45 protein-coding genes (2 of these 45 only partly in view) are annotated in these 57,671 nt (G+C 36.2%); 19 read left to right on the plus strand and 26 right to left on the minus strand.

What is annotated here, in order from left to right:
- The 4 genes from JNG87_RS12425 to JNG87_RS12440 all read left to right on the plus strand — a co-directional run.
- Positions 1 to 672 carry the 3' portion of an NAD-dependent epimerase/dehydratase family protein gene (locus tag JNG87_RS12425; protein ID WP_202838713.1) on the plus strand. Its footprint begins 339 nt before the window's first position, so the window shows 672 of its 1,011 coding nt (coding positions 340–1,011); its start codon lies beyond the left edge, outside the window; the stop codon is at positions 670 to 672.
- A gap of 856 nt (positions 673 to 1,528) precedes the next feature.
- Entirely contained in the window at positions 1,529 to 2,125 is a 597-nt protein-coding gene (locus JNG87_RS12430; protein WP_202838714.1) for a Crp/Fnr family transcriptional regulator, read from the plus strand.
- Positions 2,126 to 2,302: 177 nt separating this feature from the next.
- Entirely contained in the window at positions 2,303 to 3,223 is a 921-nt protein-coding gene (locus JNG87_RS12435; protein WP_202838715.1) for a pentapeptide repeat-containing protein, read from the plus strand.
- Positions 3,224 to 3,833: 610 nt separating this feature from the next.
- Positions 3,834 to 4,970: a hypothetical protein gene (locus JNG87_RS12440; RefSeq protein ID WP_202838716.1), complete on the plus strand. Its 1,137-nt coding sequence runs from the start codon at positions 3,834 to 3,836 to the stop codon at positions 4,968 to 4,970.
- 120 nt (positions 4,971 to 5,090) lie between these two features.
- Here the strand turns inward: JNG87_RS12440 and JNG87_RS12445 are convergent, their stop codons facing one another.
- From JNG87_RS12445 to JNG87_RS12455, 3 genes are all read right to left on the minus strand, one after another.
- A complete protein-coding gene (locus JNG87_RS12445; protein ID WP_137906118.1) occupies positions 5,091 to 5,729 on the minus strand; it encodes a response regulator transcription factor in 639 nt (212 codons plus the stop codon).
- Between the two features lie 11 nt (positions 5,730 to 5,740).
- A complete protein-coding gene (locus JNG87_RS12450) occupies positions 5,741 to 6,094 on the minus strand; it encodes a hypothetical protein (RefSeq protein WP_202838717.1) in 354 nt (117 codons plus the stop codon).
- A 2,024-nt stretch (positions 6,095 to 8,118) separates the two neighbouring features.
- On the minus strand, positions 8,119 to 8,604 hold the full coding sequence (locus JNG87_RS12455) for a hypothetical protein (RefSeq protein ID WP_202838718.1): 486 nt from the start codon (positions 8,602 to 8,604) through the stop codon (positions 8,119 to 8,121).
- 146 nt (positions 8,605 to 8,750) lie between these two features.
- Here JNG87_RS12455 and JNG87_RS12460 point away from each other — a divergent pair, with 146 nt between their 5' ends.
- Positions 8,751 to 9,158 (plus strand): 5-fold beta-flower protein, encoded by a 408-nt coding sequence (locus JNG87_RS12460; RefSeq protein WP_202838719.1) that lies wholly within the window; start codon positions 8,751 to 8,753, stop codon positions 9,156 to 9,158.
- A gap of 122 nt (positions 9,159 to 9,280) precedes the next feature.
- Positions 9,281 to 11,080, plus strand: a complete 1,800-nt coding sequence (locus tag JNG87_RS12465; protein WP_202838720.1) for a hypothetical protein — start codon at positions 9,281 to 9,283, stop codon at positions 11,078 to 11,080.
- A 113-nt stretch (positions 11,081 to 11,193) separates the two neighbouring features.
- Here JNG87_RS12465 and JNG87_RS12470 read toward each other — a convergent pair whose 3' ends face one another.
- The 6 genes from JNG87_RS12470 to JNG87_RS12495 form a co-directional block, all read right to left on the minus strand.
- Positions 11,194 to 11,652, minus strand: a complete 459-nt coding sequence (locus tag JNG87_RS12470) for an organic hydroperoxide resistance protein (protein ID WP_227944362.1) — start codon at positions 11,650 to 11,652, stop codon at positions 11,194 to 11,196.
- A 42-nt stretch (positions 11,653 to 11,694) separates the two neighbouring features.
- Positions 11,695 to 12,993, minus strand: coding sequence for an epoxide hydrolase family protein (locus JNG87_RS12475; RefSeq protein WP_202838721.1), 1,299 nt, complete (start codon positions 12,991 to 12,993; stop codon positions 11,695 to 11,697).
- A 274-nt stretch (positions 12,994 to 13,267) separates the two neighbouring features.
- Positions 13,268 to 14,074 (minus strand): SDR family NAD(P)-dependent oxidoreductase, encoded by an 807-nt coding sequence (locus tag JNG87_RS12480; protein WP_202838722.1) that lies wholly within the window; start codon positions 14,072 to 14,074, stop codon positions 13,268 to 13,270.
- A 95-nt stretch (positions 14,075 to 14,169) separates the two neighbouring features.
- Positions 14,170 to 14,757 (minus strand): TetR/AcrR family transcriptional regulator, encoded by a 588-nt coding sequence (locus JNG87_RS12485; protein ID WP_202838723.1) that lies wholly within the window; start codon positions 14,755 to 14,757, stop codon positions 14,170 to 14,172.
- 558 nt (positions 14,758 to 15,315) lie between these two features.
- Positions 15,316 to 15,738 (minus strand): transposase, encoded by a 423-nt coding sequence (locus JNG87_RS12490; RefSeq protein WP_202838724.1) that lies wholly within the window; start codon positions 15,736 to 15,738, stop codon positions 15,316 to 15,318.
- A 91-nt stretch (positions 15,739 to 15,829) separates the two neighbouring features.
- A complete protein-coding gene (locus JNG87_RS12495) occupies positions 15,830 to 16,528 on the minus strand; it encodes a hypothetical protein (RefSeq protein WP_202838725.1) in 699 nt (232 codons plus the stop codon).
- A gap of 685 nt (positions 16,529 to 17,213) precedes the next feature.
- Here JNG87_RS12495 and JNG87_RS12500 point away from each other — a divergent pair.
- On the plus strand, positions 17,214 to 18,638 hold the full coding sequence (locus JNG87_RS12500; protein WP_202838726.1) for a helix-turn-helix transcriptional regulator: 1,425 nt from the start codon (positions 17,214 to 17,216) through the stop codon (positions 18,636 to 18,638).
- A 248-nt stretch (positions 18,639 to 18,886) separates the two neighbouring features.
- Positions 18,887 to 19,216, plus strand: coding sequence for a helix-turn-helix domain-containing protein (locus JNG87_RS12505; protein WP_202838727.1), 330 nt, complete (start codon positions 18,887 to 18,889; stop codon positions 19,214 to 19,216).
- A 242-nt stretch (positions 19,217 to 19,458) separates the two neighbouring features.
- Here JNG87_RS12505 and JNG87_RS12510 read toward each other — a convergent pair whose 3' ends face one another.
- Together JNG87_RS12510 and JNG87_RS12515 are read right to left on the minus strand one after the other, a co-directional pair.
- On the minus strand, positions 19,459 to 20,694 hold the full coding sequence (locus JNG87_RS12510) for a PKD domain-containing protein (RefSeq protein WP_202838728.1): 1,236 nt from the start codon (positions 20,692 to 20,694) through the stop codon (positions 19,459 to 19,461).
- Between the two features lie 354 nt (positions 20,695 to 21,048).
- Positions 21,049 to 24,048: a reprolysin-like metallopeptidase gene (locus JNG87_RS12515; protein ID WP_202838729.1), complete on the minus strand. Its 3,000-nt coding sequence runs from the start codon at positions 24,046 to 24,048 to the stop codon at positions 21,049 to 21,051.
- 193 nt (positions 24,049 to 24,241) lie between these two features.
- On the opposite strand from JNG87_RS12515, the gene JNG87_RS12520 reads away from it, so the two are divergent.
- Positions 24,242 to 25,681, plus strand: a complete 1,440-nt coding sequence (locus JNG87_RS12520; RefSeq protein ID WP_202838730.1) for a helix-turn-helix transcriptional regulator — start codon at positions 24,242 to 24,244, stop codon at positions 25,679 to 25,681.
- A 785-nt stretch (positions 25,682 to 26,466) separates the two neighbouring features.
- Here the strand turns inward: JNG87_RS12520 and JNG87_RS12530 are convergent.
- Genes JNG87_RS12530 through JNG87_RS12540 form a run of 3 tightly spaced genes read right to left on the minus strand, consistent with a single transcriptional unit; the run spans position 26,467 to position 34,313 of the window.
- Positions 26,467 to 26,904 (minus strand): hypothetical protein, encoded by a 438-nt coding sequence (locus tag JNG87_RS12530; RefSeq protein ID WP_202838731.1) that lies wholly within the window; start codon positions 26,902 to 26,904, stop codon positions 26,467 to 26,469.
- A 27-nt stretch (positions 26,905 to 26,931) separates the two neighbouring features.
- Positions 26,932 to 29,754 carry a T9SS type B sorting domain-containing protein gene (locus JNG87_RS12535; RefSeq protein WP_202838732.1) on the minus strand — a complete coding sequence of 941 codons (2,823 nt, stop codon included), beginning with the start codon at positions 29,752 to 29,754 and terminating at the stop codon, positions 26,932 to 26,934.
- A 50-nt stretch (positions 29,755 to 29,804) separates the two neighbouring features.
- A complete protein-coding gene (locus JNG87_RS12540) occupies positions 29,805 to 34,313 on the minus strand; it encodes a GEVED domain-containing protein (RefSeq protein WP_202838733.1) in 4,509 nt (1,502 codons plus the stop codon).
- Positions 34,314 to 35,062: 749 nt separating this feature from the next.
- Between JNG87_RS12540 and JNG87_RS12545 the strand changes: the two genes are divergently transcribed.
- Positions 35,063 to 35,788 (plus strand): response regulator transcription factor, encoded by a 726-nt coding sequence (locus JNG87_RS12545; protein WP_062675197.1) that lies wholly within the window; start codon positions 35,063 to 35,065, stop codon positions 35,786 to 35,788.
- 161 nt (positions 35,789 to 35,949) lie between these two features.
- Here JNG87_RS12545 and JNG87_RS12550 read toward each other — a convergent pair whose 3' ends face one another.
- A complete protein-coding gene (locus JNG87_RS12550; protein WP_202838734.1) occupies positions 35,950 to 36,309 on the minus strand; it encodes a prevent-host-death protein in 360 nt (119 codons plus the stop codon).
- Positions 36,310 to 36,562: 253 nt separating this feature from the next.
- On the opposite strand from JNG87_RS12550, the gene gndA reads away from it, so the two are divergent.
- The 5 genes from gndA (at position 36,563) to JNG87_RS12575 (ending at position 42,840) form a co-directional block, all read left to right on the plus strand.
- The gene (gene gndA / locus JNG87_RS12555) at positions 36,563 to 37,981 is read left to right on the plus strand and encodes an NADP-dependent phosphogluconate dehydrogenase (RefSeq protein WP_202838735.1); all 1,419 of its coding nucleotides are present in this window, start codon (positions 36,563 to 36,565) and stop codon (positions 37,979 to 37,981) included.
- Between the two features lie 11 nt (positions 37,982 to 37,992).
- On the plus strand, positions 37,993 to 39,474 hold the full coding sequence (gene zwf, locus JNG87_RS12560) for a glucose-6-phosphate dehydrogenase (protein ID WP_202838736.1): 1,482 nt from the start codon (positions 37,993 to 37,995) through the stop codon (positions 39,472 to 39,474).
- 26 nt (positions 39,475 to 39,500) lie between these two features.
- Positions 39,501 to 40,211, plus strand: coding sequence for a 6-phosphogluconolactonase (gene pgl, locus JNG87_RS12565; protein WP_202838737.1), 711 nt, complete (start codon positions 39,501 to 39,503; stop codon positions 40,209 to 40,211).
- 664 nt (positions 40,212 to 40,875) lie between these two features.
- On the plus strand, positions 40,876 to 41,505 hold the full coding sequence (locus JNG87_RS12570) for a TetR/AcrR family transcriptional regulator (protein WP_202838738.1): 630 nt from the start codon (positions 40,876 to 40,878) through the stop codon (positions 41,503 to 41,505).
- Between the two features lie 696 nt (positions 41,506 to 42,201).
- Positions 42,202 to 42,840 (plus strand): TetR/AcrR family transcriptional regulator, encoded by a 639-nt coding sequence (locus JNG87_RS12575; RefSeq protein WP_110011162.1) that lies wholly within the window; start codon positions 42,202 to 42,204, stop codon positions 42,838 to 42,840.
- Positions 42,841 to 42,910: 70 nt separating this feature from the next.
- On the opposite strand, the gene JNG87_RS12580 is transcribed toward JNG87_RS12575, so the two are convergent.
- The 6 genes from JNG87_RS12580 to JNG87_RS12605 all read right to left on the minus strand — a co-directional run bounded on the left by JNG87_RS12580 (position 42,911) and on the right by JNG87_RS12605 (position 50,057).
- Positions 42,911 to 44,437: a peroxidase, FMP-type gene (locus tag JNG87_RS12580; RefSeq protein ID WP_202838739.1), complete on the minus strand. Its 1,527-nt coding sequence runs from the start codon at positions 44,435 to 44,437 to the stop codon at positions 42,911 to 42,913.
- A gap of 18 nt (positions 44,438 to 44,455) precedes the next feature.
- Positions 44,456 to 45,910: a ferritin-like domain-containing protein gene (locus JNG87_RS12585; protein ID WP_202838740.1), complete on the minus strand. Its 1,455-nt coding sequence runs from the start codon at positions 45,908 to 45,910 to the stop codon at positions 44,456 to 44,458.
- Between the two features lie 4 nt (positions 45,911 to 45,914).
- Positions 45,915 to 47,990, minus strand: a complete 2,076-nt coding sequence (locus tag JNG87_RS12590; protein ID WP_202838741.1) for a GMC oxidoreductase — start codon at positions 47,988 to 47,990, stop codon at positions 45,915 to 45,917.
- Complete coding sequence (locus JNG87_RS12595) at positions 47,987 to 48,433, minus strand: hypothetical protein (RefSeq protein WP_202838742.1); 447 nt, start codon at positions 48,431 to 48,433, stop codon at positions 47,987 to 47,989. The genes JNG87_RS12590 and JNG87_RS12595 overlap by 4 nt, the downstream gene beginning before the upstream one ends.
- 441 nt (positions 48,434 to 48,874) lie before the next feature.
- Positions 48,875 to 49,300 (minus strand): RidA family protein, encoded by a 426-nt coding sequence (locus JNG87_RS12600; RefSeq protein ID WP_202838743.1) that lies wholly within the window; start codon positions 49,298 to 49,300, stop codon positions 48,875 to 48,877.
- A 154-nt stretch (positions 49,301 to 49,454) separates the two neighbouring features.
- Positions 49,455 to 50,057, minus strand: a complete 603-nt coding sequence (locus JNG87_RS12605) for an FMN-dependent NADH-azoreductase (protein ID WP_202838744.1) — start codon at positions 50,055 to 50,057, stop codon at positions 49,455 to 49,457.
- A gap of 116 nt (positions 50,058 to 50,173) precedes the next feature.
- Between JNG87_RS12605 and JNG87_RS12610 the strand changes: the two genes are divergently transcribed.
- Entirely contained in the window at positions 50,174 to 50,530 is a 357-nt protein-coding gene (locus JNG87_RS12610) for a winged helix-turn-helix transcriptional regulator (protein ID WP_202838745.1), read from the plus strand.
- A 111-nt stretch (positions 50,531 to 50,641) separates the two neighbouring features.
- Positions 50,642 to 51,238: a Crp/Fnr family transcriptional regulator gene (locus JNG87_RS12615; RefSeq protein ID WP_202838746.1), complete on the plus strand. Its 597-nt coding sequence runs from the start codon at positions 50,642 to 50,644 to the stop codon at positions 51,236 to 51,238.
- Between the two features lie 15 nt (positions 51,239 to 51,253).
- On the opposite strand, the gene JNG87_RS12620 is transcribed toward JNG87_RS12615, so the two are convergent.
- The 5 genes from JNG87_RS12620 to JNG87_RS12640 all read right to left on the minus strand — a co-directional run bounded on the left by JNG87_RS12620 (position 51,254) and on the right by JNG87_RS12640 (position 55,632).
- On the minus strand, positions 51,254 to 52,096 hold the full coding sequence (locus tag JNG87_RS12620) for a universal stress protein (protein ID WP_202838747.1): 843 nt from the start codon (positions 52,094 to 52,096) through the stop codon (positions 51,254 to 51,256).
- A gap of 20 nt (positions 52,097 to 52,116) precedes the next feature.
- Complete coding sequence (locus JNG87_RS12625; RefSeq protein ID WP_202838748.1) at positions 52,117 to 52,569, minus strand: MarR family winged helix-turn-helix transcriptional regulator; 453 nt, start codon at positions 52,567 to 52,569, stop codon at positions 52,117 to 52,119.
- A 164-nt stretch (positions 52,570 to 52,733) separates the two neighbouring features.
- Positions 52,734 to 53,939: an MFS transporter gene (locus JNG87_RS12630; protein WP_062675182.1), complete on the minus strand. Its 1,206-nt coding sequence runs from the start codon at positions 53,937 to 53,939 to the stop codon at positions 52,734 to 52,736.
- Between the two features lie 88 nt (positions 53,940 to 54,027).
- The gene (locus tag JNG87_RS12635) at positions 54,028 to 54,942 is read right to left on the minus strand and encodes a helix-turn-helix domain-containing protein (protein ID WP_110011150.1); all 915 of its coding nucleotides are present in this window, start codon (positions 54,940 to 54,942) and stop codon (positions 54,028 to 54,030) included.
- Between the two features lie 174 nt (positions 54,943 to 55,116).
- Positions 55,117 to 55,632 carry a hypothetical protein gene (locus JNG87_RS12640; RefSeq protein ID WP_202838749.1) on the minus strand — a complete coding sequence of 172 codons (516 nt, stop codon included), beginning with the start codon at positions 55,630 to 55,632 and terminating at the stop codon, positions 55,117 to 55,119.
- 466 nt (positions 55,633 to 56,098) lie between these two features.
- On the opposite strand from JNG87_RS12640, the gene JNG87_RS12645 reads away from it, so the two are divergent.
- Positions 56,099 to 56,275 carry a histone H1 gene (locus JNG87_RS12645; RefSeq protein ID WP_002978882.1) on the plus strand — a complete coding sequence of 59 codons (177 nt, stop codon included), beginning with the start codon at positions 56,099 to 56,101 and terminating at the stop codon, positions 56,273 to 56,275.
- A 278-nt stretch (positions 56,276 to 56,553) separates the two neighbouring features.
- Positions 56,554 to 57,671, plus strand: the 5' portion of a protein-coding gene (locus tag JNG87_RS12650; RefSeq protein WP_202838750.1) for a M20/M25/M40 family metallo-hydrolase. Its footprint extends 454 nt past the window's final position; only the first 1,118 of its 1,572 coding nucleotides appear in the window; it begins with the start codon at positions 56,554 to 56,556; its stop codon lies beyond the right edge, outside the window.

Raw genomic sequence — 57,671 nt, forward strand, 5'->3', positions numbered from 1 at the left:
GTTTATGTAAGTTCCATTGCAGCTTTGGATTACACCCATCTTCCTGCTAAAGAAAGTAATGGGTATAATCCTGACCGTCGCGATATGTATTATAATTCGAAAAACGATGGTGAGAAACTGGCTTTTCAACTCGCTGAAGAATTAGGAATAGAACTGGTGTCCGTAATGCCGGGAGCAATGATAGGTGGCGAAGCATTTCTTCCTTTGAATGTGTCCTATGGTGTACTGAAGTTAATTTTAAATAAACAAATACCAATGGATACCCAAATAACCCTTAATTGGGTAGATGTAAAAGATGTTGCCGAAGGATGTTACCTTGCTGCTCGGAAAGGACGCTCAGGAGAACGATATATCTTAGCTAATGAAAAATGTATGACTATTACCAACACTACCAGATTAGCTCAAAAGCTTTATCCTGAACTGAAAATCAAAGTGCCGGGTTCTGTTCCTAAATTTGTCCTCTATACCATTGCCGGATTAATGGAACTTTCAGCCAAAATTAGTGGGAAACCTCCTGTATTAACTACAAAGGATATTGCAATGTTTTCAGGACTACAACAGAATTTTGATATTTCCAAAGCCAGAAATGAATTGGGTTTTAATCCGAAAAATCCCGAACAGGCCGTAAGAGAAGCTTTGTCGTATCTGATGGAGCATAAAAATTTGCTGTGATCACCAGTTCCGATGACAGAAATTCAATCTATTTAAAAAAATGTTGGGAAAAGAGTAACTTGTATTGTTAACTTAGATGGAGGAGGTATTTTTTAAATACTTTTCCATCTTTTATTTTTAATGTATTGTTAATGTGAATGTATTTTCTTCAAATTCAAGTTTTTTGGCCAAAATCGACCGTTTTGTAATGGTGAAAGTTCAATGCAATCCGGCTGCATGAAAAATGGTTAATCCTTAGTTTATTTTATATGATCAGCATCATAAGATAAATACTATTATTCTTCTACATTTGTAATAATAAGATAAAAGAAAATAAGAAATAAGAACAGCAAACCTAAACTAAAATTATCATCAGTTGTTAGGAACTTATTTTCATCAAATGGCAGAAAAGGAGCATATTATTACCTTTTGAAAGATGTATTCAACGACCGAAATAATAGATTATTGTTACCATTAAAAAACGATTATCACGGTTCTATGGCTAATAATATTGTTGTATTGCCAGTTAATGCATAACTGCATTATTCCCCTATGATTATGTCGAATATTCCCCACAGCGTTACAAAGGGAGATACTGTATTCCCAATATAACTATACTGTAACGCTTACATGCGAATACCAATATTTTCTATACCTCAAACTTTACCTTATTGCTACCAGCCTTAATTCATATGGGTCGGGGAAAATAAATTAGATAGCTATTCGGAGTTGAAAATTACGAAATAATGTTCAGCAACTATGATTTTTATTCCTTCAGAGATAAAAAATCAATCTGAGTTGTTTAAAACTTGCACTTAAAAGACTGCCTGTTTTATTGAGATATTCATTCGTAACTATAACCAAAAAATTGAATAATATGATTATCGATGAAAATCTTTTGCTCGAAAACGGAGCAGTTTACGAAAATTATCCCGCAAAGGAAACTATTTATGAAATGGGAGGTATTCCCCATTATTATTTCCAGATTGTTACGGGAACAGTAGAATTAAATAATTATCATGAAGATGGTAAGGAATTTACCCTGAACATTATTTTTGAAGGTCAAAGCTTCGGAGAGTCTCTGCTTTTTGGAGATAAGAATTACCCGATGAATGCCGTTGCCCGAACCGATTGCAAAATTATCAGATTACCAAAATCCAACTTTTTGAATATATTGAGTGAAAATATGGAGTTGGTTTTTACCATGTTTCGTTATCTTTCCGACCGGCTTTTTTATAAATATGTAATACTGTTTAGTAATTCAGCCACAGACCCGGTACCAAAAATAAAATCTTTACTGGATTATTACAAGGAAAATTCATTAAAGCAAAAATCTTATCCTTATCAGGTCCCGCTTACCAGACAGCAGATTGCCAATTTAACGGGTTTACGTGTTGAAACCGTAATACGGACCATTAAAAAGATGGCTGCGGATAAACTTCTTAAACTTGATGGACGACGGATTTTGTACTGATCATTTAGAACAGTATTCTCAGCAGTTATACTACAGATGTCCTATATAACAACTACTGGTTGTTAAATACAACTATAAATAGCGGTAAAACAACTCAAAGTATTCATTAATATAAGATATCCGGGTGGTGCACTGATTATCTTTGTATCGTTAAATGAAATAAAAAACTTATCAATTATGGATACGAAGATATTAGGCAATAAAATAGCGATGGCCCGAAAAGAAAAAAATATGTCTCAGGCCCAGCTTGCCCAGCTCATCTATATTAGTCCGCAAGCCGTTGGAAAATGGGAAAGGGGAGAATCTGTTCCGGATATCCTAACCATCAACCAGCTTGCTGATATTTTAGATGTTGATCTCAACTATTTTTCAGAAAATTACCCATCTCAAAATGAAAGAGCAGGTCTTAAGAGTATTGGCCCAATAGAAAACTCAGCACCGTTTGATCAGGCTGATATACCAGAGCAGCTTAACACATTCAAAGGCAGCAATCTTTCACAAACAGACTTTGCAGGCGTTACTGCACATCATACCAAATTTGTAGCCAATTCACTGTCTGGATCGGATTTTTCCGGGGCTGATCTTACCGGAAGCCTATTCAAAACCAGCGATGTGCGTGATTCCAATTTTGAAGAAACGAACCTGACAGACTGCAGCTTCTCCACACTTGATCTGGCAGGGTCAGATTTTAATAAGGCTATTCTTATCCGGACAGAATTCAATAGAATTGGTCTGGGGAAAGTTAAATTTACTGATTTAACAATGAAAGATGTAAAACTGAGAATGATTGATCTTAAAGACACAGTGTTCCAGAAATGTACTTTTGATGGTGTACATTTTAAATATTGTGATATACGGGAAATGTCTCTGGAGGATCTTACTTTCATTGGGGTAAGATTTGACAGGGTTTCATTGGAAGGCGTTACTTTTAAGGATTCAATATTAAATAATGTATCTTTCATTCCTTCTTTTTCTCTCACCAATAAGTATTATCGTGCTATTAAAACGATCCACTTTGACAATGTAAAGATGGATAAACTAACATTTGCTTCCCTCAAAGGCCTGGGAGCTGATTTGTCTGAAGTCACCATTATTTAAATAATCCATTGCCATATTCAACAGAAAACAGGACATCTCATATTGATGATGTCCTGTTTTCTGTTTTATTTTTGAAAGTTTCTGTGAGAAAACTATAATTTTATTTAAAAATTTTTTCACAGAGCATTGGTAGAAATATTCATTTAAATTCTGGAAATGTAATTTTTAAACTACAGAAACAAGATATAATATTACAAGACCGGCAATTTGTTTTTACATGGAGCAAATAAATTTTTCAGCTCTCGTGTATTAAATTTGTACCATCATTAAAATAAAGTAGTTCAATCCTTAAAAAATAAAAGAATTATTTAAGTCAGTAATGATGAAATACAAATGAAAGAACAATAAAAATATATTTAAACTCTCTAAAGTACTCCCCAAAAGCTATATGTAGAACAATACATTTATCTCAGGTTGTAAAGGCTCTATAAAATTTTTATTCTTTTTGTTTATCCTTAAGCAAAAAGCCGTTTTTTTCTATTCCAATTTTAAGTAAAGTGATATTTTTTTTATTTGTGCTATGAATGCACAAGTTGATATAAGATCATATTTACTTGCTGGCCTCATATCTATTCACTTCAAAAAAAGTTTAAACACTAATATAAAAGCAATGAGAAAAAATTTAACAACTTTATTAACGGTAGCCTTGTTAACAGCTTCTTCTGATATTTTTGCACAGACCACAGGTGTAGGGGTGAATACTACAACACCTAATTCCACATTGGATGTTAATGGAAAACTAGGGGTTGCTGATATTGACGGACTTCAGGCGCCGAGGCTTACCCGAGCACAGCTTTCTGCCAAAGGGGATTCTCTTTATGGAGCTGATCAAAAAGGAGCATTGATATATATAACAGATATCTCAACAGGTAATAATACCGGACCTAGAACGAATATCGACAGTATCGGGTATTATTATTTTGATGGTACAGTATGGCAAAAACTGATCTATAATAATATTTATAATGCAGATGGTACACTTACCAATACCAGAACGGTTTCCCAGAATGGAAAAGATCTGAAATTTGAGAATCAACAGACTACAACCATTAATAACAGTTCCGGTCTTGGGATTATACAGGATTCAGGAACGGGAACAAGATCTTCAATGGGTTTTTCCAATGGTGGCAATTACTCATTATTTATTTATTGTGATACTGACTCGGCAGCACAGATTTCTGCTACAGGCAACAGTACGGTACTTTCTATTGGGACCGGTTATACAAATACTCCCTCAGGTATTGATTTTGTGACAGCTCCGGTGGCGGGAGATCGAGGAACAGTACAGTCAACCATAGAACCGGATGGGAATTTTTTTATTCATCAGAAATTGGGCATAGGATATAATAGCGGTATCACATTCGGATCGGAAAGATTAAAAGTAAATGGAAGCATTGCTACAACAACAGCTACTTATCCGGATTATGTATTTGATCAGTATTTTAACGGGATTTCAAATATGAATTCAAATTATAAATTTTCAACTATTTATGATACAGAAAAGTTTATTCAGGATAATAAGCATTTGCCCGGGGTAACTTCTATTAAAGAGTTAGAGAAAACGAAAGATGGATATTCTTTTGATATTACCCGATTATCAACCCAAACTCTGGAAAAAGTAGAAGAACTGTATTTACATGTCATAGAACAGCAAAAACAAATTGACTCTCAAAGAGAACAAATTAATGAGCTACTTACCTTGACTCAAAAATTACAGAAGAAAATTAAATCAAAAAAGCATTACTAAAATTGTAATAATAACTTTACGATTCTGATAGATTATAGAGTATAAAAAAGCGGAATATTTATTCCGTTTTTTTATACTCTCAATACGTACTTCAGCCCATCTTTTTGATAATGGGGACGTTTATTTATGTTTGTGGATCTGGTTTCTATCGCCCAGCCTTACAAGATCCACAGCATTTTTAATATTGAGCTTTTTATAAATTCTTGCTTTATAAGTACTCACAGTGGAAAGGTGAAGGTTGAGTTCATTCGATATTTCAATATTCCCATAACCTTTCACCAGGAGATCAAATATTTCCTTTTCTCTTTCAGATAATGTTTCAAGTGGATTGATGGGAGTATCTTTTTTAGCAGATGAAACAAGCTTTTTTACAATATCCGGTGAGTAATAAGTTCCGGTTTCAAAGATTTGGTGAACTGCTTCCAGGATGTTATTTTCATCTGATAATTTATTAATGTATCCATCAGCTCCTTCAATGATGTATCGTACGGCAACATCATTGTCATACACCGAAAAAACAAGGATTTTAAGATTGGGCTGTATTGTTTTTATTTCACCAATCATACTCAAATATTTGCTTTCCGGCATATTGATATCTAAAATCAGCAGGTCAAACGACTCAGCATATAATTTTTCTGTGAGCTCGATATAGGATTTTGCACAGGAAATTTTTACATCTTTGTAGTGGGATTCCAAAATCAGGGTAGTACCTAATCTTACTACTAAGTGATCATCTGCAATAATAATTTTTCTATTCATCTTTTTGTTTTTTATTTTAATTGATATTGTCGTTTATAACGATCATATTCATCAGCCTCGTGAAGCTTTTGAGCTGTAATGGATACTATATTTTCAGTGTAAGCAATAAAATTATAAATGGAATCTTTTTCAATATTTCCAAAAAATACAGAAGCACTATTGTCTTTAAGATTAAGATAATTATACGTTATAGAATTGTATCCATCACAGCGTACTAAACCGTTTTCTGTACTCAGCCATATAAATCCATATTTACCTTTAATAATATCTTTTACCCTATTCTGTGGAAGTCCATTATCTGTGTCATACCATACAGAAACTGTTTGCTGGCTATAGCAAAGCAGTATCCAGAATAATAGCAGCAATATAACTGCTTTATGATATATTAAGGATAGTTGATACATTTGTGTTTATTCGATTCAGTTATTATAAATGTAGTGAAAATAAATCATTGTTAAAAGAATTAAATGTCGTTTATAAACTACATAAGACTAGATTAAAAATTACAATATTAGTAATCTATTTTTACAGTAATTATTTTATGCTTCGTATAGATTATCAGACATTTGTGTCAATAATTTTAATGCTTACTAATAATTAAAAGTTAAATCAATTCTCAAATTTTTTAAATGAAATTTCTATTAATATTTCACATTTATGAGATATTTTAACGCTTATTTTTAAATGAATAGCATGTTTTACTTGATTAAATTATGAATGATGTCGCTTTACCTTAAAGAATAAAAATAGGCAATAAGTGAATGAATGTAAATAGAAAGCTAAGTCTGATTAAAATTATAAAAATTACATTTTTGATAGCAATGCTTTTTTGGGAGTTCAACCGGTACTTTTTTACAAGCTGGCAGAATGAATGGAATAGCAATATTCTGCATCTGAAATCAGAAATATATACAGAGAAAATAAATAAGAATAGACAATTTTAATCATTGAAGGGTAATGAAAATAGATAATAAGAAAAGAGTAGACCGTTATATGCTTGTTCAGTTAATTATATTGTCGCTGCTTTTTTTGAACATTGGTATTCTCATGTATTTGAAATACATTTTTGCTATAGAATTTTTTTCCTTAACAGCTTTATTGGTGCTTGTATATGGACTGTTAAAAAACCGGTTTATATTCGAATATGAGCATTCCGGAAAGATAATTTCCATCAAAAGCTATCAATGGCCTTCAAACAGAGGAAAAAGTTTGGTTTTAGAAACGGCGCAAAAGAAAATTGTAAGAATAGAAATAAAGGAACAGACTTTTAGAAAATATTTAATCCTTCTTTTTTTGAATTCTTCAGGAAGAATATTAAGAAAAAATATTGATATTACGTTTTGTAGTGAGAATGAAATCAATCAGCTTTTAAAAGATATATCCAACAATTTAATGAAGAATAGATCAGGAACTTACTTTTTATAAAATGTTGGTTTTTGAGTACAGATTCAGCAGAAAATGAGATTACGGAAATGTATTCTGAGAAATCATTAGATGTGAGTTTACTCCTAGAATGTTCAAAATGATTGAAATATGATTTTTTCGTTTCTATTCCTATCATTTAATATGATATGCTCCGCATTACCAGTTAAAATAAAAATGGAGTACAATTTAAACTGACCCGGTTCAGGAAAGTTTATATACCAAAGAAACCATAGACTATATACTGGAACTTTTAGAAGATAAACAGAAAACTTCGTAGAAATCACGAATCACTACGGAATTCCCAAGTCAACATTGAATAAATGGATAAGCAAATACAGACAATAAATACAGGCCCTGATTATAAAAAGATTTACCATGATTTCATAAAGTCCAAATGCCCTGATAAATGGGAAAATGTAAAGCGATATCTGTCAAAAGAATCCATGTCTTTATCAGATGTTTTGAAAGTTAATAACATTATTTTTGTTGACAGGATATCCGAAAACCAAAAATTCAAATCCTATAATAAAGAGACTATTTTTGAAATGCTTACTTATCAAAAAAAACATAAACTAAATAATAGTCAGCTAGCCAGGCATTTTAGATTAAGCCGAAATACTGTCACAAGATGGAAACGTATGTTCATAATATAATCTGCCAGATTGATCACCTAAAGTAATTAGAGCATATAGCTTCGTTTTTTTTCTGAGTTTTTTTAAGAGTATATCTGCGGAGATACTCTTTTTTATTAATTTTCCACAGCATGAAAAAGTTAATAGCTTTTTGATATTAATGATAGAATATTGTAGGGTAATTACTGCATTCTTAAAAACCGGAAACAGAAAAACTTAGAGTGAAAATTTCACTCTAAGTTTTTGCATTTGAATATAAACTTAAAAAACTGTTTTAGTTTTCTTAAAACAGAAGGTATAACCTTGTATTGATGTGTAAGCTTTACGCCAATTTATTTCTTCGCCTGCAGGGACAGGTTATCCAGATAAACAGCCTGATGCACTCCATTCAGCAGAACTTTCAATCCTAAATGTGAATCTTTCTTCAAAGAAACCGTAAATGCTTTTTTCTCTCCTGTTATTTTGGAAGGTTTGGTAATTGCCGTATAGGTTTTTACATCAGAAGGATTATCTACTGAGAAAAGTTCTAATGTTGTTTCTCCTCCGTTATCGGAAAGGTCAAGAGACAGCGTATAGGTTCCGGCTTTAATTTCGGGAGTTACCAGATACATATTTTCTCCCGGATTGCTCATGGAGTAGAATATAATTCTTTTGTCACTTGCATAAAGCATTGCTTTCCCGGATTGAGCAGTCCAGCATTTATGAATATCTTTCCAGGTATCAAAACTTTCTGCAAGAGAGGCCACCGGCTTACACTGTGCTTTAGCTGTTAGAAAGCCTCCTGTCATAACTATTCCCGTAAGTACAAATTTTTTCATGTATTATTTTTATTTATAATGAGTAAAAATAACAAAAAAATGGCTGTACTGGATGCCATTGTTTTATGATTTAAATTAGTTTTAAGATTATTTAGAAAATTGAAAAGAGAATCTTAACTTATACTGAGGTAAAATATTAAAAAGAAATGAAAAAAATACTATTTTTAATGGTCTCAGTAACAGGCATGATACTGACAAAAGCACAAACCATCGAATCCGGCAGCCGAAGCACCTTAGGATATATTAAAAGTGATGGAACGATTGAGAACAGCAGTCATTCCACCGTAGGTTATATCAGGAGTGACGGTACTATTGAAGACCGAAGCCGTTCTACAATTGGCTATATCAGAAACGACGGAACCATTGAAAATAAAAACCGTTCCACAGTAGGTTATGTAAAGGAAGACGGAACAGTAGAAAATAGCAGCCGCTCTACTTTGGGATATATTAAAGAGGATGGAACCGTTGAAAATGCCAGCCGCAGTATAATAGGCTACGCTCATGGTATAAAAAAAGAATGGGTTGCAGTGGTTTATTTCTTTTTTAAACTGTAGAAAAAACGTGAGCTAAGGGCATGCTTTTACTATTTTATCATAAAAATTGTTTCTTTATCTATGATCAGCCCTTATTGGCTTGCAAATTGATACAACAAACTTTATTGAATTTTTGATGACTAATGGCTAGAACGACTGTAACTCTGATTTTCCTTTTAAGTGGTTTTTTCTTTTTAAATGCACAGGAAAAGAAAGATTCGCTGTATTACAAAATAGAAGAATTTTCAGATAAGAGAAAAGTTACCAAATTCATTCACCGCTTTATATTTCGTAGAGAGCCGGATTCCACTTCCGTGAAGTCCAATACTGAAAAGCTTTTACAAAATACTTATAACAAAAAAATTATCAGAAATGTGAGGATAGAAACCATTGACCCTTTTGGATATGGCTCTAATGACAGTAAGGAAATAGGTAAATGGTATGATTGGATAAAGGATCACCTTCATTCCAGTACCAGAAGATCAACAATCAATAATTTTTTGCTTTTTGAAGAAGGAGAAGAATATAACGCCCAAAAGCTCTATGAATCAGAGCGTTTGCTTAGAACAATGCCTTTTATCAACAGAGTTAATATCAGAGTTTCCGACAGCACTTCGAGTAAAGATTCTATAGATGTTGTCGTAAAGGTATTGGATTCCTGGAGTCTGAAGCCGAGAATCAGCTATTCCGGAAGTAAAATCGGTTTGGGAGTTACGGAAGAAAATGTGCTGGGACTGGGACACACACTGGACTTTCTTTACAGAAACGATTCCAAAGAAAAGCAGGATTATCTTTTAGGCAGCTATACTACCCATAATCTTTTTGGTACCTATATCAATGCCCAGATTCTCGGAGAACGGGACTTTTCGAAAAATGAAAGAATTAATTTCAGCCTCAGAAGAGACTTTTTCTCCCCTTTGACGAAATGGGCGGGAGGTTTTACATTTGAATATTTTATGCGGAAAGTTTTACTTCCTATAAATACGGATACTACTTTTCCGGAAGTTCAGATCAAAGTGTACAGTCAGGATTTATGGGGAGGTTATCAGATTCCGGTTTCATCGGATCCTAGTGAAAAAATTTCCAGCAATATTGCCATCATAGGAAGATTCCAGAACTACAAGTACAAAGACAGTCCCGGAATCGATCAGTATCAATATTTCAGTTCTTACAACAGTTTCCTGATGTCTGTTGGATTTATTCAGAGAAACTTCTCAGTTCAGAAAAATATTTTCCAGTATGATTTGCCGGAGGATATTGCTTATGGTAATTCTGTCAATGTCATTGCCGGAGGATTATCAAGAAATAAAGAAGTGAATCCGTATGTGGGAATTTCTGCATCTTACGGACGTTTTACAAAACTGGGATATTTCACGGTGAAAGCACAGTTTGGAAGGTTTTTTAATGAAGACAGCCAGAACAGAGAATCTTTCCGTTTTGACGGAACTTATTTTACAAACCTCATGGACTGGAAATTTGCCAAAGCAAGACATTTCTTCTCTCCAACTCTGGCATTGGGAAATCCACAGCATAATTATTCGTATAAGGATAGGATCAACCTTTCTTCTACAGACGAGTTCCCTGTTTATAATTCTGATTATATCGGGACAAAAAAAATAGTGCTGAGGTATCAGCTTCAGTTGTTTATTAATAAAACCTGGAAGAATTTTCACTTCAGTCCTTATTTAACAACTGCAGTGGGCTGGCTCGGAATGCCTGATGATAAGCTGTTTAAAACTAAGGCCAACACAAAAATCGGGATAGGTGTTTTAATTAATAATCCTTATCTGGTTTTCAACAGGATTCAGATTTCTTTCATGTATTATCCGCGTGTTCCTTTTGATAATAATTCTGTTTTTGATTTTAACAGTAACAGGAATAATCTTTTACCATTGAACAGCTTTGCCACGGATGTTCCTCATTTTGTCAATTTTGGAAATTAATATAACAGACCCTTACATCCGGATTATCTTTTTCAAACCGATCTCAGCAAAAGAAACCTTCCTTGCTTTGGGCAGGGAAGGCTTTGATCAAAATGAGATAAACATTCTGAAAACTACACCACTACATCGATCTTTACATTAATATTTCCGCGGGTTGCTTTTGAATAAGGACATGTCGCATGAGCCGTCTCCACAACTTTTCTGGCTTCATCTATTGCAAGGCCTGGCAGAAGGATTTGTAGGTGAGCCTGCAGGAAAAATCCGTCGTCATTGGTGGCAAGGTCTACAGAGGTATTGACAGATAAGTCCTGAGGAAGAGTAATTCCAGTTTTTGAAGCACCCAAATGCATAGCTCCGATAAAACATGCTGACCATCCTGCTGCCAATAGCTGTTCCGGATTGGTTCCGTTTCCTTTTGAACCGGGAGAGGTTAATTCAATATCTAACTTTCCGTCACTGCTTTTTGCTTCTCCGTTACGGCCTCCGGTTACGATGACATTACCGGAATACAACACTTTACTGATATTGATTACTGTTGTATTTTCTACTTCCTGAATGGTATTTAATTCCATATTTTTATTATTTAGATTAAACGATATTGTTGATTGATATTGTTAAAGTTTTTTTCTTAACTCTTTGAAAGCGGCTCTAAGCTCTTCCGTAAAGACCTGCGGCTGTTCCCAGGCTGCAAAATGGCCGCCTTTTGAGGCTTTATGATAATAATATAAAGTAGGATACGCCTGCTTCGACCAGCTTTCCGGAGCCTGGTAAATCTCATGAGGGAATACCGAAATAGCTACAGGAACTTTAATGTCTTTCGTCTTCTGCGCCTCGGCACTGAAATTATTCTTGTTATTTTCCCAATAAAAACGTGAAGAAGACGCTCCCGTATTGGTAAGCCAGTAAAGGGTAATATCATCGAGGATAGCATCACGGCCAATGACATTCTCGGGATGAAGATCACTTTCACTCCATTCTGCAATTTTTTCGTAAAGGAATGCTGCTAAGGCTGTTGGAGAATCAGAAAGCAGATATCCTGTTGTCTGTGGACGTGTTACCATCATTCCTCCGTAAGCTGCATTTCTTCCAAAGAATGTACTCATTGCATTGTATGCTTTTGCTTCCGAGACAGAAAGTCCTGACGGGGCGGGATCACCGGCATTGATCGGTTTTACAAGTTCGGCAGGAATAGTAGCCGGCATGGTAAGGTGGATTCCTAAAAGGCCAGAAGGAGCCTGTTTTGCTAATGCATCAGAAATAACGGAACCATGGTCGCCACCTTCAGAAACATACTTTTTGTAACCGAGTCTTTTCATCAGTACATCCCATGCGCGGGCAACACGGTCCGGGTTCCAGCCAGGCTCAGTAGGAATCTCTGAAAAACCATATCCCGGAATAGCTGGTATAATCACATCAAAGGCATCACCTGCTTTTCCTCCGTATTTAACAGGATCTGTTAATGGATCTATTGTATTGATAAACTCCAGTGGAGAACCCGGCCAGCCATGGGTAAGGATCACAGGCATTGCATTAGACTCCTTTGAACGTACATGGATAAACTGGATATCAAGTCCGTCAATTTTAGTTACAAATTGGGGAAGTGAATTCAGCTTATCTTCCACCTTTCTCCAGTCGTACCCATTGCCCCAATAGGTGATCAGCTCTTTTAACTGTTCAAGCTGAATGCCCTGGGAAGCATCTTTCACTGTTTCCTTATCCGGGAATCGGGTTTCGGAAATCCTTTTTTTAAGATCATCCAGCTGAGATTGCGGGACACTGATGTGAAAAGGCCGGATACTGGTATCATTTTTTGATGATAGAGTAGCAGTCTCAATTTTTTGCGCTTTAGAAATAGCAGGCGTACCTAAGATAAAAGTTGCTGCTAACAGGATTGTTGAAATTGTTGTTTTCATTGTTTTGCTGTATTAGATTTTAAATCTGTTTTTTCTTTTTTGATGAGACAAAATTATACCCTGAGATACGCCTGGGAAACGAGTAATGTGTTCAAATAGCCATATTTCACAGCGAAACAGACATTTCAGATGGTGAACAGGAAAAAGTTATCAATAGGGAGACAGAGGAGAAGTGTTGCTACGGAAAAAGGGAGAGTTGCCGGCCTAAAAAAAGATAAAAAATAAGCTCCGTTTTACTATAACGGAGCTTATTTTGTTGATGCATTTTTGGAAATTATCCGTGGGCTTCTACAGATACATCATTCCATTCTTCCCAAACCTTTAGGCGCTGTTCGTAATTCTGTTTTACAAATGGAAGCGCTACTTTTCCGAGTAATAAACGCAGTGGAGGATTTTCAGTTTCTGCTAACTTTATCAAGGCCGGTGCTGTCGCTTCAACGCTTCCGAAAGATGTTTCGGATTCCGAGAACGCTTTTTTAACGTTGTCGTAAACCGGATTACTTTGTGTATTAATTCCTGTATGCCAGATATTGGAAGCGTAGCCATTAGGTTCTACCAACGTTACATTGATTCCAAATTCTTTTACTTCTGTGGCCAGAGTTTCACTTAACCCTTCAACAGCAAATTTGGAAGCATTGTAAAGCCCCATGGTTGGTAGCGTAGCTAATCCCAAAATAGAAGACACCTGAATGATATGGCCGCTTTTCTGATCTCTCATGATAGGAAGTACCGCCTGTGTAAGCCATAAAGTTCCAAAGAAATTCGTTTCAAACTGTGCTCTTGCTTCCTGTTCGTTGGTTTCTTCCACTGCACCAGTTAATGCATATCCTGCATTATTGATCAGGATATCAATGCTGCCGAAGTGTTGGTGTACTTTCTGAACAATTGCTAATGATTCCTCTCTTTTATCTACATCTAAGGGTAAAGCCAATACGGAATCTCCATATTTTTCTTTTAAATCATGAAGTGTTTCCACATTTCTGGCTGTTGCTGCCACTTTGTATCCCTTTGCTAAAAAAGCTTCTGCCCATGCTTTTCCGAAACCTTTTGATGCACCCGTAATTAAAACTGCTTTTGACATTGTTTTGTTTTTTAATTGATTGTTGTGATTATAATTTTTATGCAATATTGTTTTTAATTTAAATGACCGATCGGTCATATTTTGAATAAAAAAAATTATACCGTATTTTCCTTTATAATTTTTTTCAGGCTGTTTCCAATAGTGATCATTTTATCATTATTGCCAGCCATTCTTGACATTAAGTGCCCACCCTCAAGCATTGCAAACAAAACTGTTGCAAAATCTTCCGCGTCCCATTCTGCTCTGAACTCTTTATTGGCAATTCCTTTTTCTATAATACCGGAAATCAGTTTTTCTCCCTGTTGTATGCCACGGTTTACCTTTCCTTTAACCACCGGATTGGTATCGTCAGCTTCTGTTCCAAAGTTTAATAGGGGACATCCGCCAACTACCGGAGGGTGATTGGGATCACTGAAAAAATCAATATAAGCAAATAACTGTTCTTTGTAAGTTTTGTATTGGCTTAAATTTCTTTGAAGTCTTTCCGTCAGCATTTGCATGTTGTGCTCAACAGCGGCACAGGCAAGTACTTCTTTATTTTCAAAATGAACGTACATACTGCCTTTGGACAACTTGGTGGCCTCCATAATATCACTCATAGAAGTAGCTGCAATCCCTTTTGTATTAAAAATAGGTGCTGCTTTTTCTATAATGAACTGTCTGGTTTCTTCCCCTTTTGCCATGATCATACTGAATAATGAAGCAAATATATGACCGATTGGTCATAAAAACAAATTTTATTTGATTTTTTTATGAAAAATTATTGAAAATCTGTTTCAATTTACTGATAGAAAGGAAATTGCTGGAATATAATTTTCATCTTTACAGTGGCTATACTTAATCAAATTTCTAAATTTATCCGAAATCGAATGCAAACGTAAACGGTAACCTGAATGTACGTACTTTGCGCGAACTTTATCAGCAACTAGGACTTCCTTCAAACTTCACTATATAGCAAACAAGCGAAAACAATAAGCTTGAAATAGCAAAGGCAGATTATTAAAAATTGAACTGCAGAAAAAAACTCTCAATCATTGAGAGTTTCTGCTGCTTTTGATGGTCCTGATTATATTTCTGAAGTACATGTAATGCTGAAGTTTTTAATAAATCTTATATTTTTTATCTGTGTTAATAGAATCGGAAATTTGTGAAAAATAAAGGATGGACATACACTTTCCAGAGGGAGATCAGATGCAGGCATCAAAGTAAAATTTTTCATTAATGATCATGGATAAATAAGGTTAGTATTTTCTGATCCATTTGTATAAAGTAGTTTTGGGAATTCTGTATTCCTCTATAATTTGCTGTTTTGTTTTTTCATTTGTTTTTAAAAGCTCAAGAATAAAATCAATCATCTCTATAGTATAGATATTTTTTCTGAACTCCGGAAGCTGCGTTTTTTCCTGTTTTGATTTTTGATAATAATCTGAAGATAGGGGAGGTGAATACAGCAGCAGATGTTGGGAATAAATTCTAAAGAAATCATAAGTCAGTAGCTTGCTCCATTTAAGGAGTACCTCTGCATCCAATGACTTGCTTTTGTACATCTCAGACAGTTCTTCACAGCTGCATTGCATGAATTTCATGAGCCTGTCTGAAGAGAATCCGGTTTCCTGTACCCGTTTTTGTATTAGCGCACCAATGTGAATGTCTTTAAAAAGCATAATCAACGGATTAGGATAAAAACCACTTTTGTGAGGGTTTTAAAAGTGGCTTTTATAGTTTAAAAATAAAGTATTCTATAAAGAAAATTGATTAGGTACCATAATATACAATGCTCAATGAAGCTGTAGTTAGTCTGTGAGGTCTTGTGTAATTACCTCTGCAGCTTATTATGTCACCAACATTAAAATATGCTGTTACACCTATAGTATTGGCTTCAAAAGAAACATTATCCGTTAAGCCATTTTGATTTACTGAGAGTTCAGTTGTAGCAGCTCCAACAGTTTTCTTTATAAAGGTTTGTACTGTTCCTCCGGTTGTAGGAGAGTTCATACTGACATCTTTTTTTGTATAAAGCGAAATACCATAATATCCTGCTTTCAATACGGTAAAGTTACCTGAGCTATATGATAGATTTGCAGAATTAATTTTGTTCACAGTAAAATTATATTTAGCTTCCGTATTGGCGGAAAGGTCACTGGTTGACGCAATCCCTGTGGCAATTCCTACAATAGAAGGAATACTTGCTGTTGTCCCATTCACCAGGTTACCATTAACATCAGTGCCTAATAAACTGAAGTTTTTATAATTTTCCAGGCGCACTGATCCATCATCAGATACACTTAGAAGTTCCTTATTGGTACTGTCATTAATTTCTAAAGCTTTTGTTGCATTGGTGTTTCCTTTACTCACTACATCAACTGTAGCACTGGGGCTTGTAGTATTCATACCAACCTGTGAATACACATTCAAAAAAGCTAGTAAAGCTGTGGCTAATAAAAATTTTTTCATAGATGTATATATTTTTTTTGTTTTGAACTCATGATCCATTGATCGTAACCGGGATTTGTTGGAAATCAGATGGATAAGTTTGTTGATGCAATATTACATTCCAGGCTTTATGTTGTACAAAATTTCACCTATGACATAGCTATGACATTGTTGTAATTGATTGGTAATGAGTATTTTATTTTTTTAAATGAAAAAGTATAGATGTCTTAAAATTGTTCACTGTATTATACTTTTAATGGGAATTAATGAGTCTGTGTTGTATGAGTATAAGGAATAGAATCAGGCTCAAGATGTTCGCTGTATTCATATTTATAAGTGGGTTTAATTGCAGAAATTAAAAATTTATTATCCAATTGTTATCACAACGATTTCTTTCATTTGATCAGGGAATAAGGATGAATACTTTGAGACCCAAATAAGAATCAGATTACAACTTTGAAAAATAAGCTAAAGCATCAATACTATTGAATGTCATAGGTATGTAATGGCTCCATAGGGCATTTTTTTCTGCAAATATTTTATCATTGCCCCTGAAAAGAAGTAAAGATGCATGTGAAAGATCTATATTAAGTTTTATTGGTATTGATTTTTATTAGGTTAAAATTCTTATTTTGATTTTAAATTAATAAATTTTTACTTTTATACATGTTACATGCATATATATATTACACATATTTGATACACTATGAAATTTATTATTTTGTTTTTCCCGTTACTGCTGTTTGCACAGCCTAAAATTACCACAGCAACTATTGATAAAAGGCTGGAGGAGTCTAATGCTCTTCTTATTGATGGCCAGACAGATGATATGATTACATTGAATCTTTCAATACTGGATGATGCCAAACATATTAATTATGCGGAAGGAAAATTATCTGCATATTATAATCTGGCACTGGCTTTTTCCATGCAATACAGGTATAATAAAAGCAATTATTATTTAAAAATGATGGAACCTGAGTTCAAAAACTCGAATGCTGAAGATCAGGAAATTTCCATGAATATATTATACAGCATCAATTACAGAGGAATTAAAATGTATGATGAATCGTTAAAAAAGTTGAAAAAGAATCTGACAATGGCGGATGATTTAAAAAATGATTCTACCAGGCATGCTATTAAGGGAATGATTCTGGTTCAGGTAGGGAGAAATTATCTTGAGAAAAAAATGTACGACTCTGTTACCTACTATGGAAAGAAAATTGTTGATGAATTGAAAAAATCAAAAAAAATGGATACGGGGATGAATACCAGTCTGAAAGCAGCCATGCTCCTTTTATCCGAAGCAAAACTTAATGAAAATAAAATTGATTCTGCGGAGTATTATATAAAATCTGCCCAGTCTATAGCTGTTGACTGGGGGAATAATGATTTTGCAACATATAAGCTTTTAGGGCAAATTTGTGATGCGAGAAAGCAATATGATGCAGCTATTGTCAATTATGAAAAGGCCATAGTGCTTGCTGCAAAAGCAAAAAACTTCAGAAAATTATCAGAGTTGTACGGATTAATATCCAGATCATACGAAAAAACCGGGCAGATTGATAATGAAAATAAATATGAGCTTAAATACAGCAGACTCAATGACAGTTTAAAAAAGATAGACGATAATAATCTGAAAGATACAGTAGATCTTCTTGTGGAAGAAAAACAAAAAAATCTGAAAAATGAAAATCATCTTTTGCTCTATATCATGATTGGAGGGATTGGAATTTTGGCAGTTATTTTCTTTATGATTAATAAAAGAATAAAAAAGAAGAATAAGATGTTAAATGTCAGGGAAATAGAAACGAAGGAGCTTAATCAAAAATTAAATATAGCTTTTGAAGAGGTGATACAACTGGCAAAAAATAATGATCCGGAATTCCTTACCCGTTTTCAGGAGGTTTATCCTGAATTTGTACCCAAACTGATGAAAATTGAACCTCAACTGCAAAGTACTGAGCTCAAGTTTTGTGCCATGTTGTTTCTGAATTTTTCCACCAAAGATATTGCAGCATATACTTTTGTTCAGCCTCAGTCTGTACAGACAAGAAAGAACCGTTTACGCAAAAGATTGGGAATCTCGTCAGATGAGGATATTTATCTCTGGATGCTTAATTTGAGATAATTTTAGTGGATTTGTACCGGGATTAATTCACTGTAATACCTGTGTCATATCTGTTTTTTTTTGAGACGAAAGGAGAATAAAGCAAATTTGTGCTGTAAGAGAATTATAACAATAAAGAAAATCGATCTGTTCGGAATTTTTTATTAAAATATAGTTTTTGTGGCGAAGTATGTTTAGTTATTATTGGCCGGAGACCAGCCGCACTTCGGCCCCCTTTCCGGGGATTTTTGATTAAGAATAAAGAATCTATGCACAAACCCGAATCTCCCGATTATAAAAGGATATATGAAGACCTTGTACGTCTGAAATACCCTGCAAAAAAACAAGAATGTGAATCTATATTGTCAAAACCAGCATTTTCAGTAAAAGATGTAATTACCATTAACAATATTCTTTTTCCTAAAGCCAATAAACAAACCGAATTTGCCAATCAAAGACATCGTTCCTATGATAAAACCGCAATTCTGGAAATTCTAAGCTATCAGAAAAATAATAAACTGAATAATGCTGAATTAGCAAGATATTTTAAATTGAGCAGGAATACCATTGCCAGGTGGAAAAAACTGTTTCTCCTGTAATATCTTGTGTGTTTCAAAAGTGAAAAACCAATTTATGGAGAAAGATATCCTTGCAGACCATCGTTTTATATCTCTATGTTAATGGTACATTTGCTTCCTGTTTTAGAAGATTGAACGCAATTTACAATGCCTGCTATGAAGGAGTGGTATATGCAGAAAAAGTGGTTGCAGGATAGTCTTTTGTAAATGGATTACCTCATAATACAACAAAAAAAGAACTCAGACGAGTTCTCTTTTCGCATTTATTTGACCATGATTTTAATGCTTTCCCTACGATCGTTTTCATAGAGAATGCTGATCATGTAAACGCCTTTACTATAAGTTGAAAAATCTAATTGTATATCATAAGTATGAAGGTTTTTCCAGTCAGAAAGCTTTCTTTGAGCCATATCATAAACCATAATGTCCTTTATTTTCTCTTTACTTTTGATATGACAGAAATCTTTCACAGGATTAGGGTAAAATGTAAGCTCAGGCTGTACCTTCATATCCGCAGTCCCCAGAGAACAAATAGTAATTGTTTTACTGAAAGTTTCAGCACATGAATTTTTCATGACCGTAAGCGAGATTGTATAACTTCCCGGTGCAGTATATTGATGCACAGGGTTCAATGATGAATCAGTGATGCCATCACCAAAGTTCCATGATACAGATGTGTAATTGGCGGAATGATTGGTGAAATTTACAGTTGTTCCATTAATTCCTGCTATAAAATCCGAATGAAGATGAAACGCGTTACTGTTCCATTGTGGCGGATTATTAAAAAAAACAAGATCTGCAATATTCTGAAAATTTTCAGCTGTGTTTTGAGGCAGTCCGTTATAAAAAGTGGACGGAAAAACATGATCCTGAAAAATCGCAGAATACATAGAAGCTGCTACAAGATAACTTCCTTTAGGCCCTGGATGAATATCGTTATAAGACCCGTGAAGAGCCAGATCCTGGGAAGAATTGTAGTAATGTCTTGCAGATTCTCCGGCAGGAACCATTTCCACCTGCATCAGGTTAGACATCTTTGTAATGGAATCCTTAATTTTCTGCTGAAAAGCGAAATAGGTATTGTATTCATTCGCAGAGGGTACTCCATACGGAATTTCATACAGAAAAATCTTAGAACAAGGACTGTATTTACGAATAGAATCCCTGATTTTACGGCCGCGTTCAGCGGTTACAGAAACAGGGTAAGAATGACCTGCAGATTCCGCAGTTCCGGGCTGCATGATCACGTATTTATAGTTTTTAGATCTTATCTTTTGATACAATGAAGCATCATTTACATGATTCACAAATCCGGTTCCTCCGGGAGTATGTGTTGTTACAGATAGATTTTTCCCTTTTGAAGCCGCTATATTTTTAAAAATTTCAGGCATGTCATTAAAATAGGTGACGCTGTTTCCTATAAACAGAACCTCATCAGACTGGCAGAATGATAACACTGAAAAACCAGTACATATAAGAAAGAGTAGTTTTTTTATCATAGAGTATTTTTTTGAGAGTTATTTAAAAAAGGTACCTGCAGAAAACCACTTATCATGCAGGTACACAACACAAACGATGATTAAAAATGTTTTTTTATCAATATAGAGCTATATATTTTTCTTTATCCGTTTTTTAATTATTAAACCTTTTAAAAGTACCTGCAGGAAACCCAATCTATACTGCAGGTACTGCATTAAAAGGTGTTTAAAATGAAAATGTTAGTTTATTTACTTTGTTAGAGATTTTGATTTACTATGAGTTAATGACTGGGTTTATTTTTTTTAATTGACTTAGAAAAGTACCTGCAGGCATCACGTATAACCTACAGGTACACGGTACACTAATTATTACAACTATTTCTTGATTAGTTTTGTATGATAAGTCGCCTTATCATCTTTTATCATGATCACATACACTCCTTTGATCAATGAGGCAACACTGATTCTTTTTCCGTCCGGTTTTCCTTCCTGAACAAGTCTTCCGTCTGCACTGTAAATTTTGTAATCAGCTTTACCTTTCAGATTTTTTACCTCTACAAATGTATCCGCAGGATTAGGGTAGATTTCAAGATCAGAAGATGACTGAACGGACTCCTTAACTCCTAGTGCTGCATTGATCTTTACAGAAAAATCCCATACCGAACCACGGGAGAAAAGATCACCATTGGCATCTACGAAAGGACTTGCACATGCATCAGCTGAAGCATTGAAAAATCCGCTGGCTACTCTCATTCTTAATGTTTTTTCACCATTGTAAGCATTGGCCGGAACTGTAAATGCAAAACTTCCCTGATGTCTTTTATTGGCATCCGGAGCTGCGCCGTTAATCCCAATTTTTTCTGAAGCTTCAAATACTCCGTTTCTGTTGTAATCAATCCATGCCTGTACCCAATCCTGATAGTTTCCTCCAGCACGGTTAGCATACACAATATAGTTCATATTATATTGCGCACCCTGAGTAAGCTGAATCAGTTTGGCAGGGTCTTCCGAATAATCTTTATAAGCGTGCTGAACGGTTGTCCCATTTCCAGCTAAATCCACATTGGCTAAAGTCACTCTTAATATTCCACTGAAATACGGACTGATTGTAGTGTTTCCTCCTGTAGTCATCAGGCAGTAATCATATCCGGTACGTAATCCTTTGGTTTTAAAATTATACACTGGTGAAAATGCTCCGGGAACATTATTAATTACTGATGCAACCCGAACTTCATAAGAAGTTTCATCTTCAAGGTTATTCAGGAATACTGAATTAACCGGGCTGGCAGCATTGGACCAGTTTGCTGTTCCTGCTTTCCTGTAATTCACGGAATAGGTTGCTCCCGGTACATGGTTCCATGAAACAGTTGCTGAGTTTTTTAATATATCATTATCGAACGCAGTAAGTCCCGTTGGTGGATTATTTAAAGAAGCGGGAGCATTTCCTACGGTCAGTGTAGGAGAAACGGCATAAAATATATTTCCTACTGCTGAAATTCGCAGTTTAATATTTCCCTGAAGCGCAGCAGGCATCTGTATTTCAAAACTTCCGTCATTAGGCGTTGAAGCCACCAGTTCTGTCCATGCTGATCCGTTAACCAGATCGGTTGTATATTCAATCTTTACATTGGCAGCATTATAGGGAGCAAGGTTGGTATTGGCAACATCCCAGGAAATGGTATTGGAAGCATTATTATACAACGTAGTAGAAGGAGTTAATCCTTTGAATTTGAAAGGTCCGTCATTTCCAACGGTTACTGTATTTTCTGCAGAAATCGTTAAAGGTCTGTTCGGGTTATTATCACGTACTGTTACCGCGTAATGTAATACTCTGGGAATGTATGAAACTGTTTCCCATGTGTCTTTATTCGTCAGTTTACCACTCATTACAACAGGCAGGCTAGGGAAATATCTTCTTCCCGAAGCCACTGCAGGAAAAGAACGGGTAAGTGAACCTTCAGGATTGAATCCCCAGCCGCTGTCTCCTGAGATTGAGCTTGTAGAGCCTACGCTGTCATACTGTTCCCAGTTATAGGTAAACTGATCCCCGTTGGCATCTACTGCATTGGCATCCAGGTAGTAGGCTGTACCTTTGGGAATAGTATAGGAAATCAGCGGGGTAATAGCTGGTGCATTATTGGCAATATTTTCAGCTACGCCGCACCCAACTTTACCTTCAAGGTTGTTAAGGATTTGATTGATGGACGAATAGTGGAAATAGGCATCACTGTTCATCTGAACATTATTGGCTGTGATCCCTGCATAGGCCATAATGGTTGTTCCTCCTCCCGGTTCTATATTGACATCTGAGCTTTCAGTAACTGTAGAAAAAGTGTGGTTACCTCCAAGCTGATGTCCAATTTCATGAGCTACATAATCAATATCAAAGGTGTCTCCCACAGGATTCTGATTTTGTGTAAACGCAGAACCTTTACCTAACGGTTCTGCTGCGGTAGGGTTGGTACATATACATCCTATGCATCCTGCATTTCCATTTCCTCCGGCGGCATTAAAGACATGTCCTATATCATAATTGGCATTGCCTACCTGAGCAGTTAAGGTTTGTTGAAGCTGCCCGTTCAAATCATTGGTGTATGGATCATTGGCCGGATTGGCATAGATGATATTGGGGAAATTTTGTATGGTAAGATGGATTGCAAATTCTTTTTCAAAAACACCATTGACACGAGTCATAGTAGCATTCATCTGGGCAACAGCTCCTGCCATCCCTCCGAAATGAGTAGTATATTCACCCGTTGCAGACAAGGCAAGTCTATAGGTTCTGTATCTTGAGGCTGCAGGTCTTCCGGTAATATTGATTCCGGCAAGTTTATTTTTTCCGGAATTCTTTAAAGATTTGATGTCCAGTTCCTTTTTGCCTTCCATACTGCAGCTAAAGCCATGCTCAGACTCTGTTCTTTCGGTTTTATAGAATACTCCATAGGTATTTTTATCCGTTGTGACAGGTTCTATAAACTGGAAGATACCCTCTTTAATAATCATTGACTGTATTTCTGTAGGGGATGTACTGAATCTTACATATTTGGAGGGGTCGTCAATTCCCACTCCTACATAAGATCCTAATCCATATTTTTCAGCCAAGGATTTTTCCATCACAGGATTGCTGTACACCGCAAACTTTTCTATGGTTCCTTCTGCCGTTGGTAATTGAATCGTTACTGCTCTTGCATTGGCGCCGGTCTCCTCAGCGTTTTTTAATAACTGTATTAATGCATTAATATCAGTTTTGTAAGCATACTTGATTTTTACCTCTCTTCTGATCTCAGACACTTTTTGTGAAGAGGTTTCCCACCTTTGAGCATTGGAAAGACAGAAGCCTGATATCAAAAATAATGATAATAGAGTTTTTCTCATTTTAAAAATTAGGTATTTAATAGTGGTATTCGAAAAATGAATATAAAATTCGAGTATTCAAAAGTAATTGCTAATTTTGTATTACAAACAATTATATTTTGCGATTTTCATAAATTGTGTATGTAATACGTATGTATTTTTTGTTATATAGTAATAGTGTAGTATAATATTGTATTTTAATTCTGATCATATTATGATGAAAAAACTGACTGTTTTATTCTTTTTTATTTCTTCCTTTTTCTATTCACAACATACAGAAGAAGAATTAAAGAATGTGCTGTTTGATATCGAATTTTCTACTGCCGGATCAAAGGAAATTGAGAAGATTGACAGTCTTATTAAGGTGTGTAAGAAAAATTCTTATAATGATTGTGTAGCATTAGGGTATCTGAAGATCGCCAATATCTACAACCGAAACAGTGATATGAAAAGGTCTTTTTATTATACTGATAAAGTGGAAAAAGAAAACCTCATCAATTCAGATACAGATTTTGAGGTTATATTTTATCTCCATCTTCAAAGGTCACTGCTATACCAGAAATTAGGAGAAAGAATGACTTCTCTGAAACAATTGGACGAAATATATGATAAGGTGAACGAAACCAATAATGCTTATTTTATTTATCTGATTAACTGGCAGTACGCCGGAATATACAATGAAATTAATAAAAAAAAATTAGCATTAAAACATTATAAAACAGCATATAAGTATTCTAAAATTTACAGAGAAAACAAAAATAATCTCTATAGGATAGACAAGAACAGATTGAGCAACAGTTATAAGACCTCACCGTATCTTGGCGGAATGTATCTTGAACTCAACAAACCTGATTCTGCAAGAATATATATTGAGGAAGCCATCCAGAATGGGAAAAAGATCAATGAAATAGGGATGCAATACATTACCTCGTATTATGCTTCCAGGTACTTTAAATCTCTTAATAAAATTCCTGAAGCCCAGCATCATTTATGGATCTGTAAAAATATTGCTGATAATTATTATAAAAGCGAGAATTATCAAAAGTCGGTCGCAATGGAGTTGAAGAACCTGTATGAAAGCACAGGACAGAAAGACAGTATCGCTTATTATGCTAATTGGCTGTTGGATATAGAGTCTTCAAACAGCAGACAAAAACAAACATTGAATGATGCTGTAGATAAACAGAATGAATTGGAAAATAGCAATAGAAAAAAGGAAACAAAAAAACTTTTCTTCATCCTGTCGTTGAGTATTGCCGCATGTCTTCTTTTTATATTTCTTTTCCTGTATTATTATAGAAAGCACAAAAGTAAAAATCTGGATAAAATTGATATCCCTCATCAGCCATCTGTAGATGAAAGTGCTTTTAAAGAACTTATACAGCTTGCCAAAGAAAATAATCCTGAATTTTTAACCCGTTTCAATGAGTATTATCCGCACTTTTCAGAAGAACTGCTGAAAGTTTTTCCTTTAAAAATATCAGAAATAAGATTCTGTGCCTACATCTATCTGAATTTTTCTACCAAAGAAATTGCTGAATATACTTTTACTTCAGTGAGAACCGTACAGACCAAAAAATATAATCTAAGGAAAAAACTGAATATTCCAGGTGATATGGATATCTATGTATGGTTTTCCAAATTACTGAAATAAACCTTTAAATAGTCATAAAAAACAGAAGCTATCTCATTAATGAAGTAGCCTCTGTGCAAGTAAAATATGTTTTGAACGTTTCGTTTAAAAATACCTGCAGAAAATAACACAAACCTGCAGGCAGAAGATATCCTAAATATTAAAAACTATTTTTCTGATTCTGAAAAAAGTGCTATTTCTTAATTGTTTTAATCGTTTTTGTAATTCCGTTTATCATTTTTAAAGTAACAAGATATAATCCCGTTTTAAGTCTTCAGATACAACTGAGATGAAGGCTGTTCAATCGTTTTAACTGTTTTTCCGGAAGCATCAATAACCTAAACCGACAATAAATTTTTCATAATATGTATGGGTTTTTAGGGGTTATCGGATAAGATTTTATAATGGGCTATCTTTTAAACTTTGATCAATTTTCTACTTCATTATAAAAGCATAGAATAATTTTCGGACAAAAGTAATTGGTAATTTTGTAATTTAAATGGTTTTTGTTTGCACTTTTGCTATGTTGTGTATGTGATACGTACGTGGTTTCAGTGGTGTGGTAGAAGGATAGTATTCATATTGTAATTAAGATATTGCTGAATATACCCACACCTCAGTAAGAACTGTGCAGACCAAGAAATACAATCTAAGGAAAAAACTGAATGTCCCCGGTGATATGGACATTTATATATGGTTTTCAAAACTATTGAAATAAAGATTAAGAATATTGTGAAAAGCAACAGAGACTATTTCATTTCGAAATAGTCTCTGCTTTTAAATTAACTTCCGATTGATATCAGTAATTAATTTCTTATAGTTGAAATATGGATGTTTTTCTGTCCGTTGGAATCTATAAGTTCAATGTTGTCAATCATTTCATTATAAACTAAGGTAGTGGTATCATTAAACTGATATCCTTCAATCAATACAGGTCTGTCTTTGGGCAGATTATTCTGCTCATTCAGCATTTCCAGAGATAAACTATCTGGATAGCCGGCATTTTTTTTAAATTTTATTTCTATTAGGCCGTTATCAGCCAGATAGTCAAACTTCTTTAAATGAGGAGGTAAACTGGCTTTGGTTTTAAAAACGTGTACCTTTTCAATACTGTCCTTATAAAGATCAAACATACTGGCAGTTCCGATGGTGTTATTGTAAACAGCAAACTTTACATAGGTGTTTTTCTGTGCGATGAGCATACCTGAAAAGAACACGAGAAATATATATAATAGCTTTTTCATAATTAAAATTGATATTTAAATGTTTAATTAATTTCTGTTTTTTACCATAATCCATCCTGTGTATTTTATCGGAGTCTGTTTTCTGTTGGTCTCATTCCAGCCCATATCAAACCAGTAGTTTCCGGTAGATACTTTCTTGTCGCCAATGCTGCCATCCCATTGATATCCGTTTAATTTGCTTCCTTCGTGGATCTTGCTTCCATATCGGTCATAAATACTGAATGTGAAATTAGGTTTCCCGGCCAAAGCAGAATAATCCAGTACATCATTTATTCCATCACCATTAGGCGTAATGATATTAATAAGATTAGGAACTGTAATTTCTACCTCTACAGGAGTACAGTTATAAGCATCTTTTACATAAAAAGTATTGCTGCCACGCGGAACATTGGTAAATACATTTTCATTCTGCCAGTTGATATTATCCATCGAATACTGATAAGGTGTTGTTCCTCCAATGGCAGTCAGGGTAACCGTATTATTGCTGATGTTAATATCTGAAATTACAGGATTTTCTGATGGATAAACCTTTACGGTTTGTCTTGTCGTACATTCTCTCGTTTTCAGATCTACCCAATAAGTTCCCACTCCCACATTGCTGATGGATGGTGTTGTTGCTCCCGTACTCCATAGATAAGAAGTATATCCGGGGCCGGCATCCAGTGTGGTGGTATTTTCCATACAGATAATTTTATCCTTTAGTACCTCTGAGTAGGTAGGAGGGATAACGGTAAGCGTTACTTCTGCAATTCTGTAACATCCGTTGGCATTGCTTACCTTAATATAAACCACTCCGTCTGGTGCTGTATAATTAGCTGGAGTCAGAATTTCATTGGTTCCGTTATGGGCATCAGCAGGAGAAGGATAATATTGTTTAATAGTTCCAGGTTGTACGTTTACTCCTGCTGAGGTTAAGTTGAATACACCCAGTACAGGATTAGATGGTTCAAAACAAGATCTTAGAGCAGCATCTTTAACGATAGGGCTTTCAGAAACCGTTAATGTTAAGGTTACCTGTTCACAATCTGTAAAATCAGGGTTGTTTCCACAAAATTTATAAACAATAGTGTCTGTACCCATATAGCCGAAATTAGGAACATAAGTAATTACTCCCGCCGGATCAATGGTTGCGGTACCGTTTGCCGGGGGTGTAATAATAGTTACTGTACTCGGAACATAATTTTGAGTTGAATTGGTAAACTGAGGGACTATAGCCTGATAGCCTTCGCAGACAGTCATTGCTTTAGTAGACTCTTCAAGACATGTAAACACTTTGTAAACCGGGGTGATGGCCGGAGTACAAGATCCTACTGCTATTTTTACGGTATAATTTCCGGAAACCAGAGGGGTGTAAGTATTTGCATTGGCTCCTGTAATAGGATTGCCATTCAAATACCACTGATAGCTATCATAGCTGTCATCCACTTCCAAAACAATACCAGGAATACATTCTCCTGTCTGTTTTGCAATTAATGGAATAGAAGAGAACCCTGCAAAATATCCTCCATATCCGGACGTGCTGTATCCTCCATTAATCCCTGCAGTTACAGCTTTATCCGAAATAACCGTTACATTTCCGGTGATAGAAGGGATGGCATACGTTACCCAGCTGTTATTACCTGTTAAGGGAAAAGGACCTTCTGAAGCGAGTGGCAGAACTCCGTTTACGGTTACATTGGCTCCCGCTTCAGTTAAAATATTCAGTTTTACTACAGTTCCGTTCGGAACAGTACTTGTAGTACCTGTGCCGGTTGGCATTTCATTGATCTTTCCGATTTCGTCGATTTTTCTGGGTAAAAAACAGTTTAATGGTGGGATGTAGTTGTAACCACAGGTAGCACTGCTGTTATTTACCGAAACCAGTTGATACAGATAAACATTTTTTGAAGTCGTTATAAACATATTAAAATGTCCGGAATTTCCCTGCTGAACATAATTGTTTCCTGTGATCCTGTAAAAATCTCCACTGTTGATCGTTGCGATAGGTGTAGTAGAACCATTAATGAATATCTGAGTATGGTCTTCCGTTCCAATAATGATACCTCCTTCCAGATCATCAGAGGAAGATCTGGTTCTTACCATGGCAAAAGTACTTCCAAGCCTTTCTGTTGGTACAGATTGATCAAGGATGGCATCAGATCCGGAACTTGTATTATTTCCAAAATTTCCATTGACATTTCCATTGGTAAGCGTAATGGGTTTGTCGGAAACAATTTTGGCTCCAATAAAAGCAGACTGGTTTTGCCCTCCCGTTCCAGGACCTCCTGCAAAAATAAAAGACTGTCCTTTATTAAGAGTAATAGTCTGTGTATTGGTAGCTGGTGCTGCTCCAAAGAACGTCACGTTTCCACTCCATGTAGCAGTTACTACAGTATTGTTTTCAGTAGCCAGTATTCCTGCTGTGAAATTATATCCGGTAAGTGATGAGGTTGTAGGAGTTCCGGCCACGTAAAACTCTTTACCAATCCCGGCTTTCCCTTTACTGGTTATAATTTCGGCGTGTGTAGTATTGCTTACTATTCTTAATGAACAGTAGAACGGCTTTGTCCCTTGTACATGTAACCCTTTAGTGATAACACTATAAGCGTCTGATGTAACATTGGCGGCGATAGCAGATATGGGTACAACAAAGGTTTGCGGAGCATTTTTGCTGATTGTGACAGTGCCAATCGGAGTATTGTTATTATTAATTGTAACAACAAAAGGGGTGGCAGAGTCGGTAGACAGATATAATGCCTGCGTATAACTTGTGGAGGCGTAATAAGGTGCAAACCAATGGTCTGTATCCCTTTGAGCCGAAATAGGAATGCTCATTAGGATAAATAATAAACTAAATATAATGTTTTTCATGAATTACAGAATTTTGATTCTAAAAATTGAAATTTCATTGACAAAAGAGATTAGGATTCTTTAATAAACTTCTTCTGAACGGTTATTCCTCCATCTTCTATCTCGATCATATACATCCCGTGGATAAGATTGCTCACATCAATAGCATTGTTCAGAATGATTCCACTTGATATCAATCTTCCGGCAGCACTGTAAATTTTATATTGAGCTTTGAAGCTTATGTTTTTTACATACAATACTGAACTTACCGGGTTGGGATAAATGTGGATATCTGCCTGATTTAGAGAGTTTGGTACAGGTTGTTTAGATATTCTGACCGTATAATCTTCCACCTCACCTTCTTTGAAATTCGTACAGTTCACAGGAATACCATCCTTCTGTAAAGCGACTCTCATAACAACATATTTATAATCTGTCATACTTATGAAGGCATTGTCAGGAACAGAGAAAGTTGAACTTGCTGTTGGGGTTCCATTAGGTCCGTCTGCCAGAATTCTTTCATTGATGTCAAATTCTCCGTTTCTGTTGAAATCGATCCAGACTGCAACACCAGCGTTAGTTCCTGAACTTAAAGTTTTATCAATGGTAATCTGATTACCTTTTGATCCTTGAATTAAATCAATAAACTTTAAAGGATTTCCTGTGAAATTTGAATACGTAGAGGCAAGAGATTCATTAATCATTTCCTTATTGCCATTAGGTTTTACAGTAACCTTTGAAATAAATTCTGTTGTAGAATTGGCTGCTGACATCGGGCAGTAGATGACGGTTGGAGTTGTAAAATAATACAGTTTTGTAAAATTTCCCGGTACTCCGTTACAGATATTGGCTATCTGCATTTCGTATTTAGTGAGCTCCAGCAAGCCAGTAATGGTGTAAGTATTTGTAGGAACTACAACCTCTGTCCAGCTCGGAATACCTACTTTTCTGTACTTCAGTATATAAGTGGCTCCCGGAAAAGGATCCCATACAACCTCTGCCGTTGTTGGCATAATCTGAGTGATCATAAGCCCCGGAGGGGGAATTTCACATATTCTTTCTGTGGTAAATACTTTTGGATTAGACCACGGGTTGGCTGTTGTTTCTCCATTACAGATATTGGCAACCTGTACTTCATACGTTTTAAATGAATCAAGATTTTGAATCGTGTATGAATTTGCAGGTGGTTGAGGGATCGTTGGTGTATTCCATGGGCCGGTACCTACTTCACGCCATCTTAAAATATAAGAGGCACTTGGAACAACCGGATTCCAGGTGATCAAAGCTGAGTTTGACGTTACATTACTTATCGTTACAAATGGTGGAGTAGGATCACATCTCGTTGTAAATGTTTTAATAGGCGTGTAAACTCCGATTCCTGTACCACCACAAACCGCTGCAATTCTTACCTCATAAGTCGTAGCAGGAGTTAAAGCGTTGATTGTTACAGGTGGATTCCCTCCTAAAACAGAAAGGTTTAAAGGAACCCATGCAGAAACAGGGTTTGTAACAGGTCTGTATTCTAAAATAAAAGCATTATTATTAGCAGCAGTTGTCCAGTTGATATTTACAGAGTTATGGGTAATATTGGTGAATACTGGATTTCCGGGTGTTGCATTACTGCATGGTCTTAATCTTACCGCATAATCTTCTACTTCACCATTGGCTGCATCTGCACACATTACAGGAGCACTGGTTCGTTTCATTACCACTCTCATCGTTGTTGTTAAAGATCCTGTATAAACTCCTGTTGAAGGAACATCAAAAGTTGCTGTTATTGGAGTGGTGGTGCTGGCAGCGGACGTCATTATTTTTTCAGCATCTGTGAAAACTCCATCTCTGTTCCAATCGATCCATGCATTGACAGCATCGGCATATTGAGTTCCTGCCCATTCTTTAGAAACTGACAGTTGATTTCCCTGAGAACCGATTTCAAGATTAATAAGGGTAGCAGCAGATGTGTAACTGATATAATTCGTTTGAACTGATGGGTTATCCATTACCGGGAAGTTGACAGAGGTAACTTTCACATTTGAAATGTAATCGTTAATTCCTGTTCCGGTCATACTACAATACGTTAACGGTGGAGTTGTAAAACTTACGCTTGGAGAAAAAACTCCCTGGTTTCCATTACAGATGGTTGCAATTTGCACCTGGTATCCGGTTTGCTCGGTGAGTCCTGTTATGGTATAAAAGCTTTGTCCTGCCGGAAGTGTCTGTCCTGTTGCAGATGGAAGCCATGCTCCTGTATTTCCTTGTCTCCATCTGATAATATAAGTAGCATTAGCAGTAGGAATCCATGATACATAGGCAGAATTATGAGTAAGGTTATTCACCGCAATAGTAGTAGGAGCAGCTGTAGTACAAGGCTGTAAATCTATAAATTTTACATAATAATCTTCCACTTCTCCATTGCTGGTGAAAGGTCCGCAGGCATTGGCTGGAGTGAGAGAATATACAATAACACGCATTTTTACTTTACTTGTTCCCAGATAGGCATTGGCAGGAACATCAAATGTAGCAGTAACGGGAGTGGTGCTTGAATAGCCAAGATTCATGATTCTTTCTCCTCCGGGACTCGTTGCCGGATTATTATCAAAAATACCATCCCCGTTAAAATCTATCCATGCATTGGTAGAATAAGTTCCTGATATAATTGACCTTCCTACAGACAGAGTATTGTTAACTGAATTTCTCAGGAGTGTAATGGTCTTTGTAGGATCTGTAGAATAATCCGTATACGTTGTCGGCCCTGAGTTATTACTGGTTAAAGGTACATTCGTACCAATCATGGTGATATTGTTGATATAACCGTTCGTAACTGTTGCCGTTGCTCCATTACAGTAAGTGAGTGCAGGTGTTGTAAAACCTACGGGAGCAGAAAATGTCTCTTGCGTTCCACAAATGGTTGCAATCTCTACCTCGTATTGGGTCTGTTCAGTTAAAGAAGTAAGCGTTACACTATTAGTAAAAGGAGTTGTTACATTGATTGTTTGCCACGTAAGGGAAGGAGGTATTCTGTATCTTACAACATATGTGGCATTGGCTGTGGCAGTCCAGGTAATATTGGCTGAAGTTGCTGTAATATTATTTACTGCAATATTGGCTGGAGGAGTGTTGGTACAACTTGGTAACGTTGTTCCTGTCAATTGTAACCTCGGTAATACAGCATATCTGCTTGTTGCAGTTGGAAGATTTGCCGGATCCGGATTGGTCGTTGAATTGTAATAAATCATTCCACGGTTATTTCCTGCAGAATAACTTCCCCAGTTGGCGGTACATGATGTTCCTGTTGAATTTTCATCAACACCTATCACTACATTGCTTACACCATCCCATAAGAATGGTGTGCTTAGAGGAATTTCAACCCATGTCCCAGCTACCATTGCCGGTAAAGTGCCAGAATATACCTGTGTTAAAGATGGGGTAGAGATCCAGCTTGAAGTGGTTGCAAAATCTGTTTGTGAAGTATTCCCCATATACACTACCCATTGATTGTAATTAGCCTGGGTTGCTGCAGTTGTGGATGCAAAAAACCTGATGGCTGTTATATAATTATTGGTTCCTACTGCGGCTCCAATCTCTGAAGCCAAATAAATCTGTTGGGAATAATTAAATCCTGAACAGGAATATACAGGTAAAAAAGCATGAGTAGCCGTACCTCCTCCAATCTGCCCTGGAGTAAAAGGAGCGCCTGCAACCCATGGTGATTTATCCGTTGCAGAACAGACAGATCTTATCCACCAGTAATAGGTAGCACCCGAAGTCAGAGAGCTGATGTTAGCACTTGTTCCGGGATTGGGTGTGCCTGGTGTTGCAGCTGCAGGAGGAGTACTGTTTGTACTGTAATAATATTCATAGCCATTGGCCGGAGCTGGTGCCGGAGCAAGGGGAGCAGTCCAGTTCAGTGTTGCAGAATTAGGTGCAATATTAGATACAGGCAGAGTAACAGGTTCAAAACATGTAGGAGCTTGTATTACCTGAACTTCATCTAATAATACATCATCATAAAAATCACCATTTCCTGCTACATCCTTATCAACGGTAAATTTTAATTGAATGGTTGCACCCACATAGCTTGCTGCCAGAGGAACACCAACTGTTCTCCATTCAGGAGAATTGGTATCACCAGACCAGACCTGTATCCATCCGGAGCCGTTATTTACAGCAAGTTTTAGCTGATTGTTGTCGGCAGCAGGTACTGTACCGTTGAGTCCGGTTAAATGATCTTTAAACCATTCAAATTTGATATAAGGATTGGTTAACCCCACTAAGTTGATCTGAGGGCTTATCAGTTCAACTGTGTGTTCACCTGCATAAGGTGAAGATGCATCAACCCATGCAAAAGTTCCGGCAGGTTTCCCTCCGTTTCCGGTGGCTCCATATCCGGCTGATCCGGAAAATTTCCACTTAACATTAGCGTTTGTAGAAGTGGAAGAAGGGTTTTGGCTGATCCAGCATGTGGGAAGTGCTCCACTACTGAATGACTGTAAGAACGGCACTGGAACTGGTGCACAGGTTTGCCCCCGGGCATGTGCAAAAGTCATTAAAAATAAGATAATGGATAGAATTTTTCTCATATAGTTTCATTTTAAGTTAGAGTCTGTTATTCAATTTACTTAAGTTCTTCTTCGAAAGAAATAGGAATCCTTCTATAGATTTGGTTCAGAAATCAATAGAAAAATCCTCTGTTTTTCAATCACAGAGACAATAATTGGTTTAAAGTGTATTATCATGTTTCCTTATCACCTCTTTTTATAAAAAGTGATCAACGGATAAACAGAAAAGTAGTAGGGTCTAAGTAGGTGGGAATAATGGCAGCTGCAGAGTTGGTGGCCTTTTTATATTTTTTTATAAAAATCACTCACTTTACTGCACGGGTTGTTGTATTTTTTAATGTGTTTTGATTTCTTTCATTTTTATATAGTTTTCTTAGTTTAGTTTTTATGATTGTGACTTGGGTAAAAATAATTTAATAAAAACTTAATATGACTATACTTTTGTATAGTTTTAAATCAAAGATTGATGAATTAATAAGAAACTGATCTTCCCAAAATGCTTTCAACACAGAAAAATACAAGTTTCATTTAAAAACAATGATTTATATAAATATCTTTCTTTCATTCTTTCTCTTTTTTATCTCCATACATGTGCGAAAATGTAATAAAATGAAGTTGTATAGATTTTTTTATTATCAAAATAAATAATTTATAGTTTTTAGTTTAATTATAATTAAGTTTTGATAGATTTTTTATTTAGCTTAATTATGAATATGTTTGCAAAAGTCGCCTAATAAAAAAGTTTTATATCTTATTATCATGTCAAAAATATGAGTGATAAAAATAATTCATTATATGCCGGAAAGGCATCAGAGAAGTATCTTAATGTACTAAAAGCGGTATCGGAAACCAGTCTGGGCTGTGTTTATATTGCAGATCTTAAAACAAGAAAATTAGAGTTCATTTCTGAGAATCCTCTTCTTTTTTCTGGTTTAAGTGCTGCTGAAGTTGAAAAAATGGGTTATAATTTTTTTCGTAAATACACCAAGAAGGCAGATCTTGACATATTAAAGAAAGTAAGTACCAACGGATTAAAGTTTTTTGAATGCCTTTCACCTGAAGAAAAAAAAGTACATACCATTACCTATGATTTTCATCTTAAATATGCCAACAGTGTAGATGTGCTTGTCAATCATAAGATTACACCTATAGAACTCTTTGATGATGGAGAAATCTCCAAAATAGTCTGTGTAGTGTCCTATTCTCTTAACCGGTCTGCGGGAAATATCAGGATCGTTTCTAATACCTCAGAAACCTATTGGAAGTATAATCTCTTCACTGGAAAATGGACAGAAGAATCTAAAGTTGCCCTAAAATTAAGGGAAATAGAAATAATACGGCTTTATCTTCAGGGATTAAAAATAGAAGAAATTGCAGAACAATTGTTTGTGTCACCAAGTACCATAAAGTTTCACAGAAGCAAATTGTTTGAGAGAATTGGAGTGAAGAATATCATCGAAGCAATATCCTACGTAATAACGAATAATTTGATTTAAACTATACTTTTTTAAATATTTCCAGCTCGAAATGGCTGAGAATCAAAATAGAACGCTCAGTATAACTTACCGTTTTTAATTAAAAACCGGTTGCTTTCTGTGTATTGTTTTCTGAACATTCTCCCTCTGCAAAATGATAGAAGGAGAATGCCCGGAACAGCTTAATTAAGCTGATAATTTGTAATTACTAAACTCAGGATGAAATGAACATAATTCTGTTCTATCTCTTTTCTGTTAATCAGTTTGTTTTTGTATTCATAAGAATTCAGATCGCGGGATAATTTCTGATACGTTTCAAAATCATCACCCTTTATCTTTACTCTTATATTACCATCTTTTCTGTTAATAAGTACATCATCCAGAGTTCTTACTTTAAATAAAACTTCGCATAACGTAGGGCGAGCCTTCATGGAACCGATATATCTTTCAACTATATTAATCTTGAACGAATCAAATATGATGTTATTAAAAACGATTTTAGAATTAGGCTCCTGAGTGTTGAGTTCAAGTTTATAGTTCATTACTTTATAAATTTTGGCAAATATAAGTTTAATTATGCCAAAAAACCGACTGTTTTAATAGATCATTCCCATATTAATGATTGAATTTTATTCTATAAACACAAAATCATATGAAAATGTGAATATTAGAGGCTTATAAATGAGGACGTAACAAAAGTGTAACAAACATTTTCTTTCCTTTTATTTTTTTCATTATAGGCATTTCCGTAATTTTATTCTCTGTATAACAAAAATTCATATTAATACCAATATAATGGAAAGATATAGTTATGGGATGGTTGGCCTTGGAGTAATGGGGCGGAATCTGCTTTATAATATCGCTGACAACGGGTTTTCAATCGCAGGATTCGACCTTGATCAGGAGAAAGTTAAAGAATTAGAAGGCGGAGCTGCTTCAGAAATGAAGGTGAAGGGTACAGGATCTTTAGAAGACTTTGTATCCGCATTGGAAGTTCCAAGAAAAATTATTCTTATGGTTCCTGCAGGAAAACCTGTAGATGCTGTGCTGGAAAATATCACCCCGCTTTTAAGCGAAGGCGATATCGTGATTGATGCAGGAAATTCTTATTTCGAAGATACCAACAGGCGTGTTGCTGACCTGGCATCTAAGAAACTGCATTTTATGGGAATGGGAGTGTCAGGAGGTGAAAAAGGAGCCAGAACAGGTCCAAGTATAATGCCTGGAGGGGATCTGGAAGCATTCAGACTTCTAAAACCGATGCTGGAAGCCATTGCAGCCAAAGTAGACAACGAAGCGTGTACAGCATATATGGGAAAAGGATCTGCCGGAAACTATGTGAAAATGGTACACAACGGTATTGAATATGCCATAATGCAGCTGATCAGTGAAGCTTATGATCTCCTTAAAAGAGGAGCAGGTTTAAATAATGAACAGCTTTATCAGGTTTTCAAAGAATGGAATAACGGCGAAATGAACTCGTTCCTTATTGAAATTACCAGAGATATTTTCACACAAAAAGATTCATTAACAGATGGCTATCTTGTAGATCAGATTTTAGATAAAGCAGGAGCAAAAGGAACCGGAAAATGGACTTCAGAACAGGCCATGGAAATCGGAGTTTCTATTCCTACCATTGATATTGCGGTAACTTCAAGAATTTTATCTGCTTATAAAAACGAGAGAGTTCAGGCTTCAAAAATATATGCCGATAACGAAATTGTAAAACCTGAAAATACAGAATTATTCATTCAGGAGGTTGGCGATGCTCTTTTCCTTTCTACTTTAATCAGCTATGCACAAGGTTTATCTTTACTGGTAAAAGCATCTGAAGAATACGGCTTTGAAATTCCATTGAAAGATGTTGTGAAAATCTGGAGAGGAGGATGTATTATCCGTTCAGTTTTGCTTGAAAAATTCTATTCTGCTTATACCCAAAACCCTAACCTTTCTAATATTCTGCTTGATAAAGAAATTTCAGAACTGGTAAAGTCAAAAATCAAAGGTTTAAGAAAAACAGCCGGATATGCCGCTACCAACGGAATCTCAAGCCTGGGACTTCAGACAGCTTTAGGATATTTTGATGCATATACTACAGAATCTCTTCCCGTGAATCTTATCCAGGCTCAGCGTGATTATTTCGGAGCTCATACTTATCAGCGTATTGACAGAGAAGGAGTTTTCCATACTTCCTGGCAGAGTGCAAACAACTAAAATTCGGAAAAATGAATCAAAATAAAGTCTTGCAGCCAACAACTATTGTTATTTTTGGTGCTACAGGCGATCTGGCAAAAAGAAAACTTTTTCCGGCATTTTACAACTTATATATCGATGGCAGAATGCCCAAAGGCTTCAATATTGTAGCACTGGGAAGAGCAGAAAATACCAACGAAAATTTCAGAAATTATATCAAAGAAAACCTTGAAAGTTTCTCAAGAAAAAAAGTGACTTCCGAAGACTGGGCAGGTTTTCAGGCTCATATTACTTACTTTCAGCATCAGCTGGATGAAGAAAGTTCTTACGAAAATCTGCAGCAGAAACTGCAGGATTTCGATACCGTTTACGGGATGAGAGCAAACAGGCTGTTTTATTTATCCATCGGGCCTAGCTTTATTTCTACAATATCCAATCATATCAAAACGACTTTACTAGCTTCTGATCCGAAAAAAGACCGTATCATTATCGAGAAACCTTTTGGTCACAATAAACAATCTGCTGTTGAATTGAACAGCCTTTTGGCAAAAACATTTGAAGAAGAGCAGATTTACCGTATCGACCACTATCTGGGAAAAGAAACGGTGCAGAATATACTGGCTTTCAGGTTTGGAAATTCTATTTTTGAGCCTTTATGGGATCATAAATATATAGAATCGGTACAGATTACGGTAGCGGAAGAAGTTGGAGTAGAGACAAGAGGAGCATTCTACGAACAGACAGGTGCGTTAAGAGATATGATTCAGAATCACCTGTTGCAGATTCTGTGTATGGTGGCTATGGAACCACCGGCTTCATTGCAGTCAGGTGAAATCAGAGACCGGAAAGTTGACGTTCTGAAATCAATTCGGAGAATATCTTCCGATCAGGTAGATCATTATGCGGTAAGAGGCCAGTATGGAAAAGGAACCATCAACGATATTGAGGTGAAAGGCTACCGCCAGGAAGACGGAATTGCTCCTGATTCCAATACAGAGACTTTTGCAGCAATTAAATTTTATCTGGATAACGAAAGATGGCAGGATGTCCCTTTCTATGTCCGTACCGGAAAGAAAATGAAAGAAAAGCATTCTTACATTACCATTCAGTTTAAGCCGCTTCCTCACTCAACGTTCTCAGACAGCCCGCATCTTTTATCTGCCAACAGGTTGATCATTAATATTCAGCCCATGATGGATATCAGATTACAGTTCATGACCAAAAAACCGGGACTGACACTGGATCTGAAGCCTGCAGAAATGATTTTCGATAATTTTGCCTGTCAGGAAGATACTCCGGAGGCGTATGAAACTTTGTTACAGGATGCTCTTTTAGGAGATCTTACCTTATTTATGCGTTCCGATCAGGTGGAAGAGGCGTGGGATGTAGTGACTACCATACAGGAAGCATGGGAAAATAACAAAGATTTATCTTTCCCGAATTATAAAGCAGGAAGCTGGGGACCGGAAGATGTTAATGCTTTGGTGGAAAGACAAGGGCACAGCTGGGTATAAATCAAAATAAAATTTAAACAGACAAAATGAATATCACAGTATTTGACGATCTGGAAAAACTGTACACAAAGGCAGCAGATGCATTTGTTGATCTTTCAAAAAAATCTATTCAGAAAAAAGACCGTTTTGTGGTGGCATTAAGTGGAGGCTCTTCCCCTAAAGCTATTTTCAAATTATTGGCAACACCGGAATATAAAGAAAAGATAGAGTGGAATAAAGTCTACTTTTTTTGGGTAGATGAAAGATGGGTTCCTTTAAACGATGATAAGAGCAACTTCCGGATGACAGATGAGGCACTTCTCAGTAAGGTTACGGTTGTCCAAAGCCATATCTTTCCTATGTATGCCGAAGGAATAACTCCTGAAGACTATGCAAAAGCTTATGAACAGCAGATAAGAACTGTTCTTGGTGATGAGGGTGTTTTTGATTTTATCCTGTTAGGAATGGGAGACGACGGCCATACAGCCTCATTATTTCCAGGTGAAGATGTTTTAAATGAAAAAGACAAATGGGTATCTGCTTATTATCTTAAGTCTCAGGAAATGTTCAGAATTACATTGACTGCACCCATCATTAATAATGCTGAAAATATTCTGGTTATTGCATTCGGGGAATCTAAAAAGCATGCACTGAATGAAGTATTGAATGGTGAATATAATCCTTCGTTATATCCAATGCAGCTTATTGAGAAGAAGAATGGATTTCAGTTTTTTACAGATGAGAAAGCAAAAGGCTAATACAACTTCAATTTAAAAATAAGAGACTGTCCTTGGACAGTCTCTCTTCATATCAACTATTCTAATACCGGATTCCCGGTATATACAATTTTCTGTAGGTCAAACTAAAATAAGTTTTTAAATAAAAACAGCACCATTAGAGAACTCATGATGCTGCTGCATTTAATGTTTTTACCTTAGTTGCTTTTTGTTCGAAACTTTAATTTTTCAACTCAATGAGTGTTTCTATATAAAAATGGTTATTAGTTTGAAGCAAATATACAAAATAAGACACTTGTAAGTGTCTAACATGAGAAAAAAAATAAAAAAAAATGACCAACAGTCTGGTAATGTGAAGAAAACCCTTTGTTGAAGGGACTTTTATGAGGCCATGAAATTTAAAAAAATTAAGCTTTAACTGATCAAAAACTAAAAAAATACCCTTATTAATCAAAAACAGCATCATTTATAATGATGCTGTCGTAATGTTTTACCCCAGTAATGGAATAGTAAAATATTTATACTGAGGGAACTAACGGTGCAATCTAATCACTCTCAATCTCACAACTCTGATTGTCTGTTTATATAAAATGGTTATTAGTTAATGCAAATATATATATTTAGACACTAAAAAGTGTCTAAAATGAAAAAAAATTCATAAACTTGTACGATTGAAAAGTGTACCATGGAAAGAAAGTCAGCAGCAGGGAATATCCGGAACAAGGAACGCAGTAAAAAAAAATTTTTGGATGCCGTTGGAAAAATACTGAGAACAAAAGGATATACTGCCTTGAAAGTGAATAGTATTGCTGCTGCAGCCGGGGTCGATAAGAAAATGATCTATTCTTATTTTGGAGGAATAGATGGTCTGATAGATGAGTATATAGAGTCACAGGATTACTGGAATAAAATAATGATTGAGGAAATAAAACCTCAGGTGGACGATAGAGGAAAGTCCTTTATGGAAAACACATTTTTCTCTCAATTTGATTATATCCACAGCAACAAAGAGGCACAAAAACTACTTCTTTGGCGGTTATCAGAATCCCGTAGATCTTTAAAAAAGTTCACCGAAACTCAGGGAAAAAACGGAGAATATATTTTTAAGCTTTTAATCGATTTCCACTTTAAAAATAATGCTGAAAATGTTCGCGCCATCATGGCAATCATGACGTCAGGATTATACTACCTGAATATGTATGCCGAAATCAATGGAAGTATTTTCTGCGGAATAGATGTAAGCACGACCAAAGGACGGGATGAAATAAAAAAAGCTGTTTCTTTCCTGCTGCATCATACCTGCAAAAACCTGTAGAACCTTTTGGAATCTGAAACTTATAAAAAAAACAAACCATTAGAAATCTAATGGTCTGTATGTAAGTTGTGTTTCTACCTTAGTTGTTTCGTATCCGAAATTCTCATAAAGTGAGGGAACTAAAATAATACAATCTGAATTGTCTTATTTTTCAACCTAAAAAGTGTTTTAAAATATGTAGATGGTTTTAGTTTGTACAAATATATAAAATAAGACACTGCTAAGTGTGTAAAATCGTAATATTTTTCATTGTTTTATTTAATTTGTTGGAGATCAGTATGTTATTTTTTAGTATTGATGTGAAAATTTCTCTTTATCGATGCTTTTTGATTAAGCTAAGTCTATGAAATAGTTTAAAATAGCGTCTTTAATAACAAAGAAGGGTTGATCAGGGATATCTGTAGAAAATATTTATTTAATATCAAGCCATTATTTGCTATGTAAAAAGCAGCATCACTGTAAAAAATGATGCTGCTGTTGTTTGTACCTCAGTCATTTTTGTTCTAAATTTTTTAAACTGAGGGAACTAACGATACAATCTGAATAGTTTTTAATTCTCAATTTCAATAGTGTTTTGTATATTGAATGGTTATAGTTTATACAAATATATACAAATAAATTATTTTAGACACTAACTAGTGTCTAAAATAAAAAAAAATTTCTTAAACTTGTATCTTGTATATTGAATGTTTAGTCATGGAAAGAAAGTCAGCATCAGGTAGTATTAGGAATAAGGAACGCAGCAAAAAAAAGTTTCTGGACGCCGTTGGGAAAATACTGAAAACGAAGGGACATGCAGGATTGAAGATTAATGATATCGCTGCGACTGCCGGGGTAGATAAGAAAATGATCTATACCTATTTTGGCGGAATGGATGGCCTCATGGACGAATATGTTCGTACACAGGATTTCTGGGTAAAAGTAACCAGCGAGGAAGTGGAAAAGATGAAACCGAATCTTGAAGATGGAGGCAGAGAATTTATCGAGCATATGCTGCTTTCCCAGTTTGATTACGTATACGCCAATAAAGAAGCTCAAAAACTATTGTTGTGGACTATTTCTGAACCCCGGAAATCATTAAAAAAACTGATTGACACTCAGGAGGAAAACGGAGAATATATCTTCAAATTATTGATGGAATCACATTTTAAAGATAAAATGGATACCTACCGTTCTATTATGGCCATCATGGTGTCAGGATTGTATTATCTGAATATGTTTTCGTCTCTGAACGGAAGTATTTTCTGTGGTATAGATACCAATACGCCTGAAGGACGGGAAAAAATCAAAAAGGCGATATCTTTCATGGTACAACAAACCCACGATAATCTTTAATCTGTTATAAAGAACATAAAAAAGGGACAATAGTTTGCCCCTTTTTTATTGTTACTTATAGTATAGTAGTCTATCCTTTATGATAAGGACAGCCTGAAGCTGTACCGGTATTTACTCCGGTATTATAGAACTGCTCTTCAATTACCTTTCTCTGATCCTCAGGAATGTCCTGTATCTTTCTCAGGGTATTTACCTGGATATGAGGCCAGCTTGTGGTACCTCCGTCATTCCCGAAATCAAATTCAAAAAATACAATCTGCTCATACTGCAGCTGAAGAATCTCTTTTCCATCTTCAATCACCGTTTCGATCCACATATCCATATCTACCTCAACAGTCGGAACGAAACGATTGACAAACGGAACATTCAACACGCCTCCCTGTGCTCCTGTTTTCATTTTTGAAGACATTCTCACATGAACATGATTGCTGATTTTCTGGCCTCTTAACGTATCCCTGAGCCTCAGGTCAGGCCGTACAGAGTAAGGATATAAATTGTCTGCAAGAATTCTCTGGGTATAGATCTTATTGGAGCCGGGATCATTATCATCATTAAGTGTTTCATGAACCCAGGCCGGTGCCGGTTGGTCAAGATCAATGATTTCTTCCGGAGTTACTCCGGCATTTCCCATGGTCCGTGAAATGGAAAGATGATTGGTTTCCCAGGCCTCTTTACCGTAAGGGAACTGAGGTGAACCTTCAATTAAATAGTACGTTGTCTTATCTTTATTCTGAGGAATGATATCTCCAAGCAAAGTAATGGTGCTTCCATGTGGAATAACACCGCTTCGGGAGATAGAGTAGTCCGGGATAAAATAAGGACCATCAAGCCCTGCTCCCGGCTTTATTTCCTGTGCCGGAATGATTTCATAATAAGGCTGTCCCGGTTGCAGCTGGCTTTGAAGAATGTATTGAGGGTTGGGTTCTTCGTCCGGTGTAATCCTTAGCAAAGGCTCGTCTCTGTATTCTCCGGTATATCCGTACTTTGCATCTTCTGTTAAAATGGCATGAATACCGCGGTCTCTTTCAATAGATTCTTTTGTTGCTGCATGGTTATAGACATCACTCAGCCATAGGTACATTCCGTTTTCTTCGTGGATAGGGGTATATTTCAGCGCATCCTGTCCCGGTATTGTATTAACGCTTTTAATGCTTTGCTCATACTTGACTGCTCCGCAAAAAAGCTCACTCGCTCCGCCACGGTTACGTACTCCGCCGGGAACGATGGAAAAGGTAAGTTTCTCAATATATTCTTCACTGGTAAAAGCGAACTTTCCGGGTATCGTCCCCGGATTGGTTCCGGGAGAAGGCATGATGGTAGTATGTACTCCGCTCGCTAACGAAGGGTTGGTAACATTTTTATTGTAATTGACATTATAGCTTACCCATGTGCCGTCCAGGGCAGCCAGAACTCCATAATCCACATTATTCTCAATAGCCTGCAGGTTGTCTTCCCTGAATGGTCTTACCGGATCATCAATAAGAAGTTTAGAATATCCGTCCATTAATTCAGCCAGATTAACTTCACTTTGTCCCGGCATTCTGCGGAACAGCTGTTCTCCTCCTGCTTCCGGGCTCTCTTTTTTTCTTTTAAGCATGATATATCGTTTTTATGGTTATAGGTCGATGTATTCGAATGTTGGCCCCGCATTGGTCTGAGCATCCAACGGTTGTTTCATCAGATTTACAGCCTGTTCTTTCAGAGCATACATATACATAATGGATTTTTCCAGTTCTCTCTGATTTCCTTCTACAGCGCTTTGTATAGCATCTAACAAACGTTTGTAGGTTTTATTAAACTCCACGCCCTGGGCATATAATTCTTTGTTTTTGACGTAATCTTCCAGCTTAGGGTTAGGTTTCATAGGATAGGCCTCGTTCCAGTCTACCGGAAGATCTTTTCCTGTAGGCGGTGTAGTTACAGGCATCATTCCATTTTCATCCATGAAAGGCTCATAGTTTCCTCCCAGATAGAAATGCTCATGGAAAACTTCTTTAAACCTGAAATAATGAGCCAGTTCAACCCCTTCTTCAAACTGGGACGGATCTACATCGAAAATAGAATCATCTGCACCTTCACCTTGCCCTTTGATTTCCTGGAAAACAGCAATTACTCCTGTCAAGGCTTCTACAGAATGAAGTTTCCCGCCGCTTCCGTAATATTGCTCAGGGCGGATCTGTTTTGCCGGATTTCCTGTGAAAATTCCTCTGGTGTTTAATTCCTCAAAGTTTGTCGGAAGTGTCCCATGTGCTTTATAGTAAGCAATGATTTGGAAAACAACGATATAGAAGAATAATACGTCATAATACTCACCAATGGTGTGTACATTTTCCATGATAAAACCTTTCATATTTTCAAGGGTCCAGAGGTGTTTTTCCTGTACGGCAGCTCTTTGAGAGTATAGTTCAGAAATCTCCGCTTCATCATCATATTTCGGAGCTTTTACCACAGATGCACTCGGACTTTCAATGGCAATAAACGTGGCAATACTGTTGCTTGAGAATGTTTCCAGACCTACATAGAAATCAACGTTCATCGGTAATTTCATGGGATAAACAGGGTAGTTCTCCTTTTTGTTGACAGAAGGCTGAATATCGATGGCATTCAATACATTACAAACCATAATCAGGTGAAGCATTTCCTCTACAGCAACACTTCTGATAATTTGTGAAGCCAGAGCATTGGTTCCGTCTTTGATCGAGTACAAAGCCGTAAGATAGGGTGGAATTGTAGAATGTTCGATAAGAATGGCAGTTTGCAGAAGGTCCTTCAAAACCGGTTTGTAATCAATTTCTGTTACCTCTTTTTTCATTTCTGAAACTCCTGAACCGAACTGAGATTCCAGATAGGTATTAAAGTCACTTATCTGATCATTCAGTAAAAGATTAGTAACTGTTTTGCTGTGATGCTTTAATCCCTCTATCCAGTCTTCTTTGCTTAATGTTGAATCAAATAATAAAGAAGGTAATGAAATAGCTTCTGTAACCGCGGCACTTCTGGAAGCCATTCTGCCTGCAGTTAATAAAGTTTCCTGTGGTTGAACTGTTTTATTGATAAGTCTTTGTCTCATGTTGTTATTTTTTAAGTTGAATTTCAAGGTCAGCAAGGATGGATTCTACCGAACGGATTGTGAATGCTGATAATGTTAAAGTAGGATTTGATGTTCCCAGCGTGGTCATATTTCCCGCACCTACGACGTATAAATTCGGATGATCCCAGGTTTTGCAGTAGCTGTCGGTTACGGATTCTTCAGCTTTAGAACCCATTCTGTGAGTTCCTACGATGTGTCCTGCGCCATTATAAGAATATCTCACTCCGTTATAGATCACAGAATTTTTGTCTTCCGCAGTATATTTTGTGAAATCCGTAATGTTTAATCTTTTAAACATTTGATCCGAAGCATCTTTTGCCTGCTCCATTGCTTTCATTTCGTACTCTGTCAGTTCATAATGAATAACAGGTCGTGGAATTCCGAGAACATCCAGATACTCATCATTAATGGTTACTCTGTTGTTGGGATTCGGGAGCTGTTCAATTTCAAAATGGAATAATACCTGTTTTGAAAGTCTGTCGGTGAGCTTTTCTCTTAATTCTGCCCCAAAATGTTTTTCTTTGATAAAATAGGCTACATCAGAACCCGGGGAAAATGCCGGCCAGCCCCATCCCCAATTGTCAAGCGGAGAAATCCATGCAGAAAAGTCCTTTCTGAACTCTCCGTCACGGAAAGACGAAATATTTGTAGTAGAACCCGGACCTCTGTACGGGTATACCGGTTCAGGGAAAAGTCCCCAGGTAAGCATTACCATATGATCCATCAGGTTTCTTCCCACCTGATCACTGCTGTTGGCTGCTGTTTTTACGCCTTCCGGGGTTGTATATTTGGAATTCAATAAAATTTTAGGGTTTTCAAAAGCATTGGCTGCAAGAATGACGATGGCATCAGACGTATCAATAGATTCTTCAACAAAATCAGTCTTTTCTTTTGAGATATATTTTCTCAGATGGACTTTTGAAATTTTATGACTATCATTTTGATCAATGCTTAGCTTGTAAACAACACTCTGCGCCTGAATCTGCATGAATAGATTACGGCTCAGGTTATCATTATCATTCATTTTATATAAAGCCTTTTTCAATGTTTTTAACGCATTGTATTTTGCCTGAACAGGACAGATCGGAACACACGAAGCATTCCCTTCACAGCGTTCTCCCATATAAGGATTCCAAACAGAACCAAGAGCTTTGTATTCTTCTTTTTCAGAACTGTCTAAAACCAGTTTATAACCAGAATCCTTTGGTTCTGCTTTAATGACCTTCGTTTTTCCGTATTTTGGATTTGGAATAGAATTTCTTCCCTGTGGAGAAGGCACCATCATTAAAGGAATCTCTCCTGAACTCAGCTTTACACTTGTCCCTTTAAGTCCCTCAATAATCTTATGATCCATATAACTCTGAGGAATTTCTTCCATCGGAAATACATAGTTTCCATAATATTCTTCCGTCTTCTCTGTAATTGGATATTCCTGTCTTGAAACATCCCCGGAAACCCCGATTTCAAACTCAGCCATCTCATAATAAGGCCTTAATTCTTCATAACTTATCGGCCAGTCGACAGCAGTTTTCTCATCAGAATCCGGCTTTGGAATCTTGATGCCGTATTTTTCGGTAAGTTTAAAATCGTTGGGAAGCATTCTTGGTGTAGTTCCCAGCCAGTGAAGGGTAGTTCCGCCGCCTACCCGTATCGCATCACTTGCGAATGGCATCGGCCCGAACTGAACGAGATACCCTTTTTTATCCGGATATGGCTGGACAATATGTTCCATATCCAGAACGTTGGGAGAAGGAGCCTGCTTTAAGTTCGGATAAGGAGAGTTGGGAACTTTGGCTTCCTCTCTGTAAAAAGTACGGATATATTCATTATAAGTGGTCATTGAGGATACGGAATCCAGCTCAATACCTGCTTCCAGACCTGCTTCATACATAAGGATTGATATTTCCCTGATGTTATCGGATTTTCCGGCATCTGCACGATGGACCATTTTTCCTTTGGTTGCGTCAAATACGTGGTCGGATAATAGCTTTGCGATTAATGACCCAGCGATCCCTGTTCCTACAATGATCACATCTTTTTTGTTATGGGTTGGATTCATGATTGGGTGTTTACAGGTTTAATATTCCAAGATTTGTAGCCCGGTTGTTTGGCTCCCGGCGGGTGTGAATGCATCAGATTCCAGACAAGGCCTTCCTTGTAAGAAAGATCATTGATGTATGCTCCTTCCCAGGTTCCCAGATACCACATGGTGATTACTTTTCCTGAAATGTCATTCATTCCCGGATGGGCAATAATTTCAGATTGAATAGCCTTTTTTAATTCCTCTTCACCCGAAGAACTTTCAAGGATATTTTTAGAAACCGTAAGGAATTCTACGAAAGTGGCTGCTTCCAGGCATTTTAAAACATAAGTGTAATAGGTTTCTGCAAGCCCTGTTGACTGCAGTTCGTTTACCGTAAACCCGGTAAGCGCTTCCGAGATAGACATGAACACGTCGAAATAATAATCGTCGACGTTGAGAATTTTGTTAATAATATTCATTTCGTAAAAAATTTGGATTCAATATCTTCAACTCCTTTTAACAGGAGGCTATCAAGCTGATTGATCTACAGCTGCCGGATATTTCAGATAACACCTCTTTTTCAGAAATGATTGACTGTATTTCAAGCGATCCATAGTATCAGTTTTTGTTTATTCGAAATTAATCACATCCCGGCAGATAAGATTCAGTATTTCTACGTAATTTGAATTAACAGTGTCTTAATTTTTTGTAACAAATCCTTTATTTGAAGTGTTTATAAGAGATTTTATTTTCACATAGTTTAGAATTATTTTAAATAATGTGGTATCTGTTATCAAAATATATCGGATAAAACAGTGACGATTGCCGGTAATAGATAAAAAAAATGCCTGAATTGAATATTCAGGCAGGATTTTAATTAAGGTTGAAGGTAAGAATTATAATACCATTATCAGATATTTCTAGTTGGCCAGTTGTTTTACAGCAATGGCGTCGATCTCAAACAACATTCCGGGTAAAGCCAGTTGGCTTACGGGAATAAGTGTACTCGTAGGCAGGACCGAAGATTTCCAGACATTCCTGGCTTCCTCAGCCCATATTTCAAGTTTTTCCTGGTTGTGATTTACAATAAGCAAGGTGATTTTAACTATATTTTCAAATGTCATTGAATGGCTCTGTAAAACAATCTGTAAATTTTTCAAAGCATCCTGAACCTGAGTCTTAAAGTCATCTGCCAGCACATGATTTTCCCCCACACCGCCGCTCTGTCCGGATATAAAACACATCGTTGATGGAGATTCCACAGCAATACTGTGAGAGAAACCATAAGGGCTGGGATCAAATAACTCAGCAGGATTGATCAGTTTAGGCTGTTTATTTTTTTCCATAATCTTTTATTTAATAAAGTAAAAATGAGCAAAAAAAATTGAAAAAAACTTTACATATGTTGATGAAAATATTTTTAATCCTTTACATATTTTCATCAATAATAAAATTCTGATGCAAAAAAAATACTGTTCAAAGGAACAGCATTTTTAGTTTTTACTCTACAACAATACTTTCAATCCCCTTTTGCAGGGCTGTATCCTGTATCACCGGAACAGAAAGTCCCTCTGCACGGACAACAGAAATATCTGTCATCCCCATAAAGCCTAGAGTTTGTTTTAAGTAAGGAACTACAAAATCATAAGATTGTCTTTCTCCTTCAGAATACACACCACCACTTGAAAAGGCAAGATATACTTTTTTATTTTTCACCAGGCCTTCAGGACCGTTTTCGCTATAGCTGAATGTTTTTCCTGCTCTGGCAATATGATCAAGCCATGATTTTAATGTAGAAGTGATACTGAAGTTGTAAAGGGGAGCTTCAATAATGATAATGTCAGCCTCATGTAATTCATCAATTACCGTGTCTGAAAGTTTTACGATTTCCTGCTGTTCAGAAGTGCGGTTTTCAGCTGGAGTAAAAAATGCATTGATATGAGCTTCTTCCAGATGGGGAAAAAGCGGATTGGTCAAATCACGCTTTTTAAAAACGCTGTCAGGATACTTTGCTGCAATTTTTTCTACAACAGCATGACCCAGTTTTTTACTGATTGATGATTCGCTTCTCGGGCTTGAAATGATATGAAGTACACGTTTCATTTTTTTATTTTTTTTAAATTGATGTTTCAAAATTATCTATATTTACTAATAAAAAGATAGTAGTTACCAAAAGGTTAGTAATAACATTTAGGTTAGTAATAAGTAAAAACAGAAGAATGGAAGAAGAAAAAATAGTGTACTCAAGGCCGCAGTGCAGTACCCATCTGGCTGCTACTGAGGATGCTTTATATGTTTTGGGTGGGCGGTGGACCATCAGGGTAATGATCGCTATTTTGGGCGGACATACCCGCTTTAATGAGTTACAGCGGACCATCAATGGAATTTCGGCAAGAGTCTTATCCAGCGAATTGAAAAAACTGGAGGTAAATCACCTGGTGGAAAGAACTGTGATTACGGATCAGAAGCCGGTGCTGGTAGAATATGTTCCCACAGAATATAGTGAATCCCTGAAAGATGTGATTGCTGCTTTGGCAGATTGGGGTTCCAAACACAAAAAGAAAATTACAGCTTAATAGATATAAGAAGAGTAGTGTAGAAAAAGAGTATTACTGTTTTTGTGGTATTTAATAAGTTGTAACATTGCTTATTCTTTAAGTATTTTTACTCAAATTAATAATGGTAAGATGATCATAGATGAAGAATTATTATTTTCCCTCGGAGCCAGTCTGGAAAAGTATGAAGCAGGTGAAACTATTTTTCAGGAAGGATCTGCTGTAAAATTCTATTTTCAGATCAAATATGGTACCGTTAAACTGAATAATTTATTGGAAGACGGAAAAGAATTTGTTCATGGGCTTCCTTTTGATGGCCATTGTATTGGTGAAAGCTATTTATTTACCAATCACCATTATGCTGTGAATGCTATTGCGGTCACCAGCTGTGAAATTATCAGGCTTTCCAAAACCAGGTTCCTTGAATTCCTGGTGGGAAATCCTTTATTAATGCTTGAAATAAATAAATATACCGCAGACAGACTTCATTTCAGATATATGATTTCAAGCTTTCTGGCAATTTCAGATCCTATTGTAAAGCTCACGAAGCTTTTTGATCACCTTAAAAGATATTTCGGTTATGAAGAACCCTATTCATTTCTGATTCCTTACACCAGACAGCAAATAGCAACCTTAACCGGCCTTCGGGTAGAGACGGTGATCCGCTATGTTAAGAAAATGGAAGAGCTGGCAATGGTTAAAATTGAAAATGCTAAAATTTATTATTAGCTTTCAATTTTCTTGTTATTTTAAAATTAAAACAGGCTGAGAGGTGTTCTGATAAATTCCTTCGGAAATACTTCTGCTTGCCAGATAATACAAGAAGCTGTGCTTACCGGGTAGTGCTATAATAAGGTCTGCCTTATCTGATACAGCAAAGTCCAGTATACCTTTAATAATATTTTCATCATGAGAATAATGAATACTGCTCGGAATTTCCGTTAAATGCTCACGAATGTAATCCTCCAGTTCTCTTTTTTGCGTTTCGTCCTCTTTTTCACTGGTGTTGATATTGAGAAATGAAAGACGGACATCTTGCTTATGAATAACAGATTTGTGGTGAAACAGTCTTTCTAACCTTTTAATACCTCTTATATCACAAGGAATAAATATATTCTTAATAGGTGAATAATGGTAGCTGTTGGGAACAATTAATGTTTTCACAGGACTTGTTCTGGCAATACTTATAATATTCTCAGAAACAAAACTTTCAGTAGAAGAGGTCTGGTCATCACTTCCCAGGATAATCAGTTCCACAGAAGGCTGGTTTTTTAAAAGCTCATTAATACTTCTGGTGAGTGCCCAATCGCTCAATACCCTGGAAACTTTTACTTCAGGCGACTTTTCAGCGATGATATCCGTTAACTGATCGAATAGCAATTCTGTCCTTTGCAGCAGGTTGTTGATACTTTCTTCATTGACAAATGAATGCCCTTCTGCGATATGCAGGTAGTCAAATTCAGATTCTCCTGCAGTTTTTAACAGGATAATATTTTGATATTCGTAGGTTTTTGCCCAGTCTGCGGCAACTCTTACTGCATTTTCCGTAGTTGATGTAAAATCAACAGGTACAAGAATTGTTCTCATATTGTATCATGTTTTAGTGCTTATTCTTCCAGGTTAGCTGTCATTTTTTTTACCAAAAGCAGCGCTTTGCTGATCTCTTTTTCTTCTATATCACCAGCTGCCTTTTTATAAAGATCCAGGGCCCATGGATAAACGGTTTCTACAATCTGTTTGCCTTTCGGAGTTAAAAAGATCTGTTTGTTTCTCCTGTCTTTTTTATCAGCTATCCGTTCAACAAGATCCTTTTTCACGAGGCTGTTGATGAGATAGGTGATACTTGACTTGTCTTTGCTTACTTTATTTCCAATTTCCTGCTGGTTGATGCCGTTATGTCTTGAAAGCAAACCAAGAATTTCAATCAGTTCAAAAGAAAGATCCGGATCATAAATAGTAATGATAGTCTGGATCTTCTGGCGGAGACGGCTTTTCATTTCACTCATTGCCAGGCCAAGCTCCAGAGCCAGCTCTGATAGATTATTCTGTTTTACAGGCATACTTTTATATTAATGATGAAACAGGATAAGAAGCATTTTTCCGATGGATTTTATAGCATGACTTATCATAACAAATATACAAAAAATTAGTTTTAATTAAAACTAATTTTGATGAAATAACAGACGGCGAAAATTATCCTGAAATTATAAAATAAAAGCAGAGACTAATTCTCTGCTTTTTCTTTTTTAACGGCTTGGTGCATGATAAGAATGATCCCCAAAAGGAAACATGCAATGATCAGATAGCGCCAGGAAAGACCTTTTTGATCTGTTACCGTTCCGCTTACAGAGATGATAAAACTTGTTACAGAAGTGATTACATACACCAGTCCACCCATCAGTCCGCCGGCTGTACCTGCATTTTTCGGAAAGTAAAGCATACTTGTCGTAAAAAAGGAGGTGAATAAAATTCCGGAACAGATATGAATGAAAAAGGCAAAAGGAATCATAATGAACAGGCTTTCTGCAAAATAACTGGTGGTGATCAGGCCTGCGATAAGGATCAGCTGAAGTAAGATGGGCTGTAAAATTCTGGGCTTAAAATCCAGAGTCAGTCTGCGTTTGCCTATAAAACCTCCAATCATCCATGAAAATCCTAAGATCAGTGTACAATATCCAATCACTACCGGCGTAAAATGAAAAGTATTTTCTATAATAAATGGCCCGGTAATATTAAATAACATCACGATAGAGTAGCTCAAACCTAAAATGAAAATCCCCAACATGAAAATCCTGTTTTTAAGCATCATCTTATAAAGGCTGATGTTCTCTGAAAGATCCAGTTTCTTTTTCTGCGGAAGGCTCTCCCCGCTAAAAAACCACTCAAAAAGGAACAGAAATCCGGCATATGCTGCCAGAAAATAGAAATTAGCATGCCAGTTGAAGATTTTCTCAAGATATCCTCCAAGGAAAGGGGCCAGAATAGGACCGCAGGACCATACAATAGTAAAGTAGCTCAGATAATGTTTTACCTTTTCCGCATCATAAATATCTACAAAAATAGCACGCGTAGCTACAACGAGTACTGAAACTGCAGCTCCCTGAAGAATACGAAGCAGACAGATCAGTAGAATACTGTTGGTCATCGTAATTAAAATACTGGTCAGTATCAATAGGAACAAGGCTATCAATTTGGGACGATAACGGCCGATGCTGTCCAGAATTCCTCCTACAAATAATTGGGAAATCCCGTAGCTCAACAGATATGATGTCAGGGTAATCTGAATATCTTTTTCCGAAACCATCATTTCTTTGGCCATAGAAGGGAATGATGGTAAATAAATGTCCGTGACAAACCCGGAAAGCGGGATAGACACGAAAGCCATAATGGTAATTAATCTGATTCGTTGTTCAGATGCTTCTCTCAACATATTCATTCATTTTTTACATTGCAAAAATAAGTCAAGAAATACAAAACCGGATTTTAAAAGACAAAGTAAAAATTACAAAAATCAAATATTATGACAGGTTCTTAAATTTTAAGGGTGAAGTCTGCGCATGCTTTTTAAAGAAATTATTAAAATGGGCAGGCTGATCAAATCCTAAAGTGTAACCGATCTGTGCAATATCCCAATTCGTATACTTCAGCAGGTTTTTAGACTCTTCAAACATCTTTTCTTTAATGATCTGTGTGGTCGTAAGGTTGGTTACAGATTTCACGGAAGAATTCAGATGATTGACATGCACATTCAGGTGCGCAGCAAAATCGGAAGGTGTTTTTAAGGCCAGCGGATAGGCAGGAGAGTCCAGCGGAAACTGTTTGTTGAGGAGTTCATCAAATAACTTATACAAACGTACATTTGCGGGAAGCTCATTAGGATTGATATCTTCCACACGGTTTTCCAGCGCCAGATGCATTACAGAAGCAAGATTGCTTTTGATACTGCTGCAGCGGAAAGGATAGGAAGAATTATTCATTCTGTAAATCTGATCAAAATAAAGCATTGTCAGCTGGGCCTGTTCTTCTGTCAGAAAAACAACCGGCTTACTCCATTCCTTGAACATTGACGTTTTTTTAAACAGATTGAATTCAGAATTCCCATTAAAAAATTCCTGATTGAATAAACAAAAATATCCTTCCTGTACATCGCTTTCACACTCCCATGAATACGGAATGCTTGGAGAAGGAAAAAATAGGGCAGGACCATCTATATACAGCTGATGAGTACCATAATGAATGGTGCCCTTTCCAATAATAAAGCTTATTTTATAATAATCACGACGGTTGTAAGGGCTTTTAAAACTACAGTATTTCCGCATAGAAATATTGAAGTGAGATTTTCCCATTTCAAAATCCTCAGAATCAAACATTTTAATCTGGTTTTTACGGATACGTCTGTAATAATCCTCTATTGTTTCCAGCTGATCACTCATAGGTAAAAATTATAAAAATCAAAGATAAGTAAACTGTTGTCTACTTAAGATCATTTTAAATGAGATAATAGAAATTAAAATGATAGTCTTCCTCAATAGTTGTGGAATTAAAAAAATGATTGATTACTATTATATAGGCAAATATCTATGGAATCTATGGTTAAAGCAACTGGATTAACCTTTATTAATCTCCAGCTCCAAAATATGAGAAGGCAGTTGAAAAGGTCCGGCTTTTGAACTGCTCACAGCGATAAAACCGGATTCTTTTAAAAAGTCTGCAAGCGGATCATGATCCAGGATATTGATCCATATAATATCCGTAAAGCTCACTGCTGACCTGCATTTTTTCCAGAGAGACTGTCTTGCTTCAGGAAGATCAAACTCTGAAAGAATTACAAAACTGATTTCTGTAGCCCTTTTTCCGTCAGAAATTCCCGGATGTACCGAACCGCTTTTTATAATGCTGAATCCGATGGGTTTCTGATCTGCATACATCATGATCAGTTGGTTGGAAAGATCGTTCAGGTCATTGATCATCTTTCTCGGGTCTATTTCGTTGTGAATATATCTTTTGATTTCTTCTTCAGTAACAAATTCTTTGTGCAATGCATAAACGGAAGAATCAATGATGGCTATAAGATCAGAAATTCCCTCTTCAGAACCTACTGTAAATTTTGAAATGATATCCATGGGATTTTTTTTTATTCAAAATTATAAGATTAATCCATTCAAAAAGGATACAGTTCGTTAAAATATCATCGGTACAGACATTATTTGTTTAAAATTGTCCTATATCATTAAAATTTTAGTATAAAATACTGGTAGAAATACAAAATAACTGGATTTTTAAAACAACGTAATCAAATACGTATAAATTGAGGAAAATAAATGATTTACAGATAAAATTTTTAAGAAGATTTCTCTATATGTTTCTTTGGTTCTTGTTGATTTTGAATAGTTTATTTAAATATTCACTGATGCGCTATGTGACACCGAATAACATGGCTTATTTTCTACAATAATTTGATTTTATTTTAAAATTTAAATTGAATTTCAGAAAGACTCAGAAAAAATGAGTAAATCCACTATTTTTTTTCTACACAATTAGGCTGGAATCGCCATAAAACCTATATTTGCAGCCTAAATTTTTAAATAAATGAAAGAACTAATTGAAAAAATCAACGCAGAATTTGAAGCGTTCACAACTGAGGCAAACCAACAAGCGGAAAAAGGAAACAAAGCAGCTGGTACAAGAGCTCGTAAAGCAGCTTTAGAACTAAGCAAATTGTTCAAAGAATTCAGAAAAGTTTCTGTAGAAGAAGCTAAGAAATAATTCGCCTTTAGCCGGCTTTTGAAGCCGGTTTTTTTATGTGCTGATGTCAATGGTGTTGTCTTTGAAATAACTTATTCCCGCCGAAAGTGAATGTCCTCTTCTAAAAATCCCAAAGACTGTTGTATTGATGGTTTTTTGTAGATTACAGTTATTGGTGAATTTTTGTTATTGTTTTTGAATAAAATATTGATAAAAATAATTGAAAAGCCTCTTTTTTAGGCTTGATTTTTTCACCATCTCCCTGATTTCTTTTATCTTTAAACCAATCAATATATATTATGAGGATAAATAGATTTTTTGCAGTGCCTGCAGTAGTGCTGGCTGCCCAGTTTTCATGGGCTCAGATAAAGGTTGATCCAAAAGAAAAGCTTAACCCTATCGTAAAAAGTTTTGTAGATGAAGTCAATAATAATTCTCAACTGGAAAACCTGGCGTCTGAACTGTTGGATGGCATCGGGCCCCGTCTTGTGGGAACTCCCGAAATGCTGGCAGCAAATGAATGGAGTGTCAATAAACTTCGCTCCTGGGGAGTAGATGCCAATCTTCAGCAATTCGGAACATGGAAAGGATGGCAGAGAGGAACGACTCATGTTGATATGACCTATCCACGCATAAAATCTCTTTCAGCAACTCAGCTGGCGTGGAGTCCGGCTACAAAAAAAGCCATTGAAGCGGAAGTGATCATTCTTCCGAAAGTGTCTTCTAAAGCTGAATTTGATCAATGGCTTCCTTCAGTGAAAGGAAAAATTGTGCTGATGGCACAATACCAGAAAATAGGACGCTCTGATGAACAGATCAAAGAATTTGCAACCCCCGAATTGTATGAAAAACTTAAAGCGGAAAAAGATCAGGCTGCTAAAGATTTTGCAGCTTATATAAAGAATATCGGCTATGATAATAACAGCCTTCCGGAAGCATTGGAAAAAGCAGGAGCGGCAGGTATTGCCATTTCAAACTGGACAGGTATTATGGGGGCTAACAGAATATTCGGCGCAAAAACTACCAAAATTCCTATGGTCGATATCGATTTGGAAGACTATGGAATGCTTTACAGAATGGCAGAAAAAGGAACTCGGCCTAAAATTAAAATTGATGCCCAGTCAAAAATACTTCCAGAAGCCAAAAGCTTTAATACGATCGGAATGATCAAAGGCAAAGAAAAACCTGATGAATACGTGATTCTTTCTGCTCACCTTGACTCATGGGACGGAGCACAGGGAGCTACAGATAATGGTACCGGTACGATTACCATGCTGGAAGCCATGAGAATTCTGAAAAAATATTATCCTGATAACAAGAGAACTATTATCATCGGACTTTGGGGTAGTGAAGAGCAGGGATTAAACGGTTCAAGAGGTTTTGTTGCTGATAATCCTCAGATAATTAAAGGGGTACA

It is taken from the genome of Chryseobacterium cucumeris (assembly GCF_016775705.1).
Taxonomy (GTDB): Bacteria; Bacteroidota; Bacteroidia; order Flavobacteriales; family Weeksellaceae; genus Chryseobacterium; species Chryseobacterium cupriresistens.

Coding starts and splice junctions, on each gene's coding strand:
- JNG87_RS12430 (WP_202838714.1), top strand. CDS start 1,529: ATGATTATCGATGAAAATCTTTTGCTCGAAAACGGAGCAGTTTACGAA.
- JNG87_RS12435 (WP_202838715.1), top strand. CDS start 2,303: ATGGATACGAAGATATTAGGCAATAAAATAGCGATGGCCCGAAAAGAA.
- JNG87_RS12440 (WP_202838716.1), top strand. CDS start 3,834: ATGAGAAAAAATTTAACAACTTTATTAACGGTAGCCTTGTTAACAGCT.
- JNG87_RS12445 (WP_137906118.1), bottom strand. CDS start 5,729: ATGAATAGAAAAATTATTATTGCAGATGATCACTTAGTAGTAAGATTA.
- JNG87_RS12455 (WP_202838718.1), bottom strand. CDS start 8,604: ATGAAAAAATTTGTACTTACGGGAATAGTTATGACAGGAGGCTTTCTA.
- JNG87_RS12460 (WP_202838719.1), top strand. CDS start 8,751: ATGAAAAAAATACTATTTTTAATGGTCTCAGTAACAGGCATGATACTG.
- JNG87_RS12465 (WP_202838720.1), top strand. CDS start 9,281: ATGGCTAGAACGACTGTAACTCTGATTTTCCTTTTAAGTGGTTTTTTC.
- JNG87_RS12470 (WP_227944362.1), bottom strand. CDS start 11,652: ATGGAATTAAATACCATTCAGGAAGTAGAAAATACAACAGTAATCAAT.
- JNG87_RS12475 (WP_202838721.1), bottom strand. CDS start 12,993: ATGAAAACAACAATTTCAACAATCCTGTTAGCAGCAACTTTTATCTTA.
- JNG87_RS12480 (WP_202838722.1), bottom strand. CDS start 14,074: ATGTCAAAAGCAGTTTTAATTACGGGTGCATCAAAAGGTTTCGGAAAA.
- JNG87_RS12485 (WP_202838723.1), bottom strand. CDS start 14,757: ATGGCAAAAGGGGAAGAAACCAGACAGTTCATTATAGAAAAAGCAGCA.
- JNG87_RS12490 (WP_202838724.1), bottom strand. CDS start 15,738: ATGCTTTTTAAAGACATTCACATTGGTGCGCTAATACAAAAACGGGTA.
- JNG87_RS12495 (WP_202838725.1), bottom strand. CDS start 16,528: ATGAAAAAATTTTTATTAGCCACAGCTTTACTAGCTTTTTTGAATGTG.
- JNG87_RS12500 (WP_202838726.1), top strand. CDS start 17,214: ATGAAATTTATTATTTTGTTTTTCCCGTTACTGCTGTTTGCACAGCCT.
- JNG87_RS12505 (WP_202838727.1), top strand. CDS start 18,887: ATGCACAAACCCGAATCTCCCGATTATAAAAGGATATATGAAGACCTT.
- JNG87_RS12510 (WP_202838728.1), bottom strand. CDS start 20,694: ATGATAAAAAAACTACTCTTTCTTATATGTACTGGTTTTTCAGTGTTA.
- JNG87_RS12515 (WP_202838729.1), bottom strand. CDS start 24,048: ATGAGAAAAACTCTATTATCATTATTTTTGATATCAGGCTTCTGTCTT.
- JNG87_RS12520 (WP_202838730.1), top strand. CDS start 24,242: ATGATGAAAAAACTGACTGTTTTATTCTTTTTTATTTCTTCCTTTTTC.
- JNG87_RS12530 (WP_202838731.1), bottom strand. CDS start 26,904: ATGAAAAAGCTATTATATATATTTCTCGTGTTCTTTTCAGGTATGCTC.
- JNG87_RS12535 (WP_202838732.1), bottom strand. CDS start 29,754: ATGAAAAACATTATATTTAGTTTATTATTTATCCTAATGAGCATTCCT.
- JNG87_RS12540 (WP_202838733.1), bottom strand. CDS start 34,313: ATGAGAAAAATTCTATCCATTATCTTATTTTTAATGACTTTTGCACAT.
- JNG87_RS12545 (WP_062675197.1), top strand. CDS start 35,063: ATGAGTGATAAAAATAATTCATTATATGCCGGAAAGGCATCAGAGAAG.
- JNG87_RS12550 (WP_202838734.1), bottom strand. CDS start 36,309: ATGAACTATAAACTTGAACTCAACACTCAGGAGCCTAATTCTAAAATC.
- gndA (WP_202838735.1), top strand. CDS start 36,563: ATGGAAAGATATAGTTATGGGATGGTTGGCCTTGGAGTAATGGGGCGG.
- zwf (WP_202838736.1), top strand. CDS start 37,993: ATGAATCAAAATAAAGTCTTGCAGCCAACAACTATTGTTATTTTTGGT.
- pgl (WP_202838737.1), top strand. CDS start 39,501: ATGAATATCACAGTATTTGACGATCTGGAAAAACTGTACACAAAGGCA.
- JNG87_RS12570 (WP_202838738.1), top strand. CDS start 40,876: ATGGAAAGAAAGTCAGCAGCAGGGAATATCCGGAACAAGGAACGCAGT.
- JNG87_RS12575 (WP_110011162.1), top strand. CDS start 42,202: ATGGAAAGAAAGTCAGCATCAGGTAGTATTAGGAATAAGGAACGCAGC.
- JNG87_RS12580 (WP_202838739.1), bottom strand. CDS start 44,437: ATGCTTAAAAGAAAAAAAGAGAGCCCGGAAGCAGGAGGAGAACAGCTG.
- JNG87_RS12585 (WP_202838740.1), bottom strand. CDS start 45,910: ATGAGACAAAGACTTATCAATAAAACAGTTCAACCACAGGAAACTTTA.
- JNG87_RS12590 (WP_202838741.1), bottom strand. CDS start 47,990: ATGAATCCAACCCATAACAAAAAAGATGTGATCATTGTAGGAACAGGG.
- JNG87_RS12595 (WP_202838742.1), bottom strand. CDS start 48,433: ATGAATATTATTAACAAAATTCTCAACGTCGACGATTATTATTTCGAC.
- JNG87_RS12600 (WP_202838743.1), bottom strand. CDS start 49,300: ATGGAAAAAAATAAACAGCCTAAACTGATCAATCCTGCTGAGTTATTT.
- JNG87_RS12605 (WP_202838744.1), bottom strand. CDS start 50,057: ATGAAACGTGTACTTCATATCATTTCAAGCCCGAGAAGCGAATCATCA.
- JNG87_RS12610 (WP_202838745.1), top strand. CDS start 50,174: ATGGAAGAAGAAAAAATAGTGTACTCAAGGCCGCAGTGCAGTACCCAT.
- JNG87_RS12615 (WP_202838746.1), top strand. CDS start 50,642: ATGATCATAGATGAAGAATTATTATTTTCCCTCGGAGCCAGTCTGGAA.
- JNG87_RS12620 (WP_202838747.1), bottom strand. CDS start 52,096: ATGAGAACAATTCTTGTACCTGTTGATTTTACATCAACTACGGAAAAT.
- JNG87_RS12625 (WP_202838748.1), bottom strand. CDS start 52,569: ATGCCTGTAAAACAGAATAATCTATCAGAGCTGGCTCTGGAGCTTGGC.
- JNG87_RS12630 (WP_062675182.1), bottom strand. CDS start 53,939: ATGTTGAGAGAAGCATCTGAACAACGAATCAGATTAATTACCATTATG.
- JNG87_RS12635 (WP_110011150.1), bottom strand. CDS start 54,942: ATGAGTGATCAGCTGGAAACAATAGAGGATTATTACAGACGTATCCGT.
- JNG87_RS12640 (WP_202838749.1), bottom strand. CDS start 55,632: ATGGATATCATTTCAAAATTTACAGTAGGTTCTGAAGAGGGAATTTCT.
- JNG87_RS12645 (WP_002978882.1), top strand. CDS start 56,099: ATGAAAGAACTAATTGAAAAAATCAACGCAGAATTTGAAGCGTTCACA.